General features: G+C 64.9%; 46 protein-coding genes and 1 tRNA gene. 21 read left to right on the top strand and 26 right to left on the bottom strand.

Translation table 11 applies throughout. The annotated features are described in order from the left end of the window. Positions 1–712, bottom strand: a 712-nt coding sequence (locus IVB47_RS29580; protein WP_247466710.1) for a trypsin-like peptidase domain-containing protein, incomplete at its 3' end; no start/stop codon positions are given. A 209-nt stretch (positions 713–921) separates the two neighbouring features. Here IVB47_RS29580 and IVB47_RS29575 point away from each other — a divergent pair. Further along, entirely contained in the window at positions 922–1758 is an 837-nt protein-coding gene (locus IVB47_RS29575) for a universal stress protein (RefSeq protein WP_247468121.1), read from the top strand. 115 nt (positions 1759–1873) lie between these two features. Here IVB47_RS29575 and IVB47_RS29570 read toward each other — a convergent pair whose 3' ends face one another. The 9 genes from IVB47_RS29570 to IVB47_RS29530 all read right to left on the bottom strand — a co-directional run bounded on the left by IVB47_RS29570 (position 1874) and on the right by IVB47_RS29530 (position 11027). Next, a complete protein-coding gene (locus IVB47_RS29570; protein WP_247466706.1) occupies positions 1874–2086 on the bottom strand; it encodes a hypothetical protein in 213 nt (70 codons plus the stop codon). Between the two features lie 198 nt (positions 2087–2284). Next, positions 2285–3022 (bottom strand): ribulose-phosphate 3-epimerase, encoded by a 738-nt coding sequence (gene rpe / locus IVB47_RS29565; RefSeq protein ID WP_247466703.1) that lies wholly within the window; start codon positions 3020–3022, stop codon positions 2285–2287. Beyond that, the gene (gene cbbX / locus IVB47_RS29560) at positions 3019–3954 is read right to left on the bottom strand and encodes a CbbX protein (protein ID WP_247356945.1); all 936 of its coding nucleotides are present in this window, start codon (positions 3952–3954) and stop codon (positions 3019–3021) included. The genes rpe and cbbX overlap by 4 nt, the downstream gene beginning before the upstream one ends. 98 nt (positions 3955–4052) lie before the next feature. After that, positions 4053–4460 (bottom strand): ribulose bisphosphate carboxylase small subunit, encoded by a 408-nt coding sequence (locus tag IVB47_RS29555; RefSeq protein ID WP_007594833.1) that lies wholly within the window; start codon positions 4458–4460, stop codon positions 4053–4055. An 11-nt stretch (positions 4461–4471) separates the two neighbouring features. After that, positions 4472–5932 carry a form I ribulose bisphosphate carboxylase large subunit gene (locus IVB47_RS29550; RefSeq protein ID WP_027516500.1) on the bottom strand — a complete coding sequence of 487 codons (1461 nt, stop codon included), beginning with the start codon at positions 5930–5932 and terminating at the stop codon, positions 4472–4474. Positions 5933–5963: 31 nt separating this feature from the next. Further along, the gene (gene fba / locus IVB47_RS29545) at positions 5964–7049 is read right to left on the bottom strand and encodes a class II fructose-bisphosphate aldolase (RefSeq protein WP_247399790.1); all 1086 of its coding nucleotides are present in this window, start codon (positions 7047–7049) and stop codon (positions 5964–5966) included. A gap of 14 nt (positions 7050–7063) precedes the next feature. Then, on the bottom strand, positions 7064–9085 hold the full coding sequence (gene tkt / locus IVB47_RS29540; protein ID WP_247466700.1) for a transketolase: 2022 nt from the start codon (positions 9083–9085) through the stop codon (positions 7064–7066). 16 nt (positions 9086–9101) lie between these two features. Further along, the gene (locus IVB47_RS29535; protein ID WP_027516497.1) at positions 9102–9977 is read right to left on the bottom strand and encodes a phosphoribulokinase; all 876 of its coding nucleotides are present in this window, start codon (positions 9975–9977) and stop codon (positions 9102–9104) included. Between the two features lie 12 nt (positions 9978–9989). Next, the gene (locus tag IVB47_RS29530) at positions 9990–11027 is read right to left on the bottom strand and encodes a class 1 fructose-bisphosphatase (RefSeq protein WP_247356953.1); all 1038 of its coding nucleotides are present in this window, start codon (positions 11025–11027) and stop codon (positions 9990–9992) included. A 122-nt stretch (positions 11028–11149) separates the two neighbouring features. Between IVB47_RS29530 and IVB47_RS29525 the strand changes: the two genes are divergently transcribed. Next, the gene (locus IVB47_RS29525; RefSeq protein ID WP_247466697.1) at positions 11150–12121 is read left to right on the top strand and encodes a LysR family transcriptional regulator; all 972 of its coding nucleotides are present in this window, start codon (positions 11150–11152) and stop codon (positions 12119–12121) included. A gap of 251 nt (positions 12122–12372) precedes the next feature. Here IVB47_RS29525 and IVB47_RS29520 read toward each other — a convergent pair whose 3' ends face one another. The 6 genes from IVB47_RS29520 to IVB47_RS29495 form a co-directional block, all read right to left on the bottom strand. Beyond that, complete coding sequence (locus IVB47_RS29520) at positions 12373–12582, bottom strand: hypothetical protein (RefSeq protein ID WP_007594851.1); 210 nt, start codon at positions 12580–12582, stop codon at positions 12373–12375. 138 nt (positions 12583–12720) lie between these two features. Then, the gene (locus IVB47_RS29515) at positions 12721–13131 is read right to left on the bottom strand and encodes a DUF4118 domain-containing protein (protein ID WP_247356956.1); all 411 of its coding nucleotides are present in this window, start codon (positions 13129–13131) and stop codon (positions 12721–12723) included. A 139-nt stretch (positions 13132–13270) separates the two neighbouring features. Next, the gene (locus IVB47_RS29510; protein ID WP_247466694.1) at positions 13271–14464 is read right to left on the bottom strand and encodes an MFS transporter; all 1194 of its coding nucleotides are present in this window, start codon (positions 14462–14464) and stop codon (positions 13271–13273) included. 52 nt (positions 14465–14516) lie between these two features. Continuing rightward, entirely contained in the window at positions 14517–15071 is a 555-nt protein-coding gene (locus IVB47_RS29505) for a TetR/AcrR family transcriptional regulator (RefSeq protein ID WP_247291079.1), read from the bottom strand. Positions 15072–16129: 1058 nt separating this feature from the next. Continuing rightward, positions 16130–17089, bottom strand: coding sequence for an N-carbamoyl-D-amino-acid hydrolase (locus IVB47_RS29500; RefSeq protein ID WP_247399802.1), 960 nt, complete (start codon positions 17087–17089; stop codon positions 16130–16132). 191 nt (positions 17090–17280) lie between these two features. Beyond that, positions 17281–17739, bottom strand: coding sequence for a hypothetical protein (locus IVB47_RS29495; protein ID WP_247399803.1), 459 nt, complete (start codon positions 17737–17739; stop codon positions 17281–17283). A 177-nt stretch (positions 17740–17916) separates the two neighbouring features. Here IVB47_RS29495 and IVB47_RS29490 point away from each other — a divergent pair, with 177 nt between their 5' ends. The 3 genes from IVB47_RS29490 to IVB47_RS29480 all read left to right on the top strand — a co-directional run bounded on the left by IVB47_RS29490 (position 17917) and on the right by IVB47_RS29480 (position 19106). Further along, positions 17917–18177, top strand: coding sequence for a hypothetical protein (locus IVB47_RS29490; RefSeq protein ID WP_247466691.1), 261 nt, complete (start codon positions 17917–17919; stop codon positions 18175–18177). A gap of 156 nt (positions 18178–18333) precedes the next feature. Next, positions 18334–18558 carry a hypothetical protein gene (locus IVB47_RS29485; protein WP_007594875.1) on the top strand — a complete coding sequence of 75 codons (225 nt, stop codon included), beginning with the start codon at positions 18334–18336 and terminating at the stop codon, positions 18556–18558. Positions 18559–18779: 221 nt separating this feature from the next. Then, positions 18780–19106: a hypothetical protein gene (locus IVB47_RS29480; protein WP_027568651.1), complete on the top strand. Its 327-nt coding sequence runs from the start codon at positions 18780–18782 to the stop codon at positions 19104–19106. Positions 19107–19139: 33 nt separating this feature from the next. Here the strand turns inward: IVB47_RS29480 and IVB47_RS29475 are convergent, their stop codons facing one another. Further along, a complete protein-coding gene (locus IVB47_RS29475; protein WP_247399805.1) occupies positions 19140–20114 on the bottom strand; it encodes a tripartite tricarboxylate transporter substrate binding protein in 975 nt (324 codons plus the stop codon). A gap of 411 nt (positions 20115–20525) precedes the next feature. Continuing rightward, a tRNA-Pro gene (locus IVB47_RS29470) sits at positions 20526–20602 on the bottom strand. Between the two features lie 68 nt (positions 20603–20670). Here IVB47_RS29470 and IVB47_RS29465 point away from each other — a divergent pair. From IVB47_RS29465 to IVB47_RS29440, 6 genes are all read left to right on the top strand, one after another. Then, positions 20671–21660 (top strand): L-threonylcarbamoyladenylate synthase, encoded by a 990-nt coding sequence (locus IVB47_RS29465; RefSeq protein WP_247466688.1) that lies wholly within the window; start codon positions 20671–20673, stop codon positions 21658–21660. 22 nt (positions 21661–21682) lie between these two features. Further along, on the top strand, positions 21683–23110 hold the full coding sequence (locus IVB47_RS29460) for an FAD-binding oxidoreductase (RefSeq protein ID WP_247466685.1): 1428 nt from the start codon (positions 21683–21685) through the stop codon (positions 23108–23110). Next, positions 23107–23550 (top strand): GNAT family acetyltransferase, encoded by a 444-nt coding sequence (locus IVB47_RS29455; protein ID WP_247466683.1) that lies wholly within the window; start codon positions 23107–23109, stop codon positions 23548–23550. The genes IVB47_RS29460 and IVB47_RS29455 overlap by 4 nt, the downstream gene beginning before the upstream one ends. 9 nt (positions 23551–23559) lie before the next feature. Further along, positions 23560–24141: a TrgB-like protein gene (locus tag IVB47_RS29450; protein WP_007594883.1), complete on the top strand. Its 582-nt coding sequence runs from the start codon at positions 23560–23562 to the stop codon at positions 24139–24141. Between the two features lie 70 nt (positions 24142–24211). Continuing rightward, positions 24212–25141, top strand: coding sequence for a glycine reductase (locus IVB47_RS29445; RefSeq protein WP_247466680.1), 930 nt, complete (start codon positions 24212–24214; stop codon positions 25139–25141). A gap of 35 nt (positions 25142–25176) precedes the next feature. Then, positions 25177–26370 (top strand): CoA transferase, encoded by a 1194-nt coding sequence (locus IVB47_RS29440; RefSeq protein WP_247466677.1) that lies wholly within the window; start codon positions 25177–25179, stop codon positions 26368–26370. A gap of 89 nt (positions 26371–26459) precedes the next feature. On the opposite strand, the gene IVB47_RS29435 is transcribed toward IVB47_RS29440, so the two are convergent. Next, a complete protein-coding gene (locus IVB47_RS29435; RefSeq protein WP_247466673.1) occupies positions 26460–27215 on the bottom strand; it encodes an SOS response-associated peptidase in 756 nt (251 codons plus the stop codon). A gap of 63 nt (positions 27216–27278) precedes the next feature. Here IVB47_RS29435 and IVB47_RS29430 point away from each other — a divergent pair, with 63 nt between their 5' ends. The 4 genes from IVB47_RS29430 (at position 27279) to IVB47_RS29415 (ending at position 29224) form a co-directional block, all read left to right on the top strand. After that, positions 27279–27779 (top strand): hypothetical protein, encoded by a 501-nt coding sequence (locus tag IVB47_RS29430; protein WP_247466669.1) that lies wholly within the window; start codon positions 27279–27281, stop codon positions 27777–27779. An 18-nt stretch (positions 27780–27797) separates the two neighbouring features. Beyond that, a complete protein-coding gene (locus IVB47_RS29425; RefSeq protein WP_247399817.1) occupies positions 27798–28232 on the top strand; it encodes an NUDIX hydrolase in 435 nt (144 codons plus the stop codon). Between the two features lie 48 nt (positions 28233–28280). After that, a complete protein-coding gene (locus IVB47_RS29420) occupies positions 28281–28658 on the top strand; it encodes a TIGR02301 family protein (RefSeq protein WP_007607220.1) in 378 nt (125 codons plus the stop codon). A gap of 299 nt (positions 28659–28957) precedes the next feature. Next, on the top strand, positions 28958–29224 hold the full coding sequence (locus tag IVB47_RS29415; RefSeq protein ID WP_007594892.1) for a hypothetical protein: 267 nt from the start codon (positions 28958–28960) through the stop codon (positions 29222–29224). A gap of 92 nt (positions 29225–29316) precedes the next feature. Here the strand turns inward: IVB47_RS29415 and IVB47_RS29410 are convergent, their stop codons facing one another. The 5 genes from IVB47_RS29410 to IVB47_RS29390 all read right to left on the bottom strand — a co-directional run bounded on the left by IVB47_RS29410 (position 29317) and on the right by IVB47_RS29390 (position 33463). Continuing rightward, positions 29317–29634 (bottom strand): cupredoxin domain-containing protein, encoded by a 318-nt coding sequence (locus IVB47_RS29410; RefSeq protein ID WP_027568641.1) that lies wholly within the window; start codon positions 29632–29634, stop codon positions 29317–29319. Between the two features lie 10 nt (positions 29635–29644). After that, positions 29645–30178, bottom strand: coding sequence for a DUF4142 domain-containing protein (locus IVB47_RS29405; RefSeq protein WP_247291137.1), 534 nt, complete (start codon positions 30176–30178; stop codon positions 29645–29647). Between the two features lie 91 nt (positions 30179–30269). Next, positions 30270–30974, bottom strand: coding sequence for an RNA polymerase sigma factor (locus IVB47_RS29400; protein WP_027568639.1), 705 nt, complete (start codon positions 30972–30974; stop codon positions 30270–30272). A gap of 105 nt (positions 30975–31079) precedes the next feature. Beyond that, a complete protein-coding gene (locus tag IVB47_RS29395; protein ID WP_247356976.1) occupies positions 31080–31949 on the bottom strand; it encodes a sulfurtransferase in 870 nt (289 codons plus the stop codon). Between the two features lie 179 nt (positions 31950–32128). Then, a complete protein-coding gene (locus IVB47_RS29390) occupies positions 32129–33463 on the bottom strand; it encodes a dihydroorotase (protein ID WP_247356977.1) in 1335 nt (444 codons plus the stop codon). A 101-nt stretch (positions 33464–33564) separates the two neighbouring features. Between IVB47_RS29390 and IVB47_RS29385 the strand changes: the two genes are divergently transcribed. The 6 genes from IVB47_RS29385 to IVB47_RS29360 all read left to right on the top strand — a co-directional run bounded on the left by IVB47_RS29385 (position 33565) and on the right by IVB47_RS29360 (position 40061). Beyond that, entirely contained in the window at positions 33565–34446 is an 882-nt protein-coding gene (locus tag IVB47_RS29385) for a folate-binding protein (protein WP_247466666.1), read from the top strand. Next, the gene (locus IVB47_RS29380; protein WP_247466662.1) at positions 34443–35069 is read left to right on the top strand and encodes a DNA-3-methyladenine glycosylase I; all 627 of its coding nucleotides are present in this window, start codon (positions 34443–34445) and stop codon (positions 35067–35069) included. The genes IVB47_RS29385 and IVB47_RS29380 overlap by 4 nt, the downstream gene beginning before the upstream one ends. Next, a complete protein-coding gene (locus tag IVB47_RS29375; RefSeq protein ID WP_247466660.1) occupies positions 35066–35680 on the top strand; it encodes an HD family hydrolase in 615 nt (204 codons plus the stop codon). Before IVB47_RS29380 ends, IVB47_RS29375 begins: the two co-directional genes overlap by 4 nt. Positions 35681–35811: 131 nt before the next feature. After that, positions 35812–36318 (top strand): protein-tyrosine phosphatase family protein, encoded by a 507-nt coding sequence (locus IVB47_RS29370; protein ID WP_027568633.1) that lies wholly within the window; start codon positions 35812–35814, stop codon positions 36316–36318. A gap of 19 nt (positions 36319–36337) precedes the next feature. Further along, positions 36338–37306 (top strand): NAD regulator, encoded by a 969-nt coding sequence (locus IVB47_RS29365; protein WP_027568632.1) that lies wholly within the window; start codon positions 36338–36340, stop codon positions 37304–37306. A 49-nt stretch (positions 37307–37355) separates the two neighbouring features. Next, on the top strand, positions 37356–40061 hold the full coding sequence (locus IVB47_RS29360; protein ID WP_247466655.1) for a DUF2339 domain-containing protein: 2706 nt from the start codon (positions 37356–37358) through the stop codon (positions 40059–40061). A gap of 3 nt (positions 40062–40064) precedes the next feature. Here IVB47_RS29360 and IVB47_RS29355 read toward each other — a convergent pair whose 3' ends face one another. Both IVB47_RS29355 and IVB47_RS29350 read right to left on the bottom strand, forming a co-directional pair. Further along, entirely contained in the window at positions 40065–41753 is a 1689-nt protein-coding gene (locus IVB47_RS29355) for a methyl-accepting chemotaxis protein (RefSeq protein WP_247399827.1), read from the bottom strand. A gap of 282 nt (positions 41754–42035) precedes the next feature. Then, a complete protein-coding gene (locus IVB47_RS29350) occupies positions 42036–44006 on the bottom strand; it encodes a HAMP domain-containing methyl-accepting chemotaxis protein (protein ID WP_247466652.1) in 1971 nt (656 codons plus the stop codon). Positions 44007–44267 lie beyond the last annotated feature (261 nt).

Below are 44267 nucleotides of genomic sequence, written 5' to 3'. Positions count from 1 at the left end.
CGTTGCCGATGTCGCGGCCGCTGGCCGAGACGATGCCGGCGGTCACGGTGCCGCCGAGGCCGAAGGGATTGCCGACCGCGACGACCCAGTCGCCGATACGCGGCTTCTGGTCCGAGAATTTGACGAACGGAAAATCCTTCTTACCCTCGACCTTGATCAGCGCGAGATCGGTCTTCGGATCGGTGCCGACCACTTTCGCGCTGTAGATCGTGCCGTCGTCCATCGTCACTTGCACCGACTCGGCGTGATCGACGACGTGGTTGTTGGTCACGGCATAGCCGTCGGCGGAGATGAAGAAGCCGGAGCCCTCACCCGTGATCATCTGGCGGTGCTGGCGCGGCATGCCCTCCATGCCACCCGGGCCGCGGAAGCCGAACTGCCGCGAGAACTGGTCGAACGGCGTCGCCTCGTCCGAATCCATCCGGTTCTGTTGCAGCATCGCGCTCTTGTCGTTGTCCTGGTCGATCCTGACCCGCACCGAGATGACGGCGGGTTTGACCTTGCTGACGAGGTCGCCGAAGCCCGGCGGTGTCGCGGTGGGCTCCGCGGCCTGGGCGGGCGCGATGAAGGAGCTCGCGCTGAACGGCGAAGAGCCGGGTGCAGTCGCCAGCACGGCCACGCCAAGCGCGGCCACGGTGCCGAGCAGCGCGAGCCGGCGTGGCCTCAGGACCTTGCGGGACGTTGTGGTGTCGGAATTGGCGTGATCGCTCATGTCGATATGTCCATGTTGGGTAAGTCGCCTTGCACCCAACATGGTGGTCGCCACCTTACAGCGTCCCGTCCGCGCGGTTAAATCTTGGCAAAGTAGCCGGGGCCGGCGAAGGTCCAAAACTCGAGGCTGCACGTTTGATGCAGCTCAACGCGGCCCCTGCGCACCGTGAAAGACTGCAGCCACCGGATGATGTCCGTCGGAGGCGCGTCATGTACAAAGACATTCTCGTCCACATCCCCACCGAGCGCCCGGTGCGCCCGGTGATCGATGGCTCGATCTCGCTCGCGGCGGGCCTCAACGCCCATCTCGATGCAGTCGCGGTTGGCTATGTGGCAACCAGCGCGGCCTATATCATGGAGGGCGGCGCCGCGGTGGCGGCGGTGTTCGAGCTGGAGCGCGAGAGCGCAGTGGAGCGGGCCGAGGCGGCGCTCGCGGTATTCAAGAACGAAGCGATGAACGCCGGCATTTCCTACACATGCCACCCGCTCGGGACGATGCCGGGGGATGCGGTCGGCTTGCTCGGCGAGATGGCGCGGCTGCACGATCTCAGCATCGTGCTCCAGCCGGACCCGGCGCAAGCCTCACTCGACAACGATGTGCCCCGCGAGATCCTGTTCCAGGCGGGCGGCCCGGTGCTTTTCCTGCCCTACACCTTCCATGGAGCCTTCAAGGCGAAACGGATCGGCATCTGCTGGGACGGCAGCCGCCTCGCCGCGCGCGCCATGCGCGACGCCGCACCATTCCTGGCCCGTGCCGAGGAGATCGTGATCATTGCTATCAACGAAACAGACATGGTTCCCGACGAGGTCTCGACGCGCAATCTGGCAAGGCACCTCGGCCGGCGCGGACTGTCCACCCGCACCGTCAACCTGTCGGCCACGCGCTCTGACATTCAGCCGACCATGCTGTCGCTTGCAGCCGATGAGCGCCTCGATCTTCTGGTCATGGGCGGCTACGGCCATTCGCGATTGCAGGAGCGGTTCCTCGGCGGCGTCACCCGCGCCATGCTGGAAGCCATGACCGTCCCGACGCTGATGTCGCATTAATCGAGGGTTGATCCAGGACGGGCCGGTCGCAAGCCTCGTCGTTCGGGCTGATAACCGCGTCCTTGAGCGGTGCCGGCCTCGGCAAGTTCAGGTCATATTCGAACAAGTTGGACCGTCACGCCGCGGCGGGCCTCTCCCACGCCGTGGCCTCGACGCCGTCCTCGTCGGGTGGCGCATTGCACGCGTCGAAATGCGCCTTGAGTTCGACTTCGGCGAGATATTCGAAATGTTCGGCCTGGCCGAGCAGTTCCCAGCTCTGGAGCGGCCGGTAGGCGGCCTGCTGACGACAGAGGGACGCCAGCGCGCGGTAACGACGTACGTTATCCATGAGACCCTCCCTCGCATTCACACAGAGCTTATTGCCCTTATTTGCGTCAGGGCGATGGCGGTTGTGCAAAAGATTTGCTGCGCCCGCCGCGCGCTAGACGCGCTTGATTCTAGGCAAACGCGCATTTAGGCGAAAGTTCCAACCAGCGCGGACTCAACGCTTCGGAACCTTACCGCGGGCCAATGTGTAACGGGTAGTCTACCGGATGAGCGCGGGCTCACCGGCTCGGATCGTCTGCGCCGAACTATGTTGCAGCTTCGGAACCCTACCGGCTTCCGCAGCGGCGCGGATAACCGCGATGTTGCCGGCATAGTCCGCGCTGCTCTTGCCGCGAAACACGGCGGAGCCCGCTACAAGCGTATCGGCGCCCGCAGCGGCCACGGCAGCAGCATTGTCGCGCGTGATGCCGCCGTCAACCTCGAGCCGGATCGGCCGGTCGCCGATCATGCTTCGGATGCGCGCGATCTTCTCGAGCTGGGACTCGAGGAAGGACTGGCCGCCAAAACCCGGATTGACCGTCATCACCAGGACGAGATCGAGACGATCGAGCACATACTCGATCGCGCTTTCGGGAGTGGCGGGACACAGGCTGACGCCGGCCTTCTTGCCGAGCGCGCGGATGGCCTGGAGCGAGCGATCGAGGTGCGGACCCGCTTCGGCATGCACCGTAATGAGATCCGCGCCGGCCTTCGCGAACGCCTCGAGATAGGGATCGGCCGGCGCGATCATGAGATGCACATCGAATATTTTCTTCGTCAGCGGCCGGATCGCCTTGATGACGTCCGCGCCATAACTGATGTTCGGGACGAAATGCCCGTCCATGACGTCGCAATGAACCCAGTCGGCGCCCGCCGCGTCGATCGCCGCGATCTCCTCGCCGAGGCGGGCAAAATCCGCAGCCAGGATCGACGGCGCGATGAGGATTTCTCTGGTCATGGCTTCGCACTCCCCTGAGCGTCGGCACCGCCGCTGAAGACGCGGCTCGCCAGGACGTCCATGGGATCGATCGTTTCGAGGTCGGCGATCTCGAGCATGCGATCGAGATCGGACACCAGGCGATCGGCCTGCCGCAGGCGGATGCGGTCGACGGCGTTGCGGATAGATCGCGCATTGGAGAAGAACGGTTGGGTCCGACGCAGCGCAATATATTTCTCGAACGCCTCACGCGCCGCCGCCGAGAGGCGATAACCCCGTTCCTTCAGCATCAGCTCAGCGATGACGAGCAGCTCGGCTTCCGCATAGTCCGGAAAGTCGATGTGGTGGGCGATGCGCGAACGGAAGCCGGGATTGGAGGCGAAGAAGCTCGTCATCCGCTCGCCATAGCCGGCAAGGATCACGACGAGGTCCTCGCGCTGATTTTCCATCACCTGCAGCAGAATCTCGATCGCCTCCTGGCCGTAGTCGCGCTCGTTGTCCGGCCGATGGAGATAATAGGCCTCGTCGATGAACAGCACGCCGCCCATCGCCTTCTTCAGGATCTCCTTCGTCTTGGGCGCGGTGTGGCCGATATACTGGCCGACGAGATCGTCGCGCGTCACCGAGATCACCTGCCCGCGCCGCACGAAGCCGAGGCCGTGCAGGATCTTTGCCATGCGCAACGCGACGGTCGTCTTACCGGTGCCGGGATTGCCGGTGAACGACATGTGCAGCGTCGGCGGCGACGAAGCCAGTCCCGCACGCTGCCGGATACGTTCGATCAGCAAGAGCGACGCGATCTGGCGCACGCGGTTCTTCACCGGCTTCAATCCGATCAGCTCCTGCTCGAGCTGTTGCAGCGTGCCGGTGATTCCAGCCTCTTCGGCCTCCTTGCGGAGATCGAAACTGGTCTTGCCGGGCTCAGTGGTCATTGCATGGGGAACATCCAGCATCGGCACCTCGAAGAAAAGGGCTTCGCCGCGGGAGAGCGGCGAAGCAGTGGTCCGCCAAGAAAACGGAGCAGGGAGTGCTCCGCGCGGAGGAGAATGAGTTAGGTTGGCGCGTGCGCGGGCTGCCGACGCACGGTGGTGTAGCGGATCGCGCGTCCGCCCACCTCCTGCCGCACCAGCTCGAACTCGGCTTCCTGCGGCGGGCGATTGACGATGAACGAGATCCGCACCGATTCCCAGCCATGGCTGGAGTCGAAGCCGCTGAGACGGATGTAGCGGTCGCCATACACTCTGCGGCATTCGGCGAGCTCCATCATCACGCCGGCGGCGTCCTGGAGATCGAACATCGGCAGGCCCCACATCTCCCAATAGGTGTTGCGGGGATGCGGATCGTCGGTGAACTCGATGTTCACCGCCCAACCGTTGGTCAGGCAATACTGCACCTGCTTGGTGATCTGGTCGTCGGTCAGATCGGGCAGGAACGAGAAGCAGCCTTGGGTCAGCTTCATGTCAAATCTCCTCAAACGGTTTCGAGCGCGGTCGGCACGAAGTCGGGCGTGTCGGTGGATTCATAATTGAAGGAGACGTCCTTCCAGACCTCGAGTGCAGCTTTCAGCGGTGTGCAGGTCTCGGCCGCCCTGGCCAGGATCTCCGGACCTTCGTGGACATAGTCGCGGCCCTCGTTGCGGGCGAGGATCATCGCTTCCAGCGCCACACGATTGGCGATCGCGCCGGCCGCGATGCCCATGGGATGGCCGATGGTACCGCCGCCGAACTGCAGCACGACATCCTCGCCGAGCAGGTCGAGCAGCTGGTGCATCTGGCCGGCATGGATGCCGCCGGAGGCAACCGGCATCATCTTGTTCAGGCTCGCCCAGGACTGGTCGAAGAACAGTCCGTGTTCGAGCTTGGTCGGGTTGAAGTCTTCGCGGCAGACATCGTAATAGCCGCGCGTGGTGTTCGGATCACCTTCGAGCTTGCCGACCACCGTGCCGGCATGGATGTGGTCGACGCCGGCAAGCCGCATCCACTTGGCGATGACGCGGAACGACACGCCGTGGCTCTTCTGCCGCGTGTAGGTCGAGTGACCGGCGCGATGCAGATGCAGGATCATGTCGTTGCGCCGCGCCCATTTCGCCATCGACTGGATCGCGGTGTAGCCGATCACGAGGTCGATCATGACGATGCACGACCCGAGCTCCTTCGCGAACTCCGCGCGCTCGTACATGTCCTCCATCGTTCCAGCGGTGATGTTCAGGTAGGTGCCCTTCGCCTCCCCGGAGGCCGCCTGTGCGCGGTTCACCGCTTCCATGCAATAGAGGAAGCGGTCGCGCCAGTGCATGAAGGGCTGCGAGTTGATGTTCTCGTCATCCTTGGTGAAGTCGAGCCCGCCCTTCAGCGCCTCGTAGACCACGCGGCCGTAATTGCGGCCCGAGAGGCCGAGCTTCGGCTTGACGGTGGCGCCGAGCAGCGGCCGGCCGAACTTGTCGAGCCGCTCGCGCTCGACCACGATGCCGGTTGCCGGCCCCTGGAACGTCTTCACATAAGCGACCGGGAAGCGCATGTCTTCCAGACGCAGCGCCTTCAGCGGCTTGAAGCCGAACACGTTGCCGATGATCGAGGCCGAGAGGTTGGCGATCGAACCAGGCTCGAACAGGTCGAGGTCATAGGCGATGTAGGCGAAATACGAGCCCGGCGTGCCCGGCACCGGATCGACGCGATAGCATTTTGCGCGATACTTCTCGGCAGCGGTCAGGCGATCGGTCCACACCACCGTCCAGGTCGCGGTCGAAGATTCGCCGGCGACTGCGGCCGACGCCTCGATCGGGTCGACGCCCTCTTGCGGCGTGACGCGGAACAGCGCGATGACATCGGTGTCCTTTGGCACGTAATCAGGCTCCCAATAGCCCATGCGCTTGTATTCCATCACGCCCGATCGATATCTTTCCTTGCCGCGGACGGTTCCTGCATGTGCATTCATGGCTCTCTCCTGCTCTTCTCTCTCTGAATGATTAGGCCGCGACGGGCTCGCGGGCGTCGATGCTGGGATCGAGTTCTCCGGCGCGGTAGCGCCGCGCCATCTCGCTCAAGGGAACGACCTTGATCCGGCTGGCGTGGCCTGCAGTCCCGAACTGCTCGAAGCGCTCGCGGCAGAGCTCGCGCATCGCATCCATCGCGGGCTTGAGGAATTTGCGCGGATCGAACTCGGAGCGCGTTTGCGCGGCGACCTTGCGGAACACCGCGGTCATCGCCAGCCGGCAGTCGGTGTCGATATTGACCTTGCGCACGCCGCTCTTGATGCCGCGGACGATCTCCTCGACCGGCACGCCCCAGGTCTGCGGCATCTCGCCGCCGAACTGATTGAACATGTCCTGGAGCGGCTGCGGCACCGAGGAAGAGCCGTGCATCACGAGATGCGTGTTCGGCAGACGGCGATGAATCTCCTCGACCACCCGCATCGCCAGAATGTCGCCATCCGGCTTGCGGCTGAACTTGTAGGCGCCGTGCGAGGTGCCCATCGCGATCGCGAGCGCATCGACCTTGGTGGCGCGGACGAAGTCGACCGCCTGGTCGGGATCCGTCAGCAACTGATCGTGGCTGATCGTGCCTTCGACGCCGTGACCATCCTCCTGTTCGCCGCCGCCATGCTCGAGCGAGCCGAGCACGCCGAGCTCGCCTTCGACGGAGGCACCGACCCAATGGGCGAGATCGACGACGCGGCTGGTGATCGCAACGTTGTAGTCGTAATCGGCCGCGGTCTTGGCGTCTGCCTTGAGCGAGCCGTCCATCATCACCGAGGTGAAGCCGTGGGCGATCGCGGAGGCGCAGGTCGCTTCGTCGTTGCCATGGTCCTGGTGCATGCAGAGCGGGATGTCCGGATAGGTCCGCTCCAGCGCGTCGATCATGTGCGAGAGCATGAGGTCGCCGGCATAGCTGCGCGCGCCGCGCGAAGCCTGGATGATCACCGGCGCGTCGACCTCGGCCGCCGCCTGCATGATCGCGATGCCCTGCTCCATGTTGTTGATGTTGAATGCCGGCACCGCGTAGCCGTGACTGGCGGCGTGGTCGAGCAGCTGACGAAGGGTGATACGGGCCACGACAATTCCTCCTGTTATTGCTTGCTTGTGCGGGCAATCGCCCGCCGGGCGGCTTCCGCGACGCTTTGCGGCGTGATGCCGAATTCGCGGTAGAGCACTGGCGCGGGCGCCGAGGCACCGAAGCCGCGCATGCCGACGAATTCGCCGTCAGTGCCGATCCATCGATGCCAATCGCCGGCGACTGCCGCCTCGATGCCGATCCGTGGCGCCGTGCCGAGCACGGCAGCGCGGTAGTCCTCCGGCTGCTCCTCGAACAACGCGAAGCAGGGCGCGGAGACTACGGCCGCGCGGACGTGCTCGGTGGCGAGCAGGCGGGCCGCTTCCAGCGCAATAGACACTTCCGAACCCGTTGCGATGAGCGTCACGTCGCGGCCGCCGTCCGGCGAAACGATCAGATAGGCGCCCCGTGCGACGCGGTTTCTACCGCGCACGTCGCTGCGGAAGGTCGGCAGCGCCTGACGGGACAGGCACAGCACGGACGGACGATTTTCGGCTTGGAGCGCGCAGTCCCATGCTTCCAGCGTCTCAACCGCGTCGGCCGGCCGGAACACGAGCAGGTTCGGAATGACGCGGAGCGCTGCGAGATGCTCGACCGGTTGGTGCGTGGGGCCGTCCTCACCAAGGCCAATGGAGTCATGGGTCATCACGTGAATGACGCGGATCCGCATCAAGGCCGCAAGGCGGATCGCCGGGCGGCTGTAGTCGGAGAAGGCGAGGAAGGTGCCGCCATAGGGAATGAAGCCGCCGTGCAGCGCGAGGCCGTTCATCGCGGCGGCCATGCCATGCTCGCGGATGCCGTAATGGATGTAATCGCCGGCGAACGAGTCGCGCTGGACGGGGGTCTGCGCCTTGGCATGCGTCAGGTTCGAATGCGTGAGGTCCGCCGAGCCACCGACAAATCCTGGAATCGTCCCTGCGATGCCGTCGAGCACCTGTTGCGACGCCTGCCGCGTCGCAAGCTTCGGACGCTCGGTGGCAAAGCGCTCGCGCAATTTCGCCGACGCCTGGGCATAGGCGTTCGGCAGAGCAACCACCTTGCCCTCGACAAATAGATCGCGCTGCGCGGGCGTCGCGCATTCATAGCGATCGAGCCAGGCCAGGCGCGCGACCTGCCCGCGCTGCCCGATCATCCGCCATGCTTTCAGGATCGTGACAGGCACCACGAAGGGCTGATAGTCCCAGCCGAGCGCTCGCCGCGCCGCCGCGGTCTGCTCGGTGCCGAGCGGCGCGCCGTGCGCCTTCTCGGTGCCCTGACGATCCGGCGCGCCATAGCCGATGATGGTGCGGCAGGCGATCAGCGACGGTCTTTGGCTCTCACGCTCCTCCGCAATCGCCTGCGCAACTGCTTCGGAATCGTGCCCATCGACACGGCGCACCGACCAGCCTGAGGCGGCGAAGCGCGCGAGCTGGTCGTCGGAGGTCGCAAGCGAGGTCGGCCCGTCAATGGAGATGCCGTTGTCGTCGAACAGCACGATCAGGCGGCCGAGCCCGAGATGGCCGGCGAGCGAAATCGCTTCCTGGCTGATGCCTTCCATCAGGCAGCCGTCGCCGGCGATCACATACGTAAAGTGATCGACGAGGCCATCGCCATGCCGCGCATTGCCCATCCGCTCGGCGAGCGCCATGCCCACCGCGGTCGCAATCCCCTGCCCCAGCGGACCGGTCGTCGTCTCGACGCCCGGCGTATGGCCACATTCCGGATGGCCCGGCGTCTTCGAGCCCCATTGCCTGAAGGCCTTGATGTCATCGAGGCTGACGTCGCCGCCGGTGAAATGGAGCAATGCATAGAGCAGCATCGAGCCGTGGCCTGCCGACAGCACGAAGCGATCACGGTCCGGCCAGTGGGGGTGAGCCGAGTCGAATTTCAGAAATCGCGAGAACAGCACGGTGGCGACATCGGCCATGCCCATGGGCAGTCCGGGGTGGCCGGACTGCGAGGTCTCGATGGCGTCGACCGCGAGGAAGCGGACGGCGTTGGCGAGATCATTGTGTGTGACCGCGGTAAGGTCCGCGTCGGCGTGGACGGAGATGTTCATCGGATCCTCCCCTCGTTCACTTCAGGTTTCGCTTGCGCTCGATGAGCTGCATGATCAGCGGCGTCAGGATCAGCTGCATGGCAAGATCGAGCTTCGCGCCGGGGCACACGATCGAATTGGCGCGCGACATCCAGCTTTGCGGCAGCATCGAGAGCAGGTAGGGGAAGTCGATGCCGCGCGGGTTCTTGAAGCGGATCACGACCATCGATTCGTCCGGCGTTGGGATCCAGCGCGCGATGAATGGATTGGAGGTGTCCACCGTCGGCACGCGCTGGAAGTTGATGTCGGTCTCGGAAAATTGCGGACAGATGTAGTGGATGTAGTCGGGCATCCTTCGCAGAACGGTGTCGGTGACGGCCTCGGTCGAATAGCCTCGCGCACTGCGGTCGCGGTGCAGCTTCTGGATCCACTCGAGATTGATGACGGGCACGACGCCGATCTTGAGGTCGGCATAACGCGCGACGTTGACCTTGTCGGTGACGACCGCGCCATGCAGGCCCTCGTAGAACAGCAGGTCGGAGCTCTCCGGCAGCCGTTTCCATTCGGTGAAGGTGCCGGGTGCCGCACCATGCAGCGCGGATTCCTCGGCATCGTGGACATAGTGCCGCGTCGTCGCCGTACCGGTCTCGCCATAGTCGCGGAACGCCCGCTCCAGCTCCTCGAACAGATTGGTCTCGGGGCTGAAATGGCTGAAATGCCTGTTGCCGCGATCGGCCTCCTTCGCCATCTGCGTGCGCATTTCCACGCGATCGTAACGATGGAAGGCGTCGCCTTCGATGTAGGCGGCGTTGACCTTCTCGCGGAAGAATATCTGTTCGAACGTCTTCTTGACCGACGTGGTGCCGGCGCCGGAAGAGCCGGTGATGGAGATGATCGGATGCTTCCTGGACATGGGATGCCTCGCTTACAGCCGGAAGAAGCCGCGCCGCGCGAACAGCGGTGCAGAGACGCTGGCGACCAGCAAGGGATCGCAATGCAGGTCCTCGACGCGCTGCACCTCGTTGTTCGAACCCATGATCAGCGGCACGCGCTGGTGCAGGCTCTGCGCTGAAAGCTCAAGGATGCGTTCGCGCCCGGTCGACGCGGAGCCGCCGGCCTGCTCGACGATGTAAGCCATCGGGTGCGCCTCGTAGACGAGGCGCAGGCGGCCGTCGCCATAGCCCGGCCGTGCATCGGAGGGATAGAGGAACACGCCACCGCGGGTGAGGATACGGTAGGCCTCGGCAACCAGCGAGCCGACCCAGCGCATGTTGAAATTGTGGTTGGCCTGCCCTTCTACACCGGCGAGGCATTCGTCGACGAAGGCGCGCACCGGCTGTTCCCAATGCCGGCGGTTCGAGGCGTTGATCGCGAACTCCTCGCAGGTCTCGGAGATCTGCACGGCGCTACGCGCGAGACGGAAGCAACCGGACTTGCGATCCAGCGTGAAGATATCGACGCCCTCGCCAAGCGTCAGCACCAGCGAGGTCTGCGGGCCGTAGGTGACGAACCCCGCCGCGAGCTGCGCCGAGCCGCGCTGATGGAAGGCGAGCGCGAGATCATCGGGCGCGGGCAGGATCGAAAAGATCGTGCCTACGGTCATGTTGATGTCGATGTTGGAGGAGCCGTCGAGCGGATCGATCGCGACGCAGATCTTGGCCTTGCGGTCGCCGATCTGAGGTTCGCGCATCTCCTCCGACGCCAGTGCCGCGATCGGCAGCTTGCCGAGACAGCGGCGCAGGATCGCATCCGCCTGCACGTCGAGATCGCGCTGGACGTCACCGTCGCTATTGCGGCCGGTGGTCAGGCCGGAGGCGTCCGCAAGGTCTCCCGTGGCGATGAGATCGGCGATTTCGATCGCGGCCGCCGCGATGGCATCGACCGCGGACGCCACGGCCAGCGCATGCGGCGCCGTCTCGGAATACCGCTGAAGGTGGTCGTCCAGCCTGAGTTGCCCGGTCATCTGCGTCCGTCCCCTTTGCTGGTGCCGTATCCAGTTCCCCCCTCGCTGGAGGTCTGGTGCGGTCAGTGCCAACAACGATGAGATTGACAGAGCCGGCTTAATAAGGAAAATTTCTATTCATAATGAGCGCCAAAGAATTATCTTATAATGCCCATTCGGCGACACAGCTCCGGCATCTGACGATCCGGCAGCTTCGCTCGCTCGCGGCGCTCGCGGCCAAGGGCAGCGTCACGGCAGCCTCGACCCAGCTCGGCCTGACGCAGCCGGCCGTGACCCAGCAACTGCGCCAGCTTCAGGATCTCGCCGGCCTGCCGCTGCTGCAGCGGACCGGCGACGGCATGCTGCTGACGGAGGCGGGCAAGGAGGTGCTTACCCTCGCCGAGCGCGTCGAAGCCGCAATCACCGACTGCCAGGGCGCGCTCGACCTGCTTGCGGGGCGAACCGGCGGCACGGTGCATCTCGGCGCTGTCTCGACCGCAAAATATTTCGTGCCGCACGCGATCGCGGCATTCTCGAAGCGGTATCCGAAGATCGAGCTCAAGCTCACGGTCGGCAATCGCGAGGAGATCCGCGAGGCCATGCACGGCTACGACCTCGATTTCGCGGTGATGGGTCGGCCACCGGCCGATGTCAGCGTCGACGTCCGTCAGCTCGGGCGGAATCCGCACATCATCGTCGCACGCAAGGGGCACTGGCTGGAGAAAGATTCCGGCCTCAACCTGACCGACCTCGTGCACGAGACCTTCCTCACCCGCGAGCCTGGCTCGGGCACGCGGACGCTGATGGAAGGCATGTTCCAGAGGTCGGATCTCGAGCCGATCATCGGCATGGAGATGAGCAGCAACGAGACCATCAAGCAGGCTGTCATCGCCGGGCTCGGCATCGCCTTCATCTCGGCCCACACCGTGGCGCACGAGCTCACCGAGGGCCGGCTGATCGTGCTCGACGTCGCGGGCCTGCCGATCGTGCGGCAATGGTACGTGATCCGCCGCAGCGACAAGGTGCTGTTGCCGCCGGCGCAGGCGATGTTCGATTTTCTCGGCTCGGAGGGGGCGAACTATCTGCCCGAATTGCCCGAATTCGGCGCGCGATAGCCTGCCGGAATTCAGCCCATCAGCTTCATTGCGACCGTGGCCGCGAGAATGACGATGATCTGGAGCAGGCGCTCGGTCGTGAAGATGCGGTTGAAGGTGGTCATCGCTTGCCCCGGCCGAATTGGGATGTCTTGGTCGGGACGTTGCTAACACAGGCGGGGGTCGAGATAACTCCGTAGTCGCCCCGTGCTTTCCGTGCGCGACCCGATGACCGACGCGGGCCTGCGCAAGGCCGCGCCGATGGTTAACGATCAGGCCGCACGCGTAGCAGCGTAATCCATCCGCGCGGCGAAATAAGCTTCCAGCTCCAGCAGCGCCCGTGCTTCCCAATCCTTCGCCTGCTCGAGCAGCGACCAGCTCTGGCCCGGGCGGAATGCAGCGGTCTGGCGATAGAGCGATGCGATGCCGCGATAGCGGCGCACGTTCTCCAAGATGGCGTGACCGGTTATTTGGCCGTTCATGTCCGAAAACTCCCTCGTCATTCCCGGGGGAGAAATTGCGGCCAAATCTTTTTTGAAAAGTTAGCGCCGCGCGGCAAGCGCGCGAATGGTTTCCGGACTGTTGCCCGCGCGCAACGTGCGCGGCCGTACAAGGCCGATCTATTGCGAATTCGTTGCCGCGCTCTCGCTGCGCGGCTTCAATCCACCGCGGCTGATGATCTCGCGGCAGAGATCGGCAAGTCCGATCACCAGCACCGCGAACAGGCAGAACAGCTTGATGGAATCGGCATGCGCGCTGGTCAGAGAATTGAACTCGAAGAAGGGCGGAATGAACGCCCACCACACCAGCGGAATGGTGAGCAGTGCGGCGAACGCCGCAACTGGCACGCCCGCGATAATGCCGAGCACGAACAGGCTGGGCAGGAACGCTGCGAAATAGAGTTTTGCGCCGAGCGCGACACAGACGCCCTGGAGCGCAGCCGACATTGCGACAACGACGAATCCAAGCAGAAACGCCTGCCACGACCATGGTCGTACCCGCGGTACGCCAACCAGCCCCGCACGCCTCATCAGCCTCCCCCTGCCGCCCGTTAACCAGGCTCGCTTGCGACCAAAGTACTACAGCGGCAGGGAAACTGCGAGGTGGAAATTGCCGGCCGGACGGCCTTGGTAAACGGGCCGAATCGCACAATCTGGACCCACCGCGGCCCTACTCGGTGGCCGCATAGACCAAGCCTGCGACGGGCAGCGCGAGGCCAATGGCCGATGCCAGCGTCCAGCCGCCTTGCGCAAACGCCCAGGCGCCGACCGCCGAGCCCGCCGCGCCCGCGGTGAAGAACGTCGCCATGTAGAGGCCGTTGAGGCGGCTGCGGTGCTCATGCCCCAGCGCGAAGATCGCGCGGAAGCCGAGCACGACGTTGCCCTGCACGCCGATGTCGATCGCGATCGCGGCCACGACCAGGCAGGCGAGGTTCAGCACCGATCCGGGCGCGCCGACATGCGTGATCAGGAAGCCCACGGCCGCGAGCAGCAGCGCGACCAGTGTTGCCATGCGGCTGTAGCCGCGATCGGCAAGCCGCCCCGCGATCGGCGCCGCGAACACGCCGGCGACACCGGCGAGCGCGAACAGCGCAATGCCGCGCTGGGTGAAGCCGAACTCGCTCGCGAGCAGCAGCGGCGTCACGGTCCAGAACAGGCTGAAGGCGCCGAACAGGCTGGCCTGGTACAGCGCGCGGCGGCGCAGCAGCGGCGTGGTCCGCGCCAGATGCGGCATCGACAGCAGCAACTCGCCGTAATGCATCCGCGCGACCGGCTTGCGCTTCGGCAGCGTCATCCAGAGTACCGCTGCGAGCACGATCATCAGTGCGGCCGAGCAGAAGAACACCGCGTGCCACGACAGCATCGCCGTGACGAAGCTCGACACCGGTCGCGCCAGCATGATGCCGAGCATCAAGCCGGTCGAGACGTTGCCGACGACGCGGCCGCGAATGGCTGCCGGCGCAAGGTGCGCCGCATAGGGAATGATGATCTGCACCGCGACCGAGCCGAGCCCGATGAACAGTGCGGCCATCAGGAACGGTAGCGCATGGGACGCGGCCCCCGCGGCGAGCAGGGCTGCCGCGCCGAGCGTGATGACGGAGCAGATCAGGGTGCGGTTCTCGACGAGGTCGCCGAGCGGCACTATGAAGAGAAGCCCCACGCCGTAGCCGATCTGCGTCATGGTGACGATCAGTCCCGCCGCTTCATGCGACAGGCCGAGCGCGGCGCTGATCGGGGCGATCAGCGGCTGGGCGTAATAGATGTTGGCGGCGACTATGCCACAGGCCGCGGCAAGCACGAAGGTCAGGCGCTGCGACACCGCATCCGGCTCGGGGGCTGTCTCGATCGTGGCATTCATCGTCATTCACATAGTCTCCAAATATAGGAAACGCTTGTTTCCTAATATGACAAAAAATTCAGGCGAGCAGCTTCATCGCGACGGCGACCAGGCGCTTGCCGTCGAGCGAAAGGCGCGCCTTGCCGACGACGCGCAGACCCTGCGTGATGCAGATCATCAGCCGCGCGGTGTCGTCGGCGGCGACATGGCGGGGAATCGAGCCGTCAGCCTGCCCCTCGCGAATGAGGCCAGCGATGAAGCCTTCGTTGGTCTCGAGCCGCGCGCTGACGAGGGCGCCCACCACCGGATCGACCGCGGACAATTCGACCGCGCTGCCGACCACGAGACAGCCGCGCCGCCCCTCACTGCCCTGGGAATGCTCTACATACGACAATAGCATGTTGCGCAGCCGCTCGCGGCCGTTGGCGCCTTTCGCCGCGGCGCTACGCGTCTGCTCCTGGCGCAGAGCGACATAGCGCTCGAAGGCGGCGAGAAACACCGCATGCTTGTCGCGAAACGCCTTGTAGACGCTGCCGGTCGCCAGCCGCATCGCCGCGGTGAGATCGCCAATCGAGGTCGCATGATAACCGCGCTCGGAAAACACGCGCACGGCCCCGTCGAGGGCAATGTCCATGTCGAACTCCCGGGGACGGCCGGGCGGACGGGCGACGGAGCGGGATTTGCGGGCGGCTTTTTGCACTGCGGGATAATAGGGAATGATTGTTTCCGAATAAAGACACGTGGTTGTGATGGGGTGTGGGTCACACTGATCGCCACCAACTCCTGCGTCGTCCTGGCGAAGGCCAGGACCCATTACCCCAGGGAGGAGTTTGGCGGACATTTGCTCGGTGGGATTGATACCGCCTCAAATCGATAGACCTCGGGGTATGGGTCCTGGCCTACGCCAGGACGACATTTGAGGTTGTCGCGCCGATTCGCAGACACGGCTTCGCGTTCTCGCGGCTGATTTCGCCCGAGCTTTGCTTCGTCGCTTCACCCTCTTGTCCAAGGGGGCGCAGGGAAGGCCGGGCGCCGGCTGGCACCCGCGGTCCGCTGCGCGAAAAGCACACGCAGGAAAACCGCACAGCAGCATACAGGTGTAGCCAATCACTCGGCCTTCCCTGCGCGATGGTTGGACGGCTTATGCCGTGCTCTCCCGGGAGCCGAGTTCCTTTTGGCCTCCCTCGCCTTCGCGAAAGTCACCGGCGCCGCGCCGGTTGACGCAAGTGCCGCATCCGCAAGAGCTTGACCGTAGCAACGACGGCCAGGACCACACGGTTTTGCCGTACACACTGCCCGCCATTCGCCGCAGTTTTCCCGGCCCTGTCGACGGAGCCGGAAACTTACAGACGAGACGAAGCCTAGCAGCGCCGCTCGTCGGAACGAAGCCTCGGGCTCACGGAGAGCAATCCGCCCTGCCCTTGGCCTCTCGTACCCGAACGCTGCCGCGTCCACCGCAAGCCCGGCTCGCGAACGTGACGACCACAAGATCGCCCCTCAAGGATGAGCCGGGATGGGCAACATATACGCCAAAACCGAAATTCGGTAAAGTGGAATATTTTTGCAGGAAGGGGTTGACGGAGTGCGGGTGTTTTGCCCGACCGCAAGTCTTGTAGCCCGGATGAGCGAAGCGACATCCGGGACTCTCGCAGCGGTCCCGGGTATCGCTTCGCTCACCCGGGCTACAGGAGCTCACCCTGTCGTTCGCACCGGCGTTCTGTCCGCCATCAGGGTCACGCCCTTCCGTTCGACAATCATCCGGTAGGCCTGCGGCTGACGGTGAACGTCGAAATTAAAGGTGGTGCGCTTGTAGGAGTTGCAGAGATCGAGATCGCAGCGAGCGAGCGCGATCTCGTCGCCCTTGGTCGTGCATCGCGCGATGATCTCGCCGGAGGGCGCGATGACGCAGCTTCCGCCGATGTGGTCGACGCCCTCCTCGACACCGGCCTTGGCGACGCCGACCACGAAGGTGCCGTTCTGGTAGGCGCCGGCCTGCATTACCAGATGATTGTGGAACAGCGAGAGATCGTCATGCTCGGGCGCGGGCGGATTGTGCACCGGCGTGTTGTAGCCGATCATCACCATCTCGACGCCCTGCAGCCCCATCACCCGATAGGTCTCGCTCCAACGGCGATCGTTGCAGATCGCCATCCCCATCACGCCGCCAAAGGCCTCGGTCACGCCGAAACTACTGCCAGGATCGAAATAGCGCTTTTCCAGATGCTGGAATTCGCGCCAGGGCTCGTGCTCGGCATGCCCGGGCAAATGCACCTTGCGATATCTCGCGACAATCTCGCCACTCTTCTCGACCAGGATGGAGGTGTTGTAGCGCCTGACAATTCCGGCCTCGACCGTCAGCTCGGCATAGCCAAGATAAAATCCGATGCCGATCTCGCGCGCGAGATCGAACAGGCCTCTCGTCTCCAGCCCCGGCATCTCACGCTCGAAGAAGCTGTCTATCTCTGCCTGATCCTCGAAATACCAGCGCGGAAAGAACGTGGTCAGCGCGAGCTCGGGATAGACGATCAGGTCGCAACCGTTGGCGTGCGCCTGGCGCATCAAGGCCATCAGGCGCGCCACGACCGCGGTTCTCGTCTCTGTCCGCGCGACAGGGCCAAGCTGGCCGGCCGCGATCGTCACAAATCTCGTCACGAATCTTTCCCTCGTCCGCTTCCTGGGTCAGGTCGCGGCAGAGACTATCGTGCGATGCGTCGCGCGCACAGCCTCGCTGTCCGGCACGGTGCCCAACCGAGAGGCAGTTCGACCGTCACGCGGGGGGCGCCGAGGATGAATGGCGATCGACCGCATCCACGTCGCGCGAAAACACCCTCGCAGAGCGGCACTCACCATTCTGCGGCGACGGGCTCGTTGAAGAACTGACTGCGCGCCGCCATGCGCGACGGCTGGCGGCGACGATGCCGCTCCGCGACGCGCTTGTTCGGAGCGGCCGCCTTGGCCTGCGTGGGCGATGCGGCCTTGGTGTCCGAAGCCTTGCCGTCCGAAACCTTGGGCTCCGCGGCGGGCTGCGCCGCCATGGCAAATGCCTGGCGCGTACCGTCCGGCGCGACTGGCGCCGCCGCGTCTGACGTTGACGCCACAGTTTTGGTCAACGGAATCTGGCGCACGTTGGTGTCGAAGATGATCTTCTCCGGCCAGGTCTGTGCAGAATGAATTCGGGCGATCGAGAGGTCCGGCCCGGTTTCGGCGGCCGCACTCACGGGGCCGGCCAGGTAGTAATCAGCAAGGTACAGGAGGGCGAGCAGAGCGCCGCCGGTGAAGACGAAATAGCGGATGAGCGGCATGGGTCCCTCGATCGCCTCGTTATCGAGGCCCCTGCAGCAACGGGAAAGAGTGGTAATCGTTCCGGTGCGCCGTGGAGCAATCGCGGGAGACGCTCAGCCGTCCACTGGCATTGTGCTTGCTGGACGGCAGTCAAATCCCTCAGACCCGCAGTGGGTCTGTTTCATCGTGAGGCGATCATGCACCCGACGTTCCGTTTCGAAGCGACCATGCCGACACAGCTCCACGCATTGATCTCCGATCTGCGCTGGCGCATGCAAATGATCGACGCCGACATTCTGGAGGAAGAGCGGAAGGCTGGAATCTCCGATCCCCAGAACGTCGCCTACCCCATGCTCGCGCAGAACCTGCGGGCCCGGCGCGACAATATCCGGGTGAGCATCGCCATTCTCGAAAGCCGGCTTGAAAAGCAATCGACCGAGTGGCCGCGCGCGGCCTGATGCGGTGACGGGCCGAACTCCAGACGCACGCTAACGCGAGGGAACTCCCGTTGCTGATCTGCAACGGTTCCCGTCCGTCTGAAGCCGGACAAAAGAAACTCCCATTGCGGCCACGAACCCCTCTCACAACGCCGTGAGACGAGCAGGGGAACTACGATGCGTGCGCAACGAGTCTGGGTGGTCAATGGGGCCGCCAGCGTCGAACAATTGCAAACCAGATTGGACGATCTGAACAAGCGGCTCGGTCAACTCGAGACCCAGCACCCCGAGAGCTGGAAAGTCGAAGAACTCAGATCGAGCGCACTCAGCCTGTCGCGCGAGATCGACGACATCCGCTGCGCCGAGGCGACGGCGGCGCTGAGCGAGCTGCTGCGGAAATAGCCCGCGTTCCCGATTCGCCCGTCGCGGCTGGAACCAACGCCGCCTCCCCGCCATTGCCATGCCGAGCATGGAGCAAAATCATGACCAGGCACCTGACGCGGACCGATCTCGCGCGCGGCGTGGCCGGCGCGGTATCCACGCTGGTCCTGTGCGCGACGATGGCCTTCACCATCGCGCGCCACTTCGCGTTGTAAGGCATTTGGCCCTGTGAGGGATTTCCGATGACGTCCGACCCCGAGGAATCGGTCAGGCTGCAAGGTTACGGCGAGATGACCCTGCGTACGGCCGTCACGACGATGATGCTGCTTGCGCCGCGCGAGCGCGCGGACGCCGCCATCTTCCGCGTCCGCGACGGCGTGCGGCTCGCCTCAAGCGAGATTGCCGAACTCGCCTCCGAATGGGGCATCACGCCAACACCGGAGATCAGGTCTCCGAACCTTGTCCCGGAGCAAAATTGGACACATGTCGTTCGCGGCATGGTACGCGAGGCGCCGCTGCCGGCACTGATGATTGCGTTTATGGTCGGCGTTCTGGTGGCGCGGCGATAGTCTCGCAACAACCGCCGGCGACAGCTGGGTTGATTACTTCTGCTCGTTCGCGCGCATGTCTTCAGCATAAGGACGCAACGCCTCAGACATGCCGTCGAGTCGTTTCTGCCACTCAGCGCCAGTCAGGAAAGCGATCACCGGCGCGTCGCCAGGCGAATTCGTCAGGTACTCGGGATTGCGCAGGCCTTCCGCAATCCCGGCTTCCAGCTTCTTGACGATGTCGTCCGGAACGCCCTTCGGCACCGCGAAGCCGCGTTCTGCCGTCGTCGTGATCGGAAAGCCCACTTCCTCTGCTGTCGGAACTTCGGGCAGCGATGGAAAGCGCTTCTTCGACAGGATCGCGATGACGCGAAGTGGCCCCTTGTTGGTCCCATGTAGTTCGGGAATCTCGCTGAGAGTGACCATCCCGACTTCCAGATGCCCGCCCAATAGATCGGTCCGCTGCGCGGCAGTTCCTCTGTAAGAGATTTCGTTGGGCTCGACCTTCGCGGCTGCTGCCAGCATGCGAATGGCCAAATGACCGTTCGTGCCGGCACCGTTGTGACCAAACGTCACCGAGCCCGGCTTGCTGCGAAGTGCGGCAATGACATCCGGCAAATTCTTGAATCTGCTGTCCGCGGGAACCACCATCACGTTCGGATCTTCAACGATCCGTGCGACCAGCCGGATTTCATCCGTAGTGTATTGGGTTTTGCGCGTCATCGGCAGAAAGTTGTAGCCCGGCACGTTGACGACGCCGATCGAATAGGCGTCGGGCGCCGCGCGCGCGATCGCAGCAAACGCGATCTCTCCACCAGCGCCAGGCTTGTTCAGGACGACAAACTTCGCCTTACCGCCTAGCGCGCGCTCAACAAAGGGAAGAAGTTTGCGAGCCATGACATCGGTACCGCCGCCGGGCGCAAAGCCGACGACGACTTCGATCGGCTTGTCTTCCGGCCACGCGGCCCATGCCGATCCGCAAGCAGCGAAGGTAAAAGCTGCAACAAGCGCGACGATTTTCTTGTTCATGATTCCTGCCCTGTTTTTTGTCATTGGCGGATTGCGCTGCTTGAAGCTGCGATCGACTGCAGGTTCATCTAACCGTCGGTCTGACCGGATGGCAACCGACCGTCCCGAGCGCGAGCGTTTGATGAGTTACGGCGGTTTTCGAGGCAATTGCGGAAGCGTCAGAGGAGGCCTCGTGGGAGCCGTGCCTGGTGGTGATTTGATTGGCTCGCTCGCGGCGAGACGGTAATTCACTGACCTACCGTGCAACGCCGGATCAGGGATGCCGGCGAAAAGAAAGCCATGCCGCTGCGGCACACGCCTCTGCCCGGCCAAATCGGCCGTGGACCCGCGCCCTAAATCGTTGCAATAAGGCGCTTCCGAGGCCCCGGCGACCGGTCCGCCGAGCCTCTAGAACGTCGACTTTTGGAAGAATGGTCGGAGTGGCAGGATTCGAACCTGCGACCCCTGCGTCCCGAACGCAGTGCTCTACCGGGCTGAGCCACACTCCGACAAGAGGCCGGCTTATAGCGTCGGGTTTGGCGCACCGCAAGCGGCCGAGCTGAGGAATCTTATCCCTGTGAAAACGGGTCTTGAAACGCTGATTTTACCGGCCGGCGAGGCCGGCGCGGAAGCTGCCGCCCGGACATTGGCCGCCGGCGGGCTGGTCGCGTTCCCGACCGAGACGGTCTACGGGCTCGGGGCGGACGCCGGAAATGCCGGCGCGATCGCCCATCTTTACGCCGCCAAGGGGCGGCCGGCATTCAATCCGCTGATCGCGCATGTCGCCGACCTCGCGGCCGCGCGGAGGATCGGACGATTCGACGCCTGCGCCTTGCGCCTCGCGGAGGCGTTCTGGCCGGGGCCGCTGACGCTGGTGGTGCCGAAGACGGAAAACTGCCCGGTGGCCGAGCTTGCCACCGCGGGCCTCGACACGGTCGCGATCCGCATTCCGGCCCATCCGGTGGCGCAGGCGATCCTGCGCGTCTTCGGCGGGGCGGTGGTGGCGCCGTCCGCCAACCTCTCCGGCCACGTCTCGCCGACGCTGGCCGCCCATGTCGAGGGCGACCTTGCGGGGCGGATCGACCTGATCGTCGACGGCGGACCCGTTACGGTCGGCGTCGAATCGACCATCGTCGGCTGCTTTGCGGCGCCGATGCTGCTGCGGCCCGGCGGGCTGTCACGCGAACGGATCGAGACCGTGCTCGGTGCACCGCTGGCGCGACTGCCCGCGGAGGCCGACAGCGACGACAGCCAGCCGCTGGCGCCGGGCATGCTGGCCTCGCATTACGCGCCGCGCGCCAATGTGCGGCTCAATGCGCGGGACGTCGCGCCGGGCGAAGCGCTGCTGGCGTTCGGCCCCGCGCGCCTGCCCGGCCTGGAGGCAGCCACCGCCGTCATGAATTTGTCGCCCAGCGGCGATCTCGATGAAGCCGCCGCCAATCTGTTCGGCTATCTTCGCGCCCTCGATGCCAGCGGGCCGCGGGCGATCGCGGTGATGGCGATCCCCGAACAAGATCTGGGCGAAGCGATCAACGACCGGCTGCGCCGGGCGGCCGTGGCGCGATAAGAGCGAAGCAAGAGACAAGACAATGAACGTTAATCATTCCGCGACCCCACCGCTTGCGCCCGAGCTGATCGAACAATTCCGCAGAATCGTCGGCGAGAGGCACGCCATCACCGATGCGGCCGACATCGAGGCCTATGTCACCGAGGAGCGCAATCTGTTCCACGGCCGCTCGCCGCTGGTGCTGCGCCCCGGCTCGACCGCCGAGGTCGCCGCAATCTGCAAGCTCGCCTCCGAGCACAAAATCGCGCTGGTGCCACAGGGTGGCAACACCGGGCTGGTCGGCGGCCAGACCCCGCACAATGGCGAGGTGGTGGTGTCGCTGCGGCGGCTCGACAAGATCCGCGAGGTCGATACTGCGTCGAACACCATGACCTGCGAGGCCGGCGTGGTGCTGCAGATCGCACAGCAAAAGGCCGCCGAAATGGACCGGCTGTTCCCGCTCTCGCTCGGCGCGGAAGGGAGCTGCACCATCGGCGGCAATCTCTCGACCAATGCCGGCGGCACGGCCGCGCTCGCCTATGGCGTCGCGCGCGAGATGGCGCTGGGGCTCGAGGTGGTGCTGGCGGACGGGCGCGTGCTCAACGTGCTCTCGAAGCTGAAGAAGGACAACACCGGCTACAATCTGCACAATCTCTTCATCGGCGCCGAAGGCACGCTCGGCATCATCACGGCGGCGACGCTGAAACTGTTTCCGAAGCCGCGGTCGATCGAGACCGCCTTCGTCGGGCTGAAGTCGCCGGACGCCGCCCTGAAACTGCTGGCGATCGCGCAAAGCGAGGCCGCCAATGCGCTGACGAGCTTCGAGCTGCTCTCGGAGATGGCGGTCGATTTCTCGATCCGCCACGGCATCGACGTGCGCGATCCGCTCGCGCAAAAGCATGCCTGGTACGTGCTGTTGGAATTGTCGTCGCCCGGCGACGACGCCCGCACGCCACTGGAAACGATCCTCGGCCGCGCCATGGAGGACGAGATCGTGGACGACGCGGTGATCGCGGCCAATCTGACCCAGCGCGCCGGCTTCTGGAAGCTGCGCGACGAGATGTCGTCGGCGCAGAAGCCGGAGGGCGGCTCGATCAAGCACGACATTTCCGTGCCGGTGGCCACCGTGCCCGCCTTCATCGCCGAGGCCAATGAAGCCGTGGTGAAACTGATCCCCGGCGCGCGGCCGGTGCCGTTCGGCCATCTCGGCGACGGCAATCTGCACTACAATGTCAGCCAGCCGATCGGGGCCAATACCGCGGATTATCTGGCGCGCTGGCACGAGATGAACGCGGTGGTGTTCGCGATCGTGCTGCGCATGGGCGGCTCGATCTCGGCGGAGCACGGCATCGGCGTGCTCAAGCGCGACGAGCTTCCCGATGTGAAGGACAAGACCGCCATCGAGCTGATGCGGTCCATCAAGGCGATGCTCGATCCGCTTGGAATCATGAACCCGGGAAAAGTGCTGTGAGTGCGCTCACGATGGACGCGATCACCGAGGCCGATGTCGAGCCCGTGGTCACGCTGTGGCAGCGCTGCGGCTTGACCCGGCCGTGGAACGATCCGCATGCCGACATCGCACTGGCGCGGCGGCGCGATAATTCCACCATCCTGCTCGGCCGCGACGGCGGCGCCATCGTCGCCACCGTCATGGTCGGCCATGACGGCCATCGCGGCTGGGTCTATTACGTCGCGGTCGACCCGGATAGCCAGAAGCGTGGCCACGGCCGCGTCGTCATGGCGGCGGCCGAGGACTGGCTGCGCGCGGCCGGCATCGCAAAGCTCCAGCTCCTGGTCCGGCGCGGCAATGAGCAGGCCAATGCGTTCTACCAGTCGTTGGGTTTCGAGGAATCGACCTCGGTGATGTTCCAGAAGTGGCTCGACGGCCGCACCACAACGCCAAGCAATTGAGATCGAGCCATGACGATTTCCGACCGCGTCCGCATCAAGGACGTCCGCGTGCTCTCGGACGGCTGGACCACGCTGAAGAACACCACGTTCGAGTACCGGCGCGCCAATGGCGAATGGCAGACCCAGCACCGCGAGACCTATGAGCGCGACAACGCCGCCGCCGTGCTGCCGTATAATCTCGCTCGGCGTACGGTGATCCTGGTGAAGCAATTCCGCCTGCCGGCCTTCATCCGCGGTTACGACGATTTGCTGATCGAGGCGGCCGCCGGCGTGCTGGACGATGCCTCGCCCGAGGTACGCATCCGCGCCGAGGCCGAGGAGGAAACCGGCTATCGCCTGCACCACGTCCACAAGGTGTTCGAGGCGTTCATGAGCCCCGGCGCCATCACCGAGAAGCTGCATTTCTTTGTCGCCGAATACGAGCCGGAGATGCGGGTCAGCGACGGCGGCGGCCTCGAACATGAAGGCGAGGACATCGAGGTGCTGGAGCTTGGCATCGACGAGGCGCTGGCGATGATCGCAGACGGGCGCATCATCGACGCCAAGGCGATCATGCTGCTGCAGCATGTGGCGCTGCATGTGTTTCGGTGAACTTGCTTACTCTTGAGCTCACCCCCGACTATCTCTAGTCTGTCGCCAACGAGAACCAGGAGACGCGCCCATGTCCGCTTCGCGCGACGACGAATTCGGCTTTGCGCCCGACTATGACGCCCCCGTGCCCTATATGCAGCGCACGCGGGACTATTACGCCGCGATTGGCTACACCACCGCGTATCGCTGGGCCCACTACACCGAGGCGCCGTTCCAGCCGCTGAAGAAGCCGCTGTCGCAGTCGCGCGTCACCATCATCACGACGGCCGCGCCGTACGATCCAGCCAAGGGCGACCAGGGTCCGGGCGCGGCGTATAATGGCGGTGCGAAATTCTACCAGGTCTATGACGGCGACACGGCGAAGCCGCACGACCTTCGCATCTCGCATATCGGCTACGACCGCAAGCACACCACGGCCACCGACAACGGCACCTGGTTTCCGCTGCCGCAGCTTTTGAAGGCGAGTGCTGCGGAGCGCATCGGCGAGGTGGCCCCGCGCTTCTTCGGCGCGCCGACCAACCGCAGCCATCGCGTTACCCTCGACACCGACGCGCCGGAGATTCTGGCGCGCTGCCTTGCCGACAAGGTCGATGTCGCCGTGCTGGTGCCGAACTGCCCGGTCTGTCACCAGACCACGGCGCTGGTGGCGCGGCATCTCGAGGCGAACGGCATTCCGACGGTGATCATGGGCTGCGCCAAGGACATCATCGAGCACGCCGCCGTGCCGCGTTTCCTGTTCTCGGATTTCCCGCTCGGCAATTCCGCCGGCAAGCCGCACGACGTCGCCTCGCAGGCACAGACGCTCGAGCTGGCGCTCAGACTGCTGGAGACCGCGAGCGGCCCGCAGACCACCATGCAGTCGCCGCTGCGCTGGAGCGAGGACGCCTCCTGGAAGCTCGACTACAACAACGTCGCGCAGCTCTCAGCCGAAGAGCTGGCGCGCCGCCGTGCCGAATTCGACAAGCAGAAGGAGATCGCGCGCGGCAATCGCGCCGCCTGACGCCTCCGACAACCAGAACAAAAAGGGAGAGCGACGTGACGCGACCGTTCGAAGGCGTGAAGATCCTGGACTTCACGCAAGTGCTGGCTGGCCCCTATGCGAGCTACCAGCTCGCGCTCCTGGGCGCCGAGGTCATCAAGGTCGAGCGGCGCGAGGGCGAGGACATGCGCCGCACGCCGCTCTCGCGCGAATGGGCCGACCGCGGTTTCGCGCCAGCGTTCCAGGCCATCAACGGCAACAAGCGCAGCCTGACGCTCGATCTGCAAAAGCCCGACGCGATCGCGATCGTGAAGAAGCTCGCCGCGCAGGTCGACGTGGTCATGGAGAATTTCCGTCCCGGCGTGATGGACAAGCTCGGCATCGGGTACGAGGCGCTGTCCGCGATCAATCCGAAGCTGATCTACTGCGCGGTATCAGGCTTCGGCCAAACCGGTCCGGATCGCCTGCGACCCGGCTATGACGGCAAGATGCAGGCGCTGTCCGGCATCATGGCGATCACGGGCCATCCCGAAACCGGCCCGACCCGTGCGGGGTTTGCGGTGTGCGACGTGCTGTCGGGCGCCACGGCTGCGTTCGGCGTGTCGAGCGCGCTGTACCAGCGCGATCGCACCGGCAAGGGCCAGCTAATCGACGTCTCCATGCTGGAGGCGACGATGGCGTTTCTGTCGGGGCAGATCGCGGACTGGTCGGTCGCCGGCCATCGCCAGCAGCTGTCAGGCAATCAGGCTGTCAGCCGCAGGACCACGGCGAATTTGTTCAGATGCGGCGACGGTCACATCCTGCTCGCCGTCAACAACGAGAAGCAATATCGCGCGCTGATGTCTGCACTGGGCCGCGCGGATACGTTCAGCGACCCGCGCTTTGCCGACTGGTTTGCCCGCAACGAGAACGAGCCGGCGCTGCGCGCCATCATCGAAGACGCGCTCGCGGCAAGGCCGGCGCGCGAATGGGAGACCATTCTGGAAGATGCCGGCGCGCCCTGTGCCAGCATCTGGAAGGTCGAGGAAGTGATCGACCATCCGCAGATCAAGGCGCGCGGCGCGATCCAGGAGCTCGACACACCCTATGGGCGGCTTCGTTTCGCCGGCAGCGGATTCAAGCTCGCGCATGGCGGCGGCAGGCTGGACCGGATGGCGCCGGAGCTCGGCTCGGATACGGACGCGGTGCTGGGCGAACTGGGATTCGACGCGGCGGAGATCGCGGCGTTGAGGGCGAGGGAAATCGTGTAAGGGCTGCCGCCTAAAACTCCACCGTCGTCCCGGCTCTCCGTGCGCAATTGCGCACTAGGCCGGGACGACAGTTGTTTTGTGGTTCGCAGCTAGAACAACGACCCCTGCCCGTCATCGGCTGAGCCGGCCGCCGCTTTCCGCACCACCTTCTTCTTCGGCGCTTCCGCTTCCATGTCCTCCGCACTGATCGGAAGCAGCAACTGGTCGTCGTCATTGGCGACGCGGTTGACGCGGGTGGAGACCGGGTGCCAAGCGAATTCGCCGATGCGCGGGGCGGTCATCAGCGGCAACACGGCATCGACGTCATCGCTGCGGCTGTCGAGCCAGCGCTCGAAATCGCGCGGGCTGATGGTGACGGGCACGCGATCATGCAGCGTGGCGAGATCCTCGCCTGCGGCCGCCGTGACGATCGAGACCGTGTCGAGCTCCTCGACGTTCGGCCCAACCCAGGTCTCGAACAATGCGGCAAAGCCGAGCGGCGCGCCGTCGGCGCGATGGATGAAGAAGGGCTGCTTGCGGCCATCCTCCGTCTTCCATTCGTAATAGCCGTCGGCCGGAATCAGGCCGCGCCGCCGGCGAATCGCGCGTTTGAAGGCGGGCTTCTCCAGCACCGTCTCGGAACGGGCATTGATCAGGAGCGTAAATCCCTTGGGATCCTTGACCCAGCCCGGCAGCAAACCCCAGCGCATCAGTCGGAAATGACGCGCGCCGTTCTCGGCCATCACGACCGGAATCGGTTGTGTCGGGGCCACGTTGAACCGGGGCGGGAAATTCGGCTGCTCAATGTAGCCGAACAGTTGCCGCAAAGCCGCGGGGGCCGAAGTTATGACGAAGCGTCCACACATCCTTGAGGGCCTATATAGGGTCCGTTCAGGTCCTTTTAACCCCGAACGTTAACACTGCGGCAGATGAGCTCAACGGTCTCCCAGCCGGCGCGAATGCATGGACAGACGGCGCCCGAGGCCGCGGTCTGGGCCGAGCGGCTGCGCGTGGCCAACATCAACCCGCGGACCGGGCTTGCCACCGACTATCTCAACCATTTCAATGAAGCCGTGATGCTGCTGGAAATGGTCCCCGACATGCCGGAATGCTCGGAAGATTTTCTGACCTGGTCGCCGCTGTCCTATGCCGAGCATTTCACGGCGTCGAATTTCAAGGCCCGGGATCTGGCGATCGAGGCCTATGAACAAGCCGACCCGAACGTGCGCGCCCAGTTCGACCACCTCACCGACACCATGACCTCGATCCTGACGGCGGTCGGCTCGGCCATGCGCGAGGTCGAGAAGGACACGACCCGCGTTCGCCTCGCCGAGCAGGCCGCCCACTGGGTCAAGCCGCTGATCGCGGCCTGCGGCGGCATCATCAATGGCGGCGCGGAAGCCGACGTCGACAACATCATGGCGAACTAGGCCCAAGCAGGTGAAGTCATGGCTGCGATCGTTCAGCCCACCCGTCCCCAAATCGCGGTCAGTGCCGCGATTTTTCGTGACGGCAAGGTGCTTCTGACCCGTCGCGCACGCTCGCCGGCAAAGGGGTTCTATTCGCTGCCGGGCGGTCGGGTCGAGTTCGGCGAATCGCTGCACCAGGCGCTGGCGCGCGAGATCGACGAGGAGACCGGGCTCGATATCGACATCATCGGCCTCGCGGGCTGGCGCGAAGTGCTCCCGGCCGCGGCCGGCGCCGGCCACTACCTGATCATGTCCTTTGCTGCCCGATGGGTGGCCCGGGAGCCGGTTCTCAACGACGAGCTCGACGACTACCGCTGGATCGCCCCGGAGGCCCTAGCGGGCCTTGGCGACCTCAAGCTGACCGGCGGGCTGGAAGAGGTCATCCAGTCGGCCCACCGGCTGATCGGCCCCTGACAGCCCCCGCCTTGCGTCCACCGCCCCGAGGAGGCATACACCCGGCCGATGTCGACGCGATTTCTGGCCATTTTTGCCCTGATTCTCGCCTGTGCCTCGGTGCCCACGAGGGCTCAGGACGGGGCAGCGCCGTTTGACGGCGATTTGCAGCGGCTGGCGGAGATCCTCGGTGGGCTGCACTATCTGCGCGGCATCTGCGGGTCCAACGAGGGCAACAAATGGCGCAGCGAGATGCAGGCGCTGATCGATGCCGAAACCCCCGCGGGCGAACGCCGCACCCGCATGATCGCCGGCTTCAACCGCGGCTATAACGGTTTCCAGCAGACCTACCGGAGCTGCACGCCGGCCGCGACGGTGGCGATCCGCCGCTACATCGAGGAAGGCGCCAAGATCTCGCGCGATCTCACGGCGCGTTACGCGAACTGATTCCTGTCGGCTTCATCCTGCAACGCAAATTCCTCATCCTGAGGAGCCCGCCAAAGCGGGCGTCTCGAAGGATGAGAGGCCCGGCTCTAGCGGGGCTGCATGGTTCGAGACGCGCGCGAAGAATGCGCTCCTCACCATGAGGATTGGGCTGTCGGACGCGCGGCGGGGAACCCCGTCGTCGAGTTTGTACACACCCGTTAACCGTTCCTAAAGATGTGGCCTAGCGGGCGTTAACGCGCGTGCTACACCTCTCGCACAGCGCATCGCCGTGGATCGCGCCCCAGCCCTGATCGAGTTTCATGAGCCATCCAGTGTCTTACGCCCCCGCACGCGCGCCGCTGCCCGATCACGAGCAGAAGCAGGCCGCACTGAGCTATCTCAATGAGGCCTGGGCCGAAGCGCGCCATGATGGCGTCGACGGCGACTGCCTGGCGCAGGCGAGCCTGTTTGCGGCCCTTGCCGAGCTCGTCGGCACCTATGGCGAGGACGCGGTGGCGAAGTTCGTCGAAGGCTTTCCCGGCCGCATCCGCAACGGCGAATTCTCGGTCGACATTTCCAGACAGTAAGTCTTCCTCGAGGCAGTAAGCCTTGCCGAAAATGCCCCCGCCACGCGGGCGGGGCCAGTTTCCGCTGCCGTCAGGAATACGCTCCCCAGCCGTTACGGCTCGATCTTGAGCGTCGCTTTCATGTTGGGATGATAGCGGCAGTAATAATCGACCGTGCCTGCCTTCTTGAGAACCAACGTCCCTGATTTTTTCGCAGGCAGGTTGACGTCGAAATCGCCGTTCCCGGCAGTCGCGGTGTGGGCGAAGACGTCCTTGTTGATCCATTCAATGGTGTCGCCGACCTTGGCCGAAGCGTCTTTCGGCGACACTTCGAGATTCTCCATCGTGATCTCGATGGTCGCAGCGTGCGCCGGGACGGCCAACGCCACGAGCAGGACCGCTGACACGATCGCAGACAATCGTCCCGGCATCATCGCCTCCCTATTTCAGCTCCGCCGCGACATGCTCGGCATGCTGCTGATGCCCCTGGAAGATTTTCAGGCCGGTCTGCAGCAGGCTCTTCAGCTCGGCATTGCTGGCGGATGGAATGAGCTGGGTTTCCAGCGCGCCGTTGACCGTCTTGTGGTAGGCGACCTCGTTTGCGACATAGGCCTTGTCGAAGGCCGCACCATTTAGCTTGTCGAGTTCGGCGAGCTTATCGCTCGCCTGCTTTGACAGCGCCTTGCTGGTGTCGTTGTCTTCAGGCGTGACGTTCAGCTTCTTGACCAGCGCGAGCGCCTGCTTGTTGACGGCCTCATGGTCGCGCAGCATGTCCTCGGCAAATGCCTTCACGTCCTTGTTCTTGGCCTTCTTCTGCGCCTGCTTGGCTGCGTTGATGTCGATCACGCCTGCGGTGTAGGCGATGTGGGCGATCTGCGGATCGGTCGGCTTGTCGGCTGCTCTGGCGTCTTGCAGCAGCGCAGGGCTCGACAACAAAATTGCAGCGGCGATCGCCGCGCTCCAACGAACGAACATGGTTTGACACTCCTGTGGTGCCGGACGCTTTGCCGGCGCGTTGCTTCACAGGCGTTGGATGGAATTCTCGCGCGAACGTTCCCGAAAAACTTCAGCCGCCGATGCCGAGCCGCTTCAGCACCGACACGGTCAGCCGCTCGCAGCGCCACCCGGCGAACGGGAACGCATCCATCACCACCGGACCGATCTCCTTCTCGACGTTCTCGCGCAGCATGGTCCGCGCACGGTGCAGCCGCGTCTTCACGGTCTCGGGCTTGACGCCGAGCAGCTCGGCGGTCTCCTCGATGTTCATGCCTTCCATGACGCGTGCGACGAAGACCATCCGGAAGACATCCGGCAACTCATCGATGGCGCGCTCGACGACGCGCTGGATTTCACGTTGGGCCATGGTCCTTTCCGGATCGCCTGCGGGAGAAGCGGGAAATTTGATGATCTGCGCCTCGAGCATCGCTTCGGGCACCGAGCCGAGTTCGACATGCGGCCTGGCGCTTCGCGCCCGGCCAAGCGCCTCGTTGATGGCGATGCGCGACAGCCAGGTCGATAGCCCGGACTCGCCGCGGAAGCCGTCGAGATGGGTGAAGGCGCGGACATAGGTTTCCTGAACGACATCCTCGGCTTCGCTGTCGCTGCGCAGAATTCCGCGCGCCAGACGATAGAGCCTGCGGTTGTTGGCCTGCATGATCTCGCGCAACGCGGCCTCGTCACGGCCCCGCGCCCGCTCGACCAGTTCGGCTTCCAAGGTCCGTATTTCCGATGTTTTTGCGCCGGCGGATAGGCCGGCTGCGGTCCGTGGCATGGCGGTCACCTGCTCGATTGGCTTCGTTCCCGGACATTGGATGCCGCCCCAAGGGAAAGGTTCCCAACTTTCTGTCCCTCCCCTGGGGGAGGACCAGGGAATGTCCTAATCTGTCTCGATCGGGAGCGCCGGATCCCTCGCCCACTCGCCCATCGAGGCGTCGTAGAGCGTCAGCTTGTCGTAGCCGAGCTGCGTCAGCAACAGCAGGTCGATCGTCGCCGAGATGCCGCCGCCACAATAGCAGATCACATTCTTGTCGCGGGTGACGCCTGCCGCGGCGAATTTGGCTTCGGCATCGGCGAGCGAGGTCAGAGTCTTGTCGGCATTGACGAGCGTTGCCGCTGATACGTTGACGCTGCCGGGAATGCGGCCGGGCCGCCCGTAGCGACTCGGCTCGAGGCCGCGATGAAATTGTGGACCGAGCGCGTTGACGATAACAGTCGCGGAATCGCCGAGCCGTGCCTTCACTGCATTCTTGTCGACGAAGAAGCCAGCGCGCGGTGTGGCCTTGAAGGTCGTCGCCGGATAGCCCTTCGGGGCGCCTGTTACGACCGGCCGTCCCTCGTCCTTCCATTTGTCGAGGCCGCCGTCGAGCACCCGCGCGTCGACGCCGAGCGAGCGCAGCATCCACCAGACCCGCGTCGACCACATCATGGTGCCGATGCTGTAGAGGACGACCGACTTCGATGCATCGAGGCCGTGGCGGCCGAAGGCGGCCTCCAGCTGGGCCACATCAGCCATCATGAAGAATTGCTGCGCGGAGGCGTCAGAGAACTCGCCCTGCAGGTCGAGAAAATCGGCGCCCGGAACATGGCCCGCCTCGAACGTCTTGTCGCCGGGCACCGCGCGATAGGGCACGTCGCTGCCCGGCGGCACCGGCTCGTTGTAGGTCGTGCAGTCGTAGAGGCGCAGGTTGGGATCGCCGAGCTGGGCTGCGAGTTGCTCGGTGGTGATGAGGGGTGTTGGTTGGGTCATTCATTCCTCCCTCCGCGTCGTCCTGGCGAAAGCCAGAACCCATTGCCACAAGATCAAATTGTGGCGCACACGTGTAGCCACCCATCTTCGCAACAAAATGCAGTCGGGATAATGGGTCCTGGCTTTCGCCAGGGCGACACCCGGATGTGTGGGAAGTTTGTGCCGCTTACCTGCAATCCCTACTGCTTCAACGTCTCCAGAAACCGCACCGGCTCACCTTGCGAGGCCGTCACGAGCTCGCCCTGCCACATCACGCGGCGGCCGCGGACGAAGGTGCCGACGGGCCAGCCGGTGACGCGGACGCCGTCATAGGGGGTCCAGCCGGCCTTGGACGCGACCCATTTGTTGGTGATGGTCTCGCTGCGCTTGAGATCGACGACAGTGAAGTCGGCATCGTAGCCGGCGGCGATGCGGCCCTTGCAGGCCATATTGTAGAGGCGCGCGGGGCCGGTGCTGGTGAGATCGACGAACCTTGCCAGCGACAGGCGGCCGGCATTGACGTGGTCGAGCATGAGCGGCACCAGCGTCTGCACACCGGTCATGCCGGAGGGCGAGGCCGGATAGGTCTTCTGTTTCTCTTCAAGCGTATGCGGGGCGTGGTCGGAGCCGAGCACGTCGATGATGCCCTGCTCGATGCCGCGCCAGATCCCGGCGCGGTGATCGGCGCCGCGCACGGGCGGGTTCATCTGCGCCAGCGTGCCGAGCCGCTCGTAGCATTCGGGCGCGACCAGCGTGAGATGATGCGGCGTCGCCTCGCAGGACGCGACATCCTTGTGGTCGCGCAAAAATTCGATCTCTTCCTTGGTCGAGATGTGCAGCACGTGGATGCGCTTGCCGGTCTCGTGCGCGAGCTTGACCAGCCGCTGCGTCGCCATCAGCGCCGCGGTCTCGTCGCGCCACACCGGGTGCGAACGCGTGTCGCCCTCGATGCGCAGCGGCTTGCGTTCATTAAGACGGTATTCGTCCTCGGCGTGGAACGCGGCGCGGCGGCGGATCACCTGGAAGATGCGGCGCAGGCTCTCGTCGTCCTCCACCAAGAGCGCGCCGGTCGAGGAGCCGATGAACACTTTGACGCCGGCGCAACCTGGCGCCCGCTCCAGCACCGGCAGATCCTGCACATTCTCGCGGGTGCCGCCGATGAAGAAGGCGAAGTCGCAATGCATGCGGTGATGGGCGCGCTTCACCTTGTCGGTGAAGGTGGCCTCGGTCACGGTCAATGGCGAGGTGTTCGGCATCTCGAACACGGCGGTGACGCCGCCCATCACGGCGCTGCGCGAGCCGGTCTCGAGGTCTTCCTTCTGCTCCAGCCCGGGCTCGCGGAAGTGCACCTGCGTGTCCATCACGCCGGGCAGGATATGCAGGCCCTTGCAGTCGATCACCTCCGCGGCGGAAGCCTGCGACAGCGCGCCGATCTCGGCAATGCGGCCGTTGACGACGCCGATATCGCGGGCTCCCTCGCCGTCCTGGTTGACGACAGTGCCGCCCTTGAGGATCACGTCGAAACGCTGGGTCATGGCTGAAGGCCTCTCTCGTCCCCAAGCGCAGGGCTTGAGGTCTTGTCGTTTTTGTCTTGCGGGCTTACGTTCCGGAGCAACATGTCGCAAGAGATTTTCGTATGAAATCAGCGTTTCTTCCGGACCGGGGCGTGATCAAGGTCGCGGGCGAGGATGCGCGCAACTTCCTCAATGGCCTCGTCACGACCGATGTCGACAAGCTGAAACCGGGCCTGGGCCGATTCGGCGCGCTGCTGACGCCGCAGGGCAAAATCATCGTGGATTTCCTGATCACGGAAGCGCCTGCCGGGCATGGCGGTGGGTTCCTGATCGATTGCCCGAAGCCGCTTGCCGACGGCCTCGCCACCAAGCTGAAATTCTACAAGCTGCGCGCCAAGGTCACGGTGGAAAACCTGTCCGAGGATCTCGGCGTGCTCGTGGCCTGGGACGGCAAGCCTGCAGCCCAGCCCGACCTCGCCTTCACCGATCCGCGCAATGAGGACCTCGGCACCCGCATCCTGATTCCCGAAGATCTCAAACAGAAGCTGTCCGATCTGATCGGCGCCGAGATGGTCGACGCCGCCGCCTACGAGGCCCACCGCATCGCGCTCGGCGTGCCGCGCGGCGGGCTCGATTTCACGTACAGCGATGCGTTCCCGCACGAGACCAACATGGACCGCCTTTCCGGCGTCGATTTCGACAAGGGCTGCTATGTCGGCCAGGAGGTCGTCTCGCGCATGCAGCATCGCGGCACCGCGCGCACCCGTAGCGTCAAGGTGCTGCTCGAGGACTCCTCGCCGGAGCCCGGCGTCAGCGTTCTCGCGGGCGACAAGCCCGTCGGCACGATGGGCTCGTCGGCGAAAGGAAAGGGCATCGCGTTGGTGCGCATCGACCGCGTTGCCGACGCGCTCGATGCCGGCCAGGCGCTGACTGCCGGTGGCCTCGCTGTGAGGCTTGCGGAACCAGACGTCGTGCGCATTCCAACGAAGCAACCCATCGCATGAGCCGTGCTCCCCGCCTGCATCCCGACGGAAAGACGCGTTGCCCCTGGCCCGGCGAAGATCCGCTCTACGTCGCCTATCACGATACCGAATGGGGCGTGCCGGAATACGACGACCGCGCGCTCTATGAGAAGCTGATCCTCGACGGTTTCCAGGCCGGCCTGTCCTGGATCACGATCCTGCGCAAGCGCGACAATTTCCGCAAAGCCTTCGACGATTTCCAGCCGCAAAAGATCGCACGCTACAACGAGAAGAAAGTTCACGCGCTGATGAACGATGCCGGCATCGTGCGCAACAAGGCCAAGATCGACGGCGCGATATCGAGCGCGAAATCCTATCTCGACATTATGGAGAAGGGCCCCGGCTTCTCGAGATTCCTGTGGGACTTCATGGACGGAAAGCCCAAGGTCAATCATTTCAAGACCACCGCGAGCGTGCCGGCCTCGACGCCGCTCTCCATGCAGATCTCCAAGGAGCTGTCCTCGCGCGGCTTCAAGTTCGTTGGCCCGACCATCGTCTATGCCTTCATGGAGGCGACCGGCATGGTCAACGATCATCTCGTCGACTGCCATTGTCACGCGAGCTGCGGCAAGTCGCAGCGCAAGCCGCGCCTCAAGGCCAAATGACGGCCAGGAAATCGTCACGCGATGTGGCGTCTCGTGCCTGGCAGCGCATGCTGTCGGGCCGGCGGCTCGATTTGCTCGATCCCTCCCCGCTCGACATCGAGATTGCCGACGTCGCGCATGGGCTGGCGCGTGTCGCCCGCTGGAATGGCCAAACCATCGGCGCACACATATTCTCGGTCGCGCAGCATACGCTGCTGGTCGAAACCGTGATGCGGCACGAGAACCCCCGCGTGGATCAGCGCATGCGGCTTGCCGCGCTGCTGCATGACGCGCCCGAATATGTGATCGGCGACATGATTTCACCGTTCAAGGCCGTGCTCGACGGTCATTACAAAGCGGTCGAGAAACGCCTGCTCGGCGCCATCCACATCCGCTTTGGCCTGCCGCCGGTGCTGCCGGACGAGATCACGCTGGCGATCAAGGCAGCGGATCACGGCGCGGCCTATCTGGAGGCGACCGCGCTTGCCGGATTCAGTGAAAGCGAGGCCAAGCGCCTGTTCGGCAAGGACCCCGGCCTGTCCGACAGCATCCGGCGCGACTATCTCACCCCCTGGACGGCTGCCCGGGCCGAGAAGCAGTTTCTGGAGCGGTTTGGCGCCGTATTTGCGTAGGTCCTGCAGGGCGGGCAATAGGGCCCTTGCGCCGCCCCCACTGATTTTGCGCAATGAGACGAAAGTGGTGGGTACGCTTCGCTTTGCCCACCCCGCCAACGCTCGCTATAATCCGCGGAAAAAGGTCCGCCATGATCCATGTCTGTTCTCTCGCCGCCCTTCCCGAAACCGTCCGCCTCACCAAGGCCAGCCACGTGCTGACCGTGATGGCCAATGTCGAGCAGGTGGCCCGGCCGGTGTCGGTGCTGCCGGCCAACCATCTCAAGGTATCGATGGACGACATCACCGAGGAGATGGACGGCTTCGTCGCGCCATCGGAAACGCATATCGAGCAAGTGCTGAACTTCGTGCGCGGCTGGGACCGCGACGCGCCGCTGGTGGTGCATTGTTATGCTGGCATCAGCCGCTCCACCGCGAGCGCCTTTGCCGCCGTGTGCGCACTCAATCCGGATCGCGACGAGACCGAGATCGCGAAGAAGATCCGGGCAGCTTCCCCGATCGCCTCGCCGAACCGCCGCATCGTCGGCCTTGCCGACCGTGCGCTGGGCCGCAACGGCCGCATGCTGCGCGCACTCGACGAGATGGGCCCGGGCGCGATGATGGTCGAGGGCCGCCCCTTCGTGATCGAGCTCGAATGACAGTTGCGATCGCCGTCGCATGAGCGAAAAGCTGCTGACGCCGATCGAGATCGGACTCACTGCCGCGATCGTCGCGATCGAGGATCACGAGCCGCTGATCCTCACCGCGCGCGACAGTGACGGACTGGCGGGCCTGCCGTTCGGCCCGTTCGATGCGCCGAGCCATCGCACTTTCGAGATCGGCCTGCGGGCCTGGGTCGAGGAACAGACGGGGCTGCGGCTCGGCTATGTCGAACAGCTCTACACGTTTGGCGATCGCGGCCGGCATGCCGAGGCCGGCGACACCGGCGCGCACATGGTGTCGATCGGCTATCTCGCACTGACGCGCGCCATCGGCGGCGAACTGGCAGCCACGAGTGCGAGCTTCGCGCCATGGTATCGCTTCCTGCCTTGGGAGGACCGGCGAGAGGGCCCGCCCGCGATCATCGCGGACGACATCATCCCGGCATTGACCGAGTGGGCCGAAGAGGAGACGCCGGAGACGACGCGCGCATTGCCGCGCAAGGATCGGGTGCGGTTCTATTTCGGTCTGGACGGCGCGTCCTGGGACGAGGAGCGCGTGCTCGACCGCTACGAGCTCCTGTATGAGGCCGGGCTGGTCGAGGAAGCACGGCGCGACGGCCGCCCTGCGGCATTAGCGCGCAAGGCCCTGTCCGCGCTCGGCACATCCATGCGGTTCGACCACCGCCGGATTCTTGCGACAGCGATCGCGCGACTGCGTGCCAAACTGAAGTATCGTCCTGTGGTCTTTGAACTTTTGCCCGCCGAGTTCACACTCACCGAATTGCAGTATACGGTGGAGGCGATCTCCGGCCGACACCTGCACAAACAAAATTTCCGCCGCCTGGTCGAAATGGAAGCCCTGGTCGAACCGACCGGGGTGATGTCGACACAGACGGGCGGACGTCCGGCGGCGCTCTACCGCTTTCGTCGCGACGTGCTCCAGGAGCGGCCTGCGCCGGGCTTGCGCGTACGCTCCCGGCGCTAACCCGAGATATGCGTGATCGGCCCCTGCCCGCCGATTGCCTGGAGGCTTTATGTCTGACGGCCCGTTTGACGTGTTCGCGCTGATCATTGCGGTCATCGCTTTCATCATCGCGATCAAGGCCTCCAGCCAGGCGGCTGAGCTGCGACGACGGCTAAGCTCGCTCGAAGAGATGTTCCACGCGCAACGGCCCGTGCAGCCGCCGCGGATCCCGGCAGATGTGTGGGCTGAAGCGTCCGCGACGACTTCCGCAGCGCCGCCGCCACTTGTGCCCCAAGCCGAACCGAGAGCCGAGGTGCCGCCCCCGCTCGTCACCGAGGATGTTTCGCCGCCACCGCTCGCAGCGAACACCGAGGCCGACGCGCCGCCGCTGCCCGCACCCGCGCCCGGCTTCGAGGAACGGCTCGGCACGCGCTGGGTGGTGTGGATCGGCGGCCTTGCGCTCGCGCTCGGCGGCTTCTTCATGGTGCGCTATTCGATCGAGGCCGGCCTCGTCGGCCCCGGCGTGCGCGTGTTCCTTGGCGGCGTATTCGCGCTGGCGCTGCTCGGGGCCGGCGAATGGTCACGCCGCAAGGAGAGCATCTCCAATATCGCCGCGCTGCCGATCGCCAACATTCCCGCGATCCTCACCGCTGCCGGTACGGCGGTGGCATTTGCGACCATCTACGCGGCTTACGCGCTCTATGGCTTCCTCGTCCCCGCGACCGCCTTCGTGCTGCTCGGCCTCGTTGCGCTCGGCACGCTGGCCGCGGCGCTCTTGCACGGGCCCGCGCTCGCGGGCCTCGGCGTGGTCGGCGCGTTCGTGACGCCGATCCTCGTCTCCAGCGGCAAGCCGGACTATTGGGCGCTCTACATCTATCTCGCGATCGTCACCGCCGCGAGCTTCGGCCTCGCCCGTATCCGGTTGTGGCGCTGGCTTGCAGTCACCACCATCGCCTTCGCCGTACTCTGGATCTTCCCGGGGCTCGATACCAGCGACTTGCAGGTCGCGCCGCACGCTTTCCATGTGATCGCAGGCTTCGTTCTTGCCGCTCTTCTCGTGGTCTGCGGCTTCATGTTCGGCCCGACGATCGAGGACGGCGAGATCGAACCGGTCTCGTCGGGCTCGCTCGGTGCCTATCTGTTCGGCGCGATGCTGATCGTGCTGTCGAGCGCGCATGTGGACCTGGCGCTGATCGCCTTCGCGCTACTGGTCGGCGCGACGCTGCTTGTCGCTTGGCGCGCGCCGGCGGCCACCGGCGCGCTCGGCGCAGCCGCCGCGACCGTCTTCGTCGTGTTCGCCGAATGGGCGGTGCGCGCCAATCCCGACATGCTGGTGCTGCCGGGCGGCCCCATCGCCGGCATAGCACCGACGGCGACCGATAGCGCGGTGACGCTGCATCTGGTGATGGCGGCGATCTTCGCCGCCGGCTTCGGCATCGCGGGCTTTCTCGCGCAGGGCCGTTCGAACTCGGCGATCATTCCAGTGGTGTGGTCGGTCGCGGCTGTCGCGACGCCGATCGCGATCCTGGTCGCGCTCTACGCACGCATCGCGCATCTCGACCGCTCGATTCCGTTCGCCATCCTCGCGGTGCTGCTCGCCGCCGCCTTCGGCGCTGCCACCGAGGCGCTGGCGCGCCGCGAGACCCGGCCGGGCGCCATGATCTCCACGGCCTTGTTCGCGACCGGCACGCTCGGTGCGCTGGCGCTGGCGCTGACATTTGCGCTGGAGAAGGGCTGGCTCACGATAGCACTCGCGCTGATGTCGCTCGGCACCGCCTGGATCTCGATGCAGCGGCCGATCCCGTTCCTGCGCTGGCTGGCCGCGATCTTCGCAGGCCTCGTCACCGCACGGATCGGCTATGACCCCCGCATCGTCGGCGACGCCGTCGGAACCACGCCGATCTTCAACTGGCTGTTGTGGGGCTACGGACTGCCGGCGGCATCGTTCTGGGCGGCGAGCCTGTTCCTGCGCCGACGCGCCGACGACGCCCCGCTGCGCATGGTCGAGAGCGCCGCGATCCTGTTCACCGCGCTGCTTGCCTTCATGGAGATCCGCCATTTTGCGACCGGCGGCGACGTGACGTCGGCACCGTCGCTGCTCGAATGCGCGCTGCAGGCCTGCGTCGCGCTAGCCATGGCGATCGGGCTGGAGCGTCTGCGGCAGCGCAGCCGCAGCATCGTGCACAATGTCGGCGCGGTCGTGCTCACGGTGATCGGCGGGCTCGTCGGTGTGTTCGGCCTCCTGATCCTGGAGAACCCGCTGCTGTGGCGCACTGACGTTGGCGGCGCCGTGTTCAACTTGCTGCTGCTCGGCTACGCACTGCCAGCGGTGTTGATGCTGCTGCTGTCCTATGCCGTGGTTGGCGAACGCGGCAAGGCCTACGCCAACACGATTGCGGGCGGCGCGCTGCTGTTTGGGCTTGCCTATGTCACGCTGGAGATCCGCCGTTTCTATCACGGCCCGATCCTCTCCGCCGGGGCGACGACGGGCGCCGAGCAATATACCTATTCGATCGGCTGGCTCGGCTTCGGCGTGGTGCTGCTCGGCGTCGGCATTCTCGTCAATTCCGAGCGGGCGCGGCTGGCATCGGCCGTCGTGATCGCGTTGACGATCCTGAAGGCGTTCGTCATCGACATGTCGACGCTGACGGGCGTCTACCGCGCGCTGTCCTTCATGTGCCTCGGCATCGTGCTGGTCGCGATCGGCTGGCTCTACCAGCGCATCCTGTTCCGGCGGCAGGTCGCACCGCCGCCGGCTCCGCAGACGAGCATGTGAGAATCAGGCCGCGCGAACCGATTCCAGGAATTGCGCGACCTCGACCTTGAGACGGGTGCTGTCCGTCGCCAGCGATTTCGCCGCCGACAGTACCTCGGTCGAAGCCTCGCCGGTCTCGATCGCGCCGCGCTGCACGTTGGTAATGTTCGACGAGACCTCCTGCGTGCCGACCGAGGCCTGCTGCACGTTACGCGAGATTTCCTGCGTGGCCGCGCCCTGCTCCTCGACTGCGGCAGCGATGGCTGCAGCGACCTCGGACAGCCGCTCGATGGTGCCGCCGATCTCCTGGATGGCACTGACCGATTCCTGCGTCGCCGCCTGGATGCCCGCGACCTGCGCCCCGATCTCACCGGTCGCTTTCGCGGTCTGCTCGGCCAATGCCTTGACCTCGGACGCGACGACCGCGAATCCGCGGCCCGCTTCGCCGGCACGTGCGGCCTCAATGGTCGCATTCAGCGCCAGCAGATTGGTCTGGCCCGCGATGGTGTTGATGAGCTCGACGACATCGCCGATGCGGGAGGCAGCCTGCGACAGCGCATTGACGCGGTCGTTGGTCCGCGTCGCCTGCTCGACGGCCTCAGCGGCCATTCGCGCCGAGTCCTGGACTCGGCGGCTGATCTCGGTGATGGAGGACGACAGCTCCTCCGAAGCGGATGCCACCGCCTGGACGTTGGTCGAGGCTTCCTCGGAGGCGGCCGCGACGACGGTCGCGAGTTCCTGTCCGCGCTGCGCGGTGTTGGTCAGCGTCGAGGCGGAGGCCTCGAGCTCGGTGGAGGCCGAGGACACGGTCCCGACCACCTCGCCGATCATGGCTTCGAATTTGCGGGTGATGGCGTCGACGCGGCGGCCGCGTTCGATCTTGGCTTCGGCATCGCGCGCAGCGGCCTCGTCGGCGGCCTTCTTGGCGATCAGCGCCTCCTTGAAGATCTGCAGTGCATCCGCCATCGATCCGATCTCGGTCTTCTCGCCGCGATGCGGCACCTCGGCCGAAAGGTCGCCCTCGCCGAGCGACTGCATCGGGCGGATGATTGAGGCAATGCCACGAGAAACGTCGCGCACGAGATAATAGGCGGCGCCGATCGCGATCACGACCGAGAGCACGATGATGCCGACCAGCACGCGGAAGATCATCGCGTAGCTATCGGCGGCCTGCTTCGTCTCAAGCTCGGCGCCGCGGTTGTTGAGCTCGATGCCCTTCTGAAGCAGGGGGTCGGCGGCCTGGGCCATCTTCGCAACCTTGGTCTGCAGTAGCTCGTTGGCGTCGGCCGGGAAGCGGCCGACATTCTTGCGCGACAGCGCCATCACGTCCTGCACGCCGTTCAGATACTCGGCCCACGCCGTGCTCCATTGCCCATAGAGCGAGCGCTCTTCGGCGAAGGTGATCAGCGGCTCGTAGACCTTGCGCGTCTGGTCGATACGCGCCCGGAGCGAGGCGAGGCGCTTCTCGGCGGCGTCCTTGCCCTCAACGCTGTCCTGCATCAGATGCAGACGCAGCGCGACGCGCAGCTCGTTGATGTCGGCGCGAAGCGAGCCGAGCGCGCGCACGCTGGGCAGCCAGCTCTCCGCGATCTCGACCGTATGGGAATTGATGTTCTGCATGGTGCCGATCGCCGTCACGCCGACACCGGCGAGCGAAAGGACGAGGATCGACAGCACGGCCAGAAGCTTGAAGACGATGGACAATTTCGACATCACGACAAATCCCGATGTTCACGCAAACCACCTGCGCCGCAAATCGCCACGAAGATGGCGAGACGGAGGTCAGTTCAACAATGCTGGCTGGTTCTTATCCCGTGAGATTGCACCCATAGTCGCAAGTAGGCGTTAACAGGGACCTACGTAAAATTACGGAACACTTCAGACAGCCGCAATTTCTCTTGCAACCATCTGTTGCAGCTCGCAGCCACCTCATGCTGCCACGCGCAGCCGGTCCGCTTGCGCCGCCGCAACATGCGACCAACGCGGCAGCGGCTGTCACGCCGCCCGTACCGATTCAAGGAAGCGCGCGACCTCGCTCTTCAGCCGGTTGCTCTCCTGCGACAGCGATTGCGCAGCCGAATGCACCTGCGCCGAGGCGGCCCCGGTTTCGCCTGCGCCGCGCTGAACGTCGCCGATATTTGCCGAGACTTCCGAGGTGCCGTGCGCGGCGTGCTGGATGTTGCGGGAGATCTCCTGGGTAGCGGCGCCCTGCTCCTCGACAGCGGCGGCGATGGTCGACGAGATCTCCGACATCCGTGCGATGGTGTCGCCAATCTCCTTGATCGCACCGACCGAGTCTTGCGTCGCGGTCTGGATCGCACCGATGTGCTGGCTGATCTCGCCGGTCGCCTTCGCAGTTTGCTCGGCGAGCGCCTTCACTTCGGTCGCGACCACGGCAAAGCCCTTGCCGGCTTCGCCCGCCCGCGCCGCCTCGATCGTTGCATTCAGCGCCAGCAGATTGGTCTGGCTGGCGATGGTATTGATCAGCTCGACCACGTCGCCGATGCGGGAGGCGGCCTTGGTCAGCTCGGCGACGCGCGCATTGGTGCGCTGGGCCTGCTCGACCGCGACATCGGCGACACGCGCCGATTCCTGCACCTGGCGGCTGATCTCGGAGATCGAGGAGGTCATTTCCTCGCTCGCTGAAGACACCGACTGCACGTTCGCGGAGGCCTCTTCGGAGGCGGCCGCCACGACGGTGGCAAGCCCGTTGCCGCGCTCGGCGGCCTGCGTCAGCGTGTTCGAAGATGCTTCGAGCTCGGTTGCAGCCGACGAAACAGTATCGATGATCTCGCCAACCGCGCCTTCGAAATTATCCGCGAGCCGGTGCATGTCGGCCTTGCGCTGCTGGTGCCCGCGCGCCTCGGCCTCGATCTGCTCGATGCGCAGCCGCTCGGCCTCCGCCATGCTGGTCCTGAACACCTCGACGGCGCCGGCCATCTCGCCGATCTCGTCCCTGCGCCCGACGCCGGGGACGGAAATCGAAAGCTCGCCGCGCGCAAGCCGCGTCATCGCACCGACCATGCCGGCAAGCGACTTCGAGATCGAACGCCCCAGAAGGAAGCCGACCGCGGCGAGCACGACGACGGTAACGCCGAAGGCGACCATCATCCACATGCGCACGGCATCGCGGGTCGCAGCTTCCGCAACGTCGGCCTTCCTGTAGAGGTCTTCGACTGTATTGCGCACCTCGATCATGCCCGGTTCTAACCCACGGAACGTTTTCATCATGCTGGCGTCGAGGGCCGCAGTTTGCTGCGCCGTCTCCACCCACGCCGTGAACTCGGACTGGTATTTCTGCAGCTTGGCTGAGATGTCGTTCATCACTGCCGTAGGGATTGCGACGACCTCTATCGCCTTGGAGAACTCGACTGCGGCCTTCTTCATCTCGGCGATGTATTTTGGGTCGCGCCGCAGCATGAAGTCCTTCTCGTGCCGGCGCATCATCAGCATCCAGCTGGTGGACCTGGGATCGTCGATCTCCTTGAGCTTGGCCTCGATGTCGTGCACGGCGGCGCGGAGCGAGCCGGAGAGGCCCAGAGTCTCGTTTAGGCCGAGCCGGGTCTCCGCGGCCACCAATGCGCCGAAGTCCGACGCGTATCGCTTGAAGCCGTCCTGGGCCTGCTTCATCCGGTCGGACAGCGCGCCCAAGCCGCCGGCCGACATTAGCCGCTCCACCTCGTCGAAATCGCGATTGATCGGCCCGATCAATTCGGCATGGGCCTTGGCGTAGCTCTCGTTGCGGCGCTGCTGAAAGTTCTTCTCGTTGCGGCGGGCCTCCAGCATCTCGATGGAGAGCTGCTTGTCGAGGTCAGCGATCGCGCGAGCGCGGTTGGCGACGGCACGGGAGGCATCCTGGGAGAGGCTGCCGATCTGGTAGATCGAGCCAAAAGCGACGAGGCCGACGAGACCGAAAAGTCCGATCGCCATGACCTTGTGGGTGAGACGGATGGAAAGGCCGCTCATGAGTGTGCTCCAATACTTCGATACGCAATACGGGAGGGCGACTCAGCGCCCGGAATATTGCGGGCATCATGACTGCATCGGTTTTCCGGAAGGTTAACCCTGCGCGGTCTTCGTCGCGGCTCCGCAATATGCACGCGCGCAAACGCCGCGCTTCTACGCGCGGCGGTTGCAGTTCTCCCATGATATGCGCCCGTCAGGCGGCGCGCACGGTGTCGAGGAACTTGCCGACCTCGAGCTTGAGGCGGTTGCTGTCGCCGGACA

The sequence above is a fragment of the Bradyrhizobium sp. 62 genome (assembly GCF_023073035.1).
Taxonomy (GTDB): Bacteria; Pseudomonadota; Alphaproteobacteria; order Rhizobiales; family Xanthobacteraceae; genus Bradyrhizobium.
This window is presented reverse-complemented; position numbering and strand designations above follow the sequence as displayed.

What these genes read in the sequence shown, in the direction of transcription:
- IVB47_RS29575 (WP_247468121.1), top strand. Translation starts at nt 922, where the DNA reads ATGTACAAAGACATTCTCGTCCACATCCCCACCGAGCGCCCGGTGCGC.
- IVB47_RS29570 (WP_247466706.1), bottom strand. Translation starts at nt 2,086, where the DNA reads ATGGATAACGTACGTCGTTACCGCGCGCTGGCGTCCCTCTGTCGTCAG.
- rpe (WP_247466703.1), bottom strand. Translation starts at nt 3,022, where the DNA reads ATGACCAGAGAAATCCTCATCGCGCCGTCGATCCTGGCTGCGGATTTT.
- cbbX (WP_247356945.1), bottom strand. Translation starts at nt 3,954, where the DNA reads ATGCTGGATGTTCCCCATGCAATGACCACTGAGCCCGGCAAGACCAGT.
- IVB47_RS29555 (WP_007594833.1), bottom strand. Translation starts at nt 4,460, where the DNA reads ATGAAGCTGACCCAAGGCTGCTTCTCGTTCCTGCCCGATCTGACCGAC.
- IVB47_RS29550 (WP_027516500.1), bottom strand. Translation starts at nt 5,932, where the DNA reads ATGAATGCACATGCAGGAACCGTCCGCGGCAAGGAAAGATATCGATCG.
- tkt (WP_247466700.1), bottom strand. Translation starts at nt 9,085, where the DNA reads ATGAACATCTCCGTCCACGCCGACGCGGACCTTACCGCGGTCACACAC.
- IVB47_RS29535 (WP_027516497.1), bottom strand. Translation starts at nt 9,977, where the DNA reads ATGTCCAGGAAGCATCCGATCATCTCCATCACCGGCTCTTCCGGCGCC.
- IVB47_RS29530 (WP_247356953.1), bottom strand. Translation starts at nt 11,027, where the DNA reads ATGACCGGGCAACTCAGGCTGGACGACCACCTTCAGCGGTATTCCGAG.
- IVB47_RS29525 (WP_247466697.1), top strand. Translation starts at nt 11,150, where the DNA reads ATGAGCGCCAAAGAATTATCTTATAATGCCCATTCGGCGACACAGCTC.
- IVB47_RS29520 (WP_007594851.1), bottom strand. Translation starts at nt 12,582, where the DNA reads ATGAACGGCCAAATAACCGGTCACGCCATCTTGGAGAACGTGCGCCGC.
- IVB47_RS29515 (WP_247356956.1), bottom strand. Translation starts at nt 13,131, where the DNA reads ATGAGGCGTGCGGGGCTGGTTGGCGTACCGCGGGTACGACCATGGTCG.
- IVB47_RS29510 (WP_247466694.1), bottom strand. Translation starts at nt 14,464, where the DNA reads ATGACGATGAATGCCACGATCGAGACAGCCCCCGAGCCGGATGCGGTG.
- IVB47_RS29505 (WP_247291079.1), bottom strand. Translation starts at nt 15,071, where the DNA reads ATGGACATTGCCCTCGACGGGGCCGTGCGCGTGTTTTCCGAGCGCGGT.
- IVB47_RS29495 (WP_247399803.1), bottom strand. Translation starts at nt 17,739, where the DNA reads ATGCCGCTCATCCGCTATTTCGTCTTCACCGGCGGCGCTCTGCTCGCC.
- IVB47_RS29490 (WP_247466691.1), top strand. Translation starts at nt 17,917, where the DNA reads ATGCACCCGACGTTCCGTTTCGAAGCGACCATGCCGACACAGCTCCAC.
- IVB47_RS29485 (WP_007594875.1), top strand. Translation starts at nt 18,334, where the DNA reads ATGCGTGCGCAACGAGTCTGGGTGGTCAATGGGGCCGCCAGCGTCGAA.
- IVB47_RS29480 (WP_027568651.1), top strand. Translation starts at nt 18,780, where the DNA reads ATGACGTCCGACCCCGAGGAATCGGTCAGGCTGCAAGGTTACGGCGAG.
- IVB47_RS29475 (WP_247399805.1), bottom strand. Translation starts at nt 20,114, where the DNA reads ATGAACAAGAAAATCGTCGCGCTTGTTGCAGCTTTTACCTTCGCTGCT.
- IVB47_RS29460 (WP_247466685.1), top strand. Translation starts at nt 21,683, where the DNA reads ATGAACGTTAATCATTCCGCGACCCCACCGCTTGCGCCCGAGCTGATC.
- IVB47_RS29450 (WP_007594883.1), top strand. Translation starts at nt 23,560, where the DNA reads ATGACGATTTCCGACCGCGTCCGCATCAAGGACGTCCGCGTGCTCTCG.
- IVB47_RS29445 (WP_247466680.1), top strand. Translation starts at nt 24,212, where the DNA reads ATGTCCGCTTCGCGCGACGACGAATTCGGCTTTGCGCCCGACTATGAC.
- IVB47_RS29435 (WP_247466673.1), bottom strand. Translation starts at nt 27,215, where the DNA reads ATGTGTGGACGCTTCGTCATAACTTCGGCCCCCGCGGCTTTGCGGCAA.
- IVB47_RS29430 (WP_247466669.1), top strand. Translation starts at nt 27,279, where the DNA reads ATGAGCTCAACGGTCTCCCAGCCGGCGCGAATGCATGGACAGACGGCG.
- IVB47_RS29425 (WP_247399817.1), top strand. Translation starts at nt 27,798, where the DNA reads ATGGCTGCGATCGTTCAGCCCACCCGTCCCCAAATCGCGGTCAGTGCC.
- IVB47_RS29420 (WP_007607220.1), top strand. Translation starts at nt 28,281, where the DNA reads ATGTCGACGCGATTTCTGGCCATTTTTGCCCTGATTCTCGCCTGTGCC.
- IVB47_RS29415 (WP_007594892.1), top strand. Translation starts at nt 28,958, where the DNA reads ATGAGCCATCCAGTGTCTTACGCCCCCGCACGCGCGCCGCTGCCCGAT.
- IVB47_RS29410 (WP_027568641.1), bottom strand. Translation starts at nt 29,634, where the DNA reads ATGCCGGGACGATTGTCTGCGATCGTGTCAGCGGTCCTGCTCGTGGCG.
- IVB47_RS29405 (WP_247291137.1), bottom strand. Translation starts at nt 30,178, where the DNA reads ATGTTCGTTCGTTGGAGCGCGGCGATCGCCGCTGCAATTTTGTTGTCG.
- IVB47_RS29400 (WP_027568639.1), bottom strand. Translation starts at nt 30,974, where the DNA reads ATGCCACGGACCGCAGCCGGCCTATCCGCCGGCGCAAAAACATCGGAA.
- IVB47_RS29395 (WP_247356976.1), bottom strand. Translation starts at nt 31,949, where the DNA reads ATGACCCAACCAACACCCCTCATCACCACCGAGCAACTCGCAGCCCAG.
- IVB47_RS29390 (WP_247356977.1), bottom strand. Translation starts at nt 33,463, where the DNA reads ATGACCCAGCGTTTCGACGTGATCCTCAAGGGCGGCACTGTCGTCAAC.
- IVB47_RS29385 (WP_247466666.1), top strand. Translation starts at nt 33,565, where the DNA reads ATGAAATCAGCGTTTCTTCCGGACCGGGGCGTGATCAAGGTCGCGGGC.
- IVB47_RS29380 (WP_247466662.1), top strand. Translation starts at nt 34,443, where the DNA reads ATGAGCCGTGCTCCCCGCCTGCATCCCGACGGAAAGACGCGTTGCCCC.
- IVB47_RS29375 (WP_247466660.1), top strand. Translation starts at nt 35,066, where the DNA reads ATGACGGCCAGGAAATCGTCACGCGATGTGGCGTCTCGTGCCTGGCAG.
- IVB47_RS29370 (WP_027568633.1), top strand. Translation starts at nt 35,812, where the DNA reads ATGATCCATGTCTGTTCTCTCGCCGCCCTTCCCGAAACCGTCCGCCTC.
- IVB47_RS29365 (WP_027568632.1), top strand. Translation starts at nt 36,338, where the DNA reads ATGAGCGAAAAGCTGCTGACGCCGATCGAGATCGGACTCACTGCCGCG.
- IVB47_RS29360 (WP_247466655.1), top strand. Translation starts at nt 37,356, where the DNA reads ATGTCTGACGGCCCGTTTGACGTGTTCGCGCTGATCATTGCGGTCATC.
- IVB47_RS29355 (WP_247399827.1), bottom strand. Translation starts at nt 41,753, where the DNA reads ATGTCGAAATTGTCCATCGTCTTCAAGCTTCTGGCCGTGCTGTCGATC.
- IVB47_RS29350 (WP_247466652.1), bottom strand. Translation starts at nt 44,006, where the DNA reads ATGAGCGGCCTTTCCATCCGTCTCACCCACAAGGTCATGGCGATCGGA.